The organism is Streptomyces sp. NPDC060027, from assembly GCF_042737005.1.
In the GTDB taxonomy this organism is placed as follows: Bacteria; Actinomycetota; Actinomycetes; order Streptomycetales; family Streptomycetaceae; genus Streptomyces.
Window position 1 is genome coordinate 57,672 of record NZ_JBHWVI010000003.1, and the last position, 57,023, is coordinate 114,694.

General features: G+C 71.8%; 48 protein-coding genes and 2 pseudogenes (2 of these 50 cut by a window edge). 17 read left to right on the top strand and 33 right to left on the bottom strand.

Annotated elements, in window-relative coordinates; translation table 11 throughout:
* A protein-coding gene (gene leuA / locus ACFWBT_RS01475) for a 2-isopropylmalate synthase (protein ID WP_385694425.1) crosses the window boundary here: on the bottom strand, window positions 1-282 show its 5' end (the start). It extends 1,470 nt beyond the left edge of the window; 282 of the gene's 1,752 nt are visible here — the first part of the coding sequence; it begins with the start codon at window positions 280-282; the stop codon falls past the left edge of the window.
* A 320-nt stretch (window positions 283-602) separates the two neighbouring features.
* Here leuA and ACFWBT_RS01480 point away from each other — a divergent pair, with 320 nt between their 5' ends.
* The 8 genes and pseudogenes from ACFWBT_RS01480 to ACFWBT_RS01515 all read left to right on the top strand — a co-directional run.
* Complete coding sequence (locus ACFWBT_RS01480; RefSeq protein ID WP_385694427.1) at window positions 603-1,670, top strand: M4 family metallopeptidase; 1,068 nt, start codon at window positions 603-605, stop codon at window positions 1,668-1,670.
* A 90-nt stretch (window positions 1,671-1,760) separates the two neighbouring features.
* On the top strand, window positions 1,761-2,027 hold the full coding sequence (locus tag ACFWBT_RS01485; RefSeq protein ID WP_385694429.1) for a protealysin inhibitor emfourin: 267 nt from the start codon (window positions 1,761-1,763) through the stop codon (window positions 2,025-2,027).
* A gap of 90 nt (window positions 2,028-2,117) precedes the next feature.
* Window positions 2,118-3,434 carry a GH1 family beta-glucosidase gene (locus tag ACFWBT_RS01490; protein WP_385694431.1) on the top strand — a complete coding sequence of 439 codons (1,317 nt, stop codon included), beginning with the start codon at window positions 2,118-2,120 and terminating at the stop codon, window positions 3,432-3,434.
* Entirely contained in the window at window positions 3,431-4,693 is a 1,263-nt protein-coding gene (locus ACFWBT_RS01495) for an MFS transporter (protein ID WP_385694434.1), read from the top strand. Before ACFWBT_RS01490 ends, ACFWBT_RS01495 begins: the two co-directional genes overlap by 4 nt.
* Before the next feature lie 51 nt (window positions 4,694-4,744).
* Entirely contained in the window at window positions 4,745-5,566 is an 822-nt protein-coding gene (locus ACFWBT_RS01500; RefSeq protein WP_385694437.1) for a GNAT family N-acetyltransferase, read from the top strand.
* Between the two features lie 526 nt (window positions 5,567-6,092).
* Window positions 6,093-6,569, top strand: coding sequence for a hypothetical protein (locus ACFWBT_RS01505; protein WP_385694439.1), 477 nt, complete (start codon window positions 6,093-6,095; stop codon window positions 6,567-6,569).
* 233 nt (window positions 6,570-6,802) lie between these two features.
* Window positions 6,803-8,131 (top strand): beta-xylosidase, encoded by a 1,329-nt coding sequence (locus ACFWBT_RS01510; RefSeq protein WP_385694442.1) that lies wholly within the window; start codon window positions 6,803-6,805, stop codon window positions 8,129-8,131.
* Between the two features lie 108 nt (window positions 8,132-8,239).
* Window positions 8,240-9,253 (top strand): annotated as a pseudogene (locus ACFWBT_RS01515) (WxL protein peptidoglycan domain-containing protein); the annotation flags it as partial.
* Here ACFWBT_RS01515 and ACFWBT_RS01520 read toward each other — a convergent pair.
* Both ACFWBT_RS01520 and ACFWBT_RS01525 read right to left on the bottom strand, forming a co-directional pair.
* Window positions 9,150-9,488: a P-II family nitrogen regulator gene (locus tag ACFWBT_RS01520; protein WP_385694445.1), complete on the bottom strand. Its 339-nt coding sequence runs from the start codon at window positions 9,486-9,488 to the stop codon at window positions 9,150-9,152. The pseudogene ACFWBT_RS01515 and the gene ACFWBT_RS01520 sit on opposite strands and share 104 nt — an antisense overlap.
* Entirely contained in the window at window positions 9,485-10,789 is a 1,305-nt protein-coding gene (locus ACFWBT_RS01525; RefSeq protein WP_385694447.1) for an ammonium transporter, read from the bottom strand. The genes ACFWBT_RS01520 and ACFWBT_RS01525 overlap by 4 nt, the downstream gene beginning before the upstream one ends.
* A 245-nt stretch (window positions 10,790-11,034) precedes the next feature.
* On the opposite strand from ACFWBT_RS01525, the gene era reads away from it, so the two are divergent.
* A complete protein-coding gene (era, locus tag ACFWBT_RS01530) occupies window positions 11,035-12,000 on the top strand; it encodes a GTPase Era (protein WP_385694449.1) in 966 nt (321 codons plus the stop codon).
* A gap of 109 nt (window positions 12,001-12,109) precedes the next feature.
* Here the strand turns inward: era and ACFWBT_RS01535 are convergent, their stop codons facing one another.
* Complete coding sequence (locus ACFWBT_RS01535; RefSeq protein WP_385694452.1) at window positions 12,110-12,463, bottom strand: cytidine deaminase; 354 nt, start codon at window positions 12,461-12,463, stop codon at window positions 12,110-12,112.
* A 60-nt stretch (window positions 12,464-12,523) separates the two neighbouring features.
* A complete protein-coding gene (locus ACFWBT_RS01540; protein ID WP_385694569.1) occupies window positions 12,524-13,345 on the bottom strand; it encodes a helix-turn-helix transcriptional regulator in 822 nt (273 codons plus the stop codon).
* Between the two features lie 143 nt (window positions 13,346-13,488).
* Here ACFWBT_RS01540 and ACFWBT_RS01545 point away from each other — a divergent pair, with 143 nt between their 5' ends.
* On the top strand, window positions 13,489-15,072 hold the full coding sequence (locus ACFWBT_RS01545) for an MFS transporter (protein WP_385694454.1): 1,584 nt from the start codon (window positions 13,489-13,491) through the stop codon (window positions 15,070-15,072).
* Between the two features lie 3 nt (window positions 15,073-15,075).
* On the opposite strand, the gene ACFWBT_RS01550 is transcribed toward ACFWBT_RS01545, so the two are convergent.
* The 5 genes from ACFWBT_RS01550 to ACFWBT_RS01570 form a co-directional block, all read right to left on the bottom strand.
* Window positions 15,076-15,435, bottom strand: coding sequence for an MmcQ/YjbR family DNA-binding protein (locus tag ACFWBT_RS01550; RefSeq protein WP_385694457.1), 360 nt, complete (start codon window positions 15,433-15,435; stop codon window positions 15,076-15,078).
* A complete protein-coding gene (locus ACFWBT_RS01555; protein WP_385694459.1) occupies window positions 15,432-16,736 on the bottom strand; it encodes a hemolysin family protein in 1,305 nt (434 codons plus the stop codon). The genes ACFWBT_RS01550 and ACFWBT_RS01555 overlap by 4 nt, the downstream gene beginning before the upstream one ends.
* Window positions 16,733-17,230, bottom strand: a complete 498-nt coding sequence (ybeY, locus tag ACFWBT_RS01560; RefSeq protein WP_037618724.1) for an rRNA maturation RNase YbeY — start codon at window positions 17,228-17,230, stop codon at window positions 16,733-16,735. The genes ACFWBT_RS01555 and ybeY overlap by 4 nt, the downstream gene beginning before the upstream one ends.
* A 12-nt stretch (window positions 17,231-17,242) precedes the next feature.
* Window positions 17,243-18,301, bottom strand: a complete 1,059-nt coding sequence (locus ACFWBT_RS01565) for a PhoH family protein (RefSeq protein ID WP_385694463.1) — start codon at window positions 18,299-18,301, stop codon at window positions 17,243-17,245.
* A gap of 258 nt (window positions 18,302-18,559) precedes the next feature.
* On the bottom strand, window positions 18,560-19,669 hold the full coding sequence (locus ACFWBT_RS01570) for a carbohydrate kinase family protein (protein WP_385694465.1): 1,110 nt from the start codon (window positions 19,667-19,669) through the stop codon (window positions 18,560-18,562).
* Window positions 19,670-20,069: 400 nt separating this feature from the next.
* Here ACFWBT_RS01570 and ACFWBT_RS01575 point away from each other — a divergent pair, with 400 nt between their 5' ends.
* Complete coding sequence (locus ACFWBT_RS01575; RefSeq protein WP_385694468.1) at window positions 20,070-21,506, top strand: MFS transporter; 1,437 nt, start codon at window positions 20,070-20,072, stop codon at window positions 21,504-21,506.
* Window positions 21,507-21,592: 86 nt separating this feature from the next.
* Here the strand turns inward: ACFWBT_RS01575 and ACFWBT_RS01580 are convergent, their stop codons facing one another.
* The 10 genes from ACFWBT_RS01580 to hrcA all read right to left on the bottom strand — a co-directional run bounded on the left by ACFWBT_RS01580 (window position 21,593) and on the right by hrcA (window position 32,617).
* Window positions 21,593-22,585 (bottom strand): adenosine deaminase, encoded by a 993-nt coding sequence (locus ACFWBT_RS01580; RefSeq protein WP_385694471.1) that lies wholly within the window; start codon window positions 22,583-22,585, stop codon window positions 21,593-21,595.
* Between the two features lie 108 nt (window positions 22,586-22,693).
* Window positions 22,694-23,599, bottom strand: a complete 906-nt coding sequence (locus tag ACFWBT_RS01585; protein WP_385694473.1) for a ribonuclease Z — start codon at window positions 23,597-23,599, stop codon at window positions 22,694-22,696.
* A 6-nt stretch (window positions 23,600-23,605) separates the two neighbouring features.
* A complete protein-coding gene (locus tag ACFWBT_RS01590; protein WP_385694476.1) occupies window positions 23,606-23,983 on the bottom strand; it encodes a histidine triad nucleotide-binding protein in 378 nt (125 codons plus the stop codon).
* Between the two features lie 91 nt (window positions 23,984-24,074).
* A complete protein-coding gene (locus tag ACFWBT_RS01595) occupies window positions 24,075-27,287 on the bottom strand; it encodes a S41 family peptidase (protein WP_385694479.1) in 3,213 nt (1,070 codons plus the stop codon).
* A 73-nt stretch (window positions 27,288-27,360) separates the two neighbouring features.
* On the bottom strand, window positions 27,361-27,930 hold the full coding sequence (locus tag ACFWBT_RS01600) for a hypothetical protein (protein WP_385694482.1): 570 nt from the start codon (window positions 27,928-27,930) through the stop codon (window positions 27,361-27,363).
* Between the two features lie 115 nt (window positions 27,931-28,045).
* On the bottom strand, window positions 28,046-28,438 hold the full coding sequence (locus ACFWBT_RS01605; RefSeq protein WP_385694485.1) for a VOC family protein: 393 nt from the start codon (window positions 28,436-28,438) through the stop codon (window positions 28,046-28,048).
* A gap of 30 nt (window positions 28,439-28,468) precedes the next feature.
* Complete coding sequence (locus tag ACFWBT_RS01610) at window positions 28,469-29,218, bottom strand: 16S rRNA (uracil(1498)-N(3))-methyltransferase (protein ID WP_385694487.1); 750 nt, start codon at window positions 29,216-29,218, stop codon at window positions 28,469-28,471.
* Window positions 29,215-30,354, bottom strand: coding sequence for a nitronate monooxygenase (locus ACFWBT_RS01615; protein ID WP_385694489.1), 1,140 nt, complete (start codon window positions 30,352-30,354; stop codon window positions 29,215-29,217). The genes ACFWBT_RS01610 and ACFWBT_RS01615 overlap by 4 nt, the downstream gene beginning before the upstream one ends.
* 112 nt (window positions 30,355-30,466) lie before the next feature.
* Window positions 30,467-31,600 (bottom strand): molecular chaperone DnaJ, encoded by a 1,134-nt coding sequence (gene dnaJ, locus ACFWBT_RS01620; RefSeq protein WP_385694492.1) that lies wholly within the window; start codon window positions 31,598-31,600, stop codon window positions 30,467-30,469.
* On the bottom strand, window positions 31,601-32,617 hold the full coding sequence (hrcA, locus tag ACFWBT_RS01625; RefSeq protein WP_351119547.1) for a heat-inducible transcriptional repressor HrcA: 1,017 nt from the start codon (window positions 32,615-32,617) through the stop codon (window positions 31,601-31,603).
* 178 nt (window positions 32,618-32,795) lie between these two features.
* Here hrcA and ACFWBT_RS01630 point away from each other — a divergent pair, with 178 nt between their 5' ends.
* The gene (locus tag ACFWBT_RS01630) at window positions 32,796-33,632 is read left to right on the top strand and encodes an MBL fold metallo-hydrolase (RefSeq protein ID WP_385694495.1); all 837 of its coding nucleotides are present in this window, start codon (window positions 32,796-32,798) and stop codon (window positions 33,630-33,632) included.
* A 45-nt stretch (window positions 33,633-33,677) separates the two neighbouring features.
* Window positions 33,678-34,484, top strand: a complete 807-nt coding sequence (locus ACFWBT_RS01635) for a DUF3097 domain-containing protein (RefSeq protein WP_385694498.1) — start codon at window positions 33,678-33,680, stop codon at window positions 34,482-34,484.
* A gap of 121 nt (window positions 34,485-34,605) precedes the next feature.
* Here ACFWBT_RS01635 and ACFWBT_RS01640 read toward each other — a convergent pair whose 3' ends face one another.
* The 3 genes from ACFWBT_RS01640 to ACFWBT_RS01650 all read right to left on the bottom strand — a co-directional run bounded on the left by ACFWBT_RS01640 (window position 34,606) and on the right by ACFWBT_RS01650 (window position 38,606).
* A complete protein-coding gene (locus tag ACFWBT_RS01640) occupies window positions 34,606-35,106 on the bottom strand; it encodes a hypothetical protein (RefSeq protein WP_385694500.1) in 501 nt (166 codons plus the stop codon).
* Between the two features lie 27 nt (window positions 35,107-35,133).
* The gene (hemW, locus tag ACFWBT_RS01645; RefSeq protein WP_385694503.1) at window positions 35,134-36,366 is read right to left on the bottom strand and encodes a radical SAM family heme chaperone HemW; all 1,233 of its coding nucleotides are present in this window, start codon (window positions 36,364-36,366) and stop codon (window positions 35,134-35,136) included.
* 131 nt (window positions 36,367-36,497) lie between these two features.
* On the bottom strand, window positions 36,498-38,606 hold the full coding sequence (locus ACFWBT_RS01650; protein WP_385694572.1) for a SpoIIE family protein phosphatase: 2,109 nt from the start codon (window positions 38,604-38,606) through the stop codon (window positions 36,498-36,500).
* Window positions 38,607-38,739: 133 nt separating this feature from the next.
* Here ACFWBT_RS01650 and ACFWBT_RS01655 point away from each other — a divergent pair.
* Together ACFWBT_RS01655 and ACFWBT_RS01660 are read left to right on the top strand one after the other, a co-directional pair.
* Window positions 38,740-39,081 (top strand): annotated as a pseudogene (locus ACFWBT_RS01655) (hypothetical protein); the annotation flags it as partial.
* Between the two features lie 219 nt (window positions 39,082-39,300).
* Window positions 39,301-39,885, top strand: a complete 585-nt coding sequence (locus ACFWBT_RS01660; protein WP_385694506.1) for a two-component system response regulator — start codon at window positions 39,301-39,303, stop codon at window positions 39,883-39,885.
* A 207-nt stretch (window positions 39,886-40,092) separates the two neighbouring features.
* Here the strand turns inward: ACFWBT_RS01660 and ACFWBT_RS01665 are convergent, their stop codons facing one another.
* A complete protein-coding gene (locus ACFWBT_RS01665; RefSeq protein WP_385694508.1) occupies window positions 40,093-41,967 on the bottom strand; it encodes an AMP-dependent synthetase/ligase in 1,875 nt (624 codons plus the stop codon).
* A gap of 213 nt (window positions 41,968-42,180) precedes the next feature.
* Entirely contained in the window at window positions 42,181-44,049 is a 1,869-nt protein-coding gene (gene lepA, locus ACFWBT_RS01670; protein ID WP_385694511.1) for a translation elongation factor 4, read from the bottom strand.
* A gap of 290 nt (window positions 44,050-44,339) precedes the next feature.
* On the opposite strand from lepA, the gene rpsT reads away from it, so the two are divergent.
* Entirely contained in the window at window positions 44,340-44,606 is a 267-nt protein-coding gene (gene rpsT, locus ACFWBT_RS01675) for a 30S ribosomal protein S20 (RefSeq protein WP_261702665.1), read from the top strand.
* Between the two features lie 349 nt (window positions 44,607-44,955).
* Here the strand turns inward: rpsT and holA are convergent, their stop codons facing one another.
* From holA to leuS, 8 genes are all read right to left on the bottom strand, one after another.
* A complete protein-coding gene (holA, locus tag ACFWBT_RS01680; protein WP_385694515.1) occupies window positions 44,956-45,942 on the bottom strand; it encodes a DNA polymerase III subunit delta in 987 nt (328 codons plus the stop codon).
* A gap of 241 nt (window positions 45,943-46,183) precedes the next feature.
* On the bottom strand, window positions 46,184-46,429 hold the full coding sequence (locus ACFWBT_RS01685; RefSeq protein ID WP_385694518.1) for a hypothetical protein: 246 nt from the start codon (window positions 46,427-46,429) through the stop codon (window positions 46,184-46,186).
* Window positions 46,430-46,519: 90 nt separating this feature from the next.
* Window positions 46,520-47,350, bottom strand: a complete 831-nt coding sequence (locus ACFWBT_RS01690; protein WP_385694521.1) for an arylamine N-acetyltransferase — start codon at window positions 47,348-47,350, stop codon at window positions 46,520-46,522.
* A 4-nt stretch (window positions 47,351-47,354) separates the two neighbouring features.
* Window positions 47,355-49,862: a ComEC/Rec2 family competence protein gene (locus ACFWBT_RS01695; protein ID WP_385694523.1), complete on the bottom strand. Its 2,508-nt coding sequence runs from the start codon at window positions 49,860-49,862 to the stop codon at window positions 47,355-47,357.
* 104 nt (window positions 49,863-49,966) lie between these two features.
* On the bottom strand, window positions 49,967-50,770 hold the full coding sequence (locus ACFWBT_RS01700) for a helix-hairpin-helix domain-containing protein (protein WP_385694575.1): 804 nt from the start codon (window positions 50,768-50,770) through the stop codon (window positions 49,967-49,969).
* 518 nt (window positions 50,771-51,288) lie between these two features.
* The gene (locus ACFWBT_RS01705) at window positions 51,289-52,134 is read right to left on the bottom strand and encodes a DegV family protein (RefSeq protein ID WP_385694525.1); all 846 of its coding nucleotides are present in this window, start codon (window positions 52,132-52,134) and stop codon (window positions 51,289-51,291) included.
* A gap of 72 nt (window positions 52,135-52,206) precedes the next feature.
* On the bottom strand, window positions 52,207-52,941 hold the full coding sequence (locus ACFWBT_RS01710; protein WP_385694527.1) for a hypothetical protein: 735 nt from the start codon (window positions 52,939-52,941) through the stop codon (window positions 52,207-52,209).
* 178 nt (window positions 52,942-53,119) lie between these two features.
* Window positions 53,120-56,008: a leucine--tRNA ligase gene (gene leuS / locus ACFWBT_RS01715; protein WP_385694530.1), complete on the bottom strand. Its 2,889-nt coding sequence runs from the start codon at window positions 56,006-56,008 to the stop codon at window positions 53,120-53,122.
* A 424-nt stretch (window positions 56,009-56,432) separates the two neighbouring features.
* Between leuS and ACFWBT_RS01720 the strand changes: the two genes are divergently transcribed.
* Window positions 56,433-57,023, top strand: the 5' portion of a protein-coding gene (locus ACFWBT_RS01720) for a cytochrome b/b6 domain-containing protein (RefSeq protein ID WP_385694532.1). Its footprint extends 684 nt past the window's final position; only the first 591 of its 1,275 coding nucleotides appear in the window; it begins with the start codon at window positions 56,433-56,435; its stop codon lies off the right edge, out of view.

The following is a 57,023-nucleotide window of genomic DNA, read 5'->3' on the forward strand; positions in this document are numbered from 1 at the left end:
CTGGCCCGACGCCGGGAAGCCGACCTCGATCTCCTTGTAGCCCATCTTCACCAGCAGGTCGAACATCTCACGCTTGCGCGCGGGCGACATGGGGTCGATCAGGGCCTGGTTGCCGTCGCGCAGGTCGGTGGAGAGCCAGCGGGGGGCGACGGTGATCCGGTTGTTCGGCCAGTCGCGGTCGGGGATGTCGACCTGGTCGTACCGGCCGTACTTGTGGACCGGCATCGACGTGGGCCGCTGACGGTTGACACGGGTCTGCTGGCTGCTCTGGCTGTTCGCCATGATGCGTGGGCTCCTCAGGATGTCCGAAAGGACGGCCGACGGCGCAACGCCAGACTCCGCGGGGAGGGGGTCGGCCTCGACTACAGGCCCTCGCCGCGGCAGCTAAGGAGAAGCAGCCCGAAACGCATGATGCTCCGCAGCCTAGCCGAGCCGCGCTCCGTACGGAGGGTTGTATCAGTATGCGGGACCGCACCCCCCGAAAGGGACAAAAAGTGCGCCATACCACTTCCGGGCGGAATCCCGGCCTCCTTATCTCCGCATTTCACCAATCATGGTTGCACGTAGTGACATGGGGATCACTCAGTGCAAGGGTGCCGGGCATGAAGACCAACGGGGGCTTCGAGCCCGTTCACTGCACCATCGTGCCGCCCCATGTCCTCGACAAGCTCGCCCGCCACGAGGACCCGGCGCTCTCCGGTCCCGCGCGCCAGACCCTGGAGCGCGACGCCTACGAGCGCACCCACCGGCGACTGACCACCGTCATCGGCGCGCCCGCCGTGGCCGCGCCCGCGGAGACCGCCGAGCAGAAACCGCACCGGACGATCTACGATGCCCGCCACCGCCAGGACCTCCCCGGCAGGAAGGTCCGCGGCGAGGGCGACAAGCCGGGCAAGGACGCGACGGTCAACCGCGCGTACGCCGGCCTCGGCGCGACCTTCGAGCTCTATCTGAAGGCGTACGGGCGCACCTCGATCAACGGCGAGGGCCTGGCGCTCGACGCCACCGTGCACTTCGACGCGAACTACAACAACGCCTTCTGGAACGGCGAGCAGATGGTGTTCGGCGACGGTGACGGCGAGATCTTCCTCGACTTCACCATCCCGGTCGACGTCATCGGCCACGAGCTGACCCACGGCGTCACGCAGTACACGGCGAACCTCACCTACTTCGGCCAGCCGGGCGCCCTGAACGAGTCCATGTCGGACGTCTTCGGCTCACTGATCAAGCAGTACACACTCGGCCAGACCGCCGCCGAGGCCGACTGGCTGATCGGCGCCGGGCTGCTCGCCCCGCGGATCACCGGCACCGCCCTGCGCTCCATGAAGGAGCCGGGCACGGCGTACGACGACGACGTCCTCGGCAAGGACCCGCAGCCCGGGACGATGGACGGCTATGTCCGCACCGGCCGGGACAACGGCGGCGTCCACATCAACTCCGGCATCCCCAACCACGCCTTCTATCTCGTCGCCCAGGCCCTCGGCGGCCACGCGTGGGAGCGGGCCGGGCAGATCTGGTACGACGTCCTCACCGGCGGGGAGCTGCCCCAGCAGGCTCTCTTCTCGGACTTCGCGCGGCTCACGCTCGCCGCGGCGCGGTCCCGGTTCAGCGAGGGCGAGGAACTGCTGGCCGTGACGAAGGCCTGGGAGCAGGTCGGGGTCTCCGCATGACCCCGGGCCCCTGACCCCGGGCACGGCAGACCCTGGCCACATGGCCCCGGGCGCATGGCCCCGGCGCCCGACTCGTACTAGACAGGACCCATGCGTATTCAGGTGAGGCGCACGGGCGGGTTCGCGGGCATCGAGCGTCATGCCGAGGTGGACACCTCGGGACGGCCCGACGCCGCCGAATGGCACACCCTGGCCGAGCGGGCGTTCGCCGCCGGCCGGGGCACGCCCCCGGCCGGCGTCCCGGACGGCTTCAGCTATCGGATCACCGTGGACGGGAGGACGGTCCACGCCGCCGACCCGAGACTCACGGAGGACCAGCGCGAACTGATCTCTCGGGTGCTGAAGGAAGGCGCCTAGAACCAGGTCCCCGCGCAGGCCCCGGGGACGAGGGAGCCGGAGGAACGCTGGTTCACGCCGAACCGTTGACTTCCGTTACCGCCGGTACAGATGATCGCGCGCATGGCGACCAACCCCCTCCCGCAGTTCCCGCCCGGTTTCCTCTGGGGCGTGTCAACCTCGGCCCACCAGATCGAGGGGGCAGCGGACGAACGCGCCCCCTCGGTGTGGGACGCCTTCAGCGCCGGGCCCGGGCACATCAAGGACGGCTCCACGGCGGCGGTGGCCTGCGACCACGTCCACCGCTACCCGAAGGACGTGGCACTCCTGGCCGGCCTCGGCGTGGACGCGTACCGCTTCTCGGTCTCCTGGCCCCGGGTGAACTCCCCCGGCGGCCTCGACTTCTACGACCGCCTGACCGACGCCCTGTGCGCGGCCGGCATACGGCCCGTGCCGACCCTCTTCCACTGGGACCTGCCGGCGGAGCTGGACTGGATGGACCGGGACACCGCCGAACGGTTCGCCGAGTACGCCGCAGTCGTCGCCGGACGCCTCGGCGACCGCGTCAAGAAGTGGATCACCCTCAACGAACCCGCCGAACACACCCTGTTGGGCCACGCGCTCGGCGCGCACGCCCCCGGCAAGCAGCTCCTGTTCGACGCCCTGCCGGTGGCCCACCACCAGCTCCTCGCCCACGGTCTCGCCGTACGGGCCCTGCGCGCGGCCGGGGCGGGCGACATCGGGATCGCCAACTCGCACGGCCCGACCTGGGCGGCCTCGGACCGAACCGAGGACGTGGAGGCGGCCGACTTCTACGACCTCCTGCTCAACCGCCTCTTCGCCGACCCCGTCCTGCTCGGCCGGTACCCCGAAGGCATCGGCGAGTTGATGCCCGGCGACGTCGAGTCGGACCTGAAGATCATCGGCGAGCCGGTCGACTGGTACGGGATCAACTACTACCAGCCGACCAAGGTGGGCGCTCCCGAGGGCGCGGAGATCGAGTTCGGCGGACTCACCCTGCCCGCCGAACTGCCCTTCACCGTCAAGGAACTGGAGGGATACCCGGTCACCGACTTCGGCTGGCCGGTGGTGCCCGAGGCGCTCACCGAACTGCTGGTCGGCTTCCGCGAGCGTTACGGCGACCGGCTCCCGCCCGTCGTCATCACCGAGAACGGCTGCTCGTACGACGGTATCGACGACCAGGAGCGGATCGCCTTCCTGGACGGCCATGTCCGGGCGCTGCACCGGGCGTTGGAGCAGGGCGTCGACGTACGCGGCTACTTCGTCTGGTCGCTGATGGACAACTTCGAGTGGGCGGAGGGGTACGCGCGCCGCTTCGGCCTCGTCCACGTCGACTACGACACGCTGGAACGGACCCCGAAGGCCTCGTACGGCTGGCTGCGGGACGCCCTGCGGGCGCAGAGATGACCGCCGCCGACCCGGTCATACCCGCGGCGGCCCTCGCCGAGCCCGTCGAGCGGGTCGGCCGGGGCTGGACCTCGGCGCTGTCGCTCGCCAACGGAGCGATCTGGGTGGGCTGGTACGGCCCGCTGCAGATCCTCCTCGCCTCCCAGGCGGAGGACTTCGCGCCCGGCACCGGCCTGTCCAAGGAGGCGATGCTGGCCTGGGTCACGGGCGCGGGCGCGGTCGTCTCGCTGGTCGCCAACCCCCTCTTCGGCGCGCTCTCCGACCGGACGACCGCGCGCCGGGGCCGCCGTACGCCGTGGATCGTGGCCGGAGCGGCCGGCGGCGCGCTGTCCCTGCTGCTTCTCGCGGGAGCGGGCGGCGTGTGGACCATGGCGGCGGGCTGGTGCCTGGTCCAGCTGACCCTGAACGCCGCGTTCGCCGCGGTGACGGCGGCCGTCCCCGACCGGGTGCCGCGGCTCCAACGCGGTTCCGTGGGCGGCTGGCTGGGCGCCGCGCAGATCCTCGGCGTGGTCGGCGGCACGGGACTCGCGACGGTGGCCGGGGGCACCGGCGGCGGGTACGCGGCGTGCGCGGTGTTCACCCTGGTGGGCGTCCTGCCGTACGTGCTCCGCCACGAGGACCTGCGGTTGCCGGAGTCGGCCCGCCCGCCCTGGTCCTGGCGTGCCTTCCTCGCCTCGTTCCGGCTGAGCCCGCGCGAGCACCCCGACCTGGCCTGGGCCTGGCTGACCCGTTTCCTCATCAACCTCAGCAACGCCCTCGTGCTGCTGTACCTGCTCTACTACCTGCGGGACCGGCTGCACCACGACGACCCCGAGCAGGGTGTTCTGATCCTCACGGCGGTGAACGGTGTCACGCTGCTCGCCACGGTCGTGGTGGGCGGCGTGTGGTCGGACCGGCTGGGCCGCCGCAAGCCGTTCGTGATCTGGTCCGGCGTCCTGATGGCGGTGGCCACGGCGGCGCTGGCCGGGTGGCAGACCTGGCCCGGCGCGATCGTCGCCGCGGCCGTCCTCGGCGTCGGCTTCGGCGTCTTCACCTCCGTCGACTTCGCCCTGATGACCGATGTCCTGCCCAAGGCACTCGACCGCGGCAAGGATCTCGGCGTCATCAACATCGCCAACGCCCTCCCCCAGGTCGCCGCGCCCGTGCTGGCGGCACCGATCGTGACGTATCTGGGCGGGTACCGGGTGCTGTACCTGGTCGCGGCGGTGATCGGTCTCGCGGGGGCGGTGCTGGTGGGGCGGATCAAGGGGGTGGACTGAGCGCGGCCGAAATCGGATGACTCCCCCGGGACGGTCGTCTTGGATGACGCTATGACCACCGTGAACGCATCGCTCGGCCGACTGGAGCAGTACTACGACGCGGTACCGCGTGCCGCCGCGCGGGCCGAGGACTTCGGCCCGCTCACCCTCTTCGTCCGGGAGTCCCCGGGCTGGCCGTACTACGCGCGCCCCACACCGGACTGGACGGGCCCGGCCGCGACCGCCGAGGACGTCGACCGGGTACGGGCCCGGCAGCGCGAGCTCGGGGTGCCGGAGGCGTTCGAGTGGGTGGCCGAGGTGACACCCGACCTGCGGGAGGCCGTCGAGGCGACGGGGCTGCGGGTGCACGCGCACCCTCTGATGGTCCGGGAGGGCGACGACCCGGACGCCGCCCTCCCGGACCCGCACCCCCTCGTTCGCGTACTCGGCCCCGACGACCCGTCCCTGGCCGGTGCGCTGGCGGTCCCGCACGTGGCGTTCGCGGCGCCGGGCACCGCCCTCGGCCCTGCCGGGCCCGCCGAACTGGCCGCCGAGATCACCGCCCGGGCCGGTGAACTGCCCGCCGCGGCGGAGCGCGTCCGCGCGGACCGCACGGTGGTGGCCGCGGCCGTCGAGGACGGCGTGGTCCTCTGCTCCGGGATGCATATGCCCGTCGGCGGGGTGAGCGAGGTCGCGGGCGTCGGCACCCTGCCCGCCGCGCGGCGGCGCGGGCTGGCCCTCGCGGTGACCGCCGCCCTGGTGGCCGACGCCCGGACGCGGGGCGTCGACACGGTGTTCCTGTCCGCCGGTGACGACGACGTGGCCCGCATCTACGGCCGGCTGGGTTTCCGGCGGGTGGCCACGGCCCTGATCGCCGAGCCGGGGACCGAGTGAGGGGGCCGGGCGCCTCGGGGTCCCGCGGGCCCGGACGCTCGGGCGAAGCCCACGAGTGCGGGCGGTCCGAGCAACCTCGCCGGGCTGGAGAGTCCCGGCGGTCCACCGGGGTCGGCGAGCCTGCGATCCGATGGGACCGCCCGGTCACACCGCCCCGGCATCCCTCACTGTCCACAGCGACGGGTACACGGGGTGGAAGCCCAGGTGGTGGCGGATGCGTGCGGTGGACACGATGCGGCCCGCACCCGGGGTCCGACTTCGGCCACTTTCCATGACCGTTGAAGGAAAGGGTCCGCTTCCCTTGCAATCGTGAGTCACCCGCGCCTCAATGGAACCGCACGTTCCGACGGACCGTCAGACACGCCGCCGCACGGCGTCCCGCACCCCACGCGCGGACGGTCCGCGTACACGTCTCCCCGCACCCTCACCGCACACAGGTGAGGAGCCCGTGTGCCCGGACCCAGGGCGGACGGCCCCGTCCCGACCATCCCCCCATGGCAATTCCCCCGCAAGGGAAGGGAATCCGATGAGAGGCAAGCGACTCGGAACCGTCGCGGCGTTAGCCGCCGGCACCCTCGCCGCGACCGGTCTGGCCTTCGCGCCGGCCGCCGCGGCGGTCACTCCCCAGACGGCCACCATCAACGCGACCTGCACCCTCGGTGGCGGCGGTGCGGCCACCCTCACGGCCACCCAGGACGGCACGGCCGCGACCATCTCCCTCAGCTCCACCGCCATCACCTCCCCGCTCCCCATCTCCGAGAACTCGGTCAGCACCACCCTGACCCTGGTGAACGCGAGCGGCGGGACCACCGCCTTCAGCGGCACGAGGAACCCCGCCATCGCCGCGGGCGGCGGGGTCTCGGTGGGCCCCCTGGACGGCACCGTCGCCCCCGGCGACAGCCTGGAGACCTACGGCGGCTCGCTGAGCATGGTGGTCTTCGGCATCACCATCACCTGCACGGCCGACGCGCCGCAGTCCCCGGGCCCGTTCGTCTTCGACTGACCGACCGACCGACCGCGACATGACGTGAGGGCCGGTGCCGCCCGCGCGCAGCGGCACCGAGTCCGCACAACTCGCCCGAGAACAGCTCCGGTTGATGACCATGACAGAAACTGATGGGCCATCAGTCACTGCTCCGGGACTCCATTGACTTCTCACACAACCCGCACATCAATGGCCCCCTGTCGGCGCGGAAGAGCCGCTGCGCCCGCATCCCTCAGGAGGGGGCAACAACCATGTCAACCACGGGTCCGACAACCCGAAGACGCCGCTGGGCGGCACTGCTCGGGGCGACCGTCCTCGCGGTCACCGCGGGAGGTGCGCTGGCCGCCCCGGCCGGAGCCGCTTCCACGAACGTGGACTTCGGTACGCACTGCATCCCGCCGGCGATCGCGGGCATCCCGCCGATCGACGGCACCACCACCGCGAAGATCACGGTGGACAACGCGAGTCCCAAGGTCGGCGACACGGTCACCGTGACCTACACGGTGGTCAAGCCCGCCGCCAGCAACCCCGTCGACCTCGCGCTGCCGGCGGACATCATGACGCCCACCGGCAAGGTCGCGCTCGGCGGGGCGCAGACCGGAAGCGTCACCGTCGCCGGTCCCAAGAAGAACGACCCGGTGCCCGGCAAGGGCGCCTTCCCGTCGTTCAGCATGACGGGCACGTTCACCGTCACCGCGCCCGGCGCGATCACCCTGTCGCCGAGCGACTACAACATCCACACCAGCTACATCATGGAGCTGGACACCCCGTGCACGGTCATCACCCCGCCCGCCCCGGTGTCGGAGACGGTCACCGCGACGGGCGGCGGACAGACCAACACCCGGGCCATCCAGCTCGGTTCGGCCTCCGGGAACCCCGGTGACAGCGTGACCGTCACCGGCAGCGACTTCACCCCGGGCGCCACCGTCACCCTCGCCGGACGGTCCGGGGCCACCCAGACCGCCGACACGGCGACCGTGACCGCGAACGCACAGGGCTCCTTCAGCGGCTCGCTCGTCGTCAACGACAAGACGACGACCGGCGTGGTCGCGTACGAGGGAGGAAGCTGGGACCCGGACACCGGAGCGGGTCCCGCCGCGTATGTCGTCATCGACGACACACCCGTCCCGGACGGCAGTCAGAAGCTCACCACCACGGTGAGGGCGGGAACCCTGTCCATGACCCAGGCCGGGGACGCCGTCGCGCTGTCGGCGGTCGACTTCGGCAAGGGCGGGGCCTCCACGGGCGCCCTGCGGACGGTGACGGTCAAGGACTTCCGCGGCGGACCCGCGGGCTGGTCCCTGACCGGCAAGGTCACCGACTTCACCGGCCCCGGCGCGAAGATCGATGCCGGTGCCCTGAGCTGGACCCCGGCCTGCGCCACGAAGGCCGGCAGCCCGAGCACCTGCCAGGCCGGCTCGTCCGGCACGGTCGGCACCTCGGGAGCGACCCTGGCGTCCGCCCCCAACGGGACACTCACCGGTGGTGAGTTCACCGTCGACGCCGGACTGTCGCTGAACGTACCGGAGTTCACGCCTCCCGGCTCCTACTCCGGCGTGCTCACGCTGACGCTCAGCTGACCGGTCCGCCACTCGACCGGTCCATCCGCACCCCGGTGGCCGGGCGCGCACCCGCCCGTCCACCTCGTCCGCCCACGTCGCCGATGCCGTCCGCGGGGGTCCGCACCCATGCGCAAGCCGTATGTCCTCCTCCTGACCCTGTTCCCTGCCGTACTCGCCTTCCTGGCGACGCCCTCGTACGCGGCCGACAACGGCAGCTGGTCGGTCTACCCCGTCTCCTCGCGCATCGCCGCGCGGCCGTACTTCTACCTCTCCGCCGACCCCGGACAGACCCTCCGCGACAAGGTCACCGTCGCCAACAAGACCGGCCGTGCCCTGACGTTCCGGCTGTACGCGGCCGACGCCTACAACACCGCCCGTGACGGCGGGTTCGCCGTGCGCACGCTGAAGGAGAAGCAGCGCGGGGTGGGGGCGTGGGCCCGGCCGGCCCGCTCCCGGGTCACCGTGCCGGCGCACGGCAAGGTCACCGTGCCGTTCACACTGAGGGTCCCGGCGAAGGCCGAACCCGGCGACCATCCGGGCGCGCTGGTGGCGCTCGACGAACGGATCGAGACGGGCGGGAGCTCCCTCGCGGTCGGGGTGCGACGAGCCGTCGCCGCCCGTGTCTATCTCCGGGTCGGCGGACCGACGGTTCCCGCGCTGGCCGTGGAGAAGGTCCGACTCACCCACCACCAGCCGCTGGTCCCCGGCACCGGCGCCGCCACGGCCGCCGTCTCCTACACCCTCCACAACACGGGCAACGTGACGCTGAACCCGAAGGTGCGTCTGAGGGCAGAGGGTCTCTTCGGGCGGACCCTGCTCTCCCGCGGGCTCACGGACATCCCCTCGGAACTGCTGCCGGGCCAGCGGGTCCGGCTCACCGCGCCCTGGCACGGGTCGCCTCAACTCGACTGGGGCGACGTGACGTTGACGGCCAGCGCCCCCGGGACGCGGGAGTCGGCGCAGGTGTCGTTCCTCGCGCTGCCGTGGCTGGTGGCCGTGGTGGTGGGAGCCGCGTTCGCCGCGGCGGTGGTGACGATCAGAGTGCGTCGGGCCCGCGTTCGCCCGTCCGTACCCGTACGACCGTCTCCACGGGTACGGACCACACCTTTCCGTCCCCGATCTTCCCGGTCTGCGCGGCCTTCACCACCGCGTCGATGACCGCGTCGGCGTCCGCGTCCTCGACGACGACCTCGATGCGCACCTTGGGGACCAGGTCGACCCGGTACTCGGCGCCGCGGTACACCTCGGTGTGCCCGCGCTGACGCCCGTAGCCGCTGGCCTCGGTGACGGTCAGCCCGTGCACGCCGATCTCCTGCAGGGCCGCCTTGACCTCGTCGAGTCGGTGGGGCTTGACGATCGCGGTGATGAGCTTCATGCCTGGGGCTTTACCTTCTGCGCGGTGGAGAGGGACGACGAAACCGGGGCGCCGTGGCCCAGGACCCCGTGATCGTAGGCGCTCTCGGCGTGCACCGTAAGGTCCAGGCCGGTCTGCTCGTGCTCCTCGTCCGCGCGCAGGCCCATGAGCCGGTCGATGAGCTTGCCGAGTCCGTACGTGACGGCGAAGGCGTACGCCCCGACGGCCAGCACACCGACCAGCTGCCTGCCGAGCTGGCCGAGCCCGCCGCCGTACAGCAGCCCCTCGGCCCCGCCGGTCATCTCGTGGACGGCGAAGACCCCGATGAGCAGCGTGCCGATGACACCGCCGACCAGATGGACACCGACGACGTCCAGCGAGTCGTCGTAGTTCAGCCGGAACTTCCAGCTCACCGCGTACGAGCAGACGGCACCGGCGGCGAGCCCGACGGCGAGCGCGCCCAGCAGGGACACCACGCCGCAGGACGGGGTGATGGCCACCAGACCGGCGACCGCGCCCGAGGCGGCGCCCAGGGTGGTCGGGTGGCCGTCGCGCCGCTGCTCGACGAGGAGCCAGCCGAGCAGGCCCGTGCAGCCGGCGGCCAGGGTGTTGAGGAAGGCCGCGGCGGCCAGACCGTTGGCCCCGAGGGCGGACCCGGCGTTGAAACCGAACCAGCCGAACCACAGGAGACCGGCGCCGAGCATCACCATGGGCAGGTTGTGCGGCCGCATGGCGTCCTTCTTGAAGCCGAGCCGCGGCCCGAGGACCAGGCACAGCGCGAGCCCGGAGGCACCCGAGGTGATCTCGACCGGCATACCGCCCGCGAAGTCGAGGGCGCCGAGGCCGTCGCGGATCCAGCCGCCCGGGCCCCACACCCAGTGCGCGACGGGAACGTATACGAGCAGCGCCCAGGCGGGCACGAAGACGAGCCACGCCCCGAACTTCGCCCGGTCGGCGATCGCCCCGCTGATCAGCGCGGCGGTGATGATCGCGAAGGTGAGCTGGAAGGTGGCGAAGAGCAGGGTGGGGACGGTGCCCTGCACGCTGTCGGGCCCGAGCCCGGCCATCCCCGCGTGCCGCAGCCCGCCGATGAGCCCGCCGAACGCGTCCTCGCCGAACGCGAGGGAGTATCCGGCGGTCAGCCACACCACCGTGACCAGGGCGATGGACACGAAGCTCATCATCAGCATGTTGAGGACGCTCTTCGCCCGGACCATGCCGCCGTAGAACAGGGCGAGGCCGGGGGTCATCAGGAGGACGAGCGCGGTGGCGGCGAGCAGCCAGGCTGTGTCGCCGGTGTCGATCCGGGCGGCCAGAGTCACGGTCTCTCCAACGGGATGGGGGGCGTCGTCAGAGCGTCACGGGCTCGCATTTCCGGTTGCGTTCACCGACGTTTCCGGTGTGTTTCATTGCGCCGTGATTTCCGAATCCTCACAAGCGGGGCGCCTGGTGCGGTGTCGGAAGGTCCGGTGCGCGGGTCCCCGTACGCCCGGTACACGAGTGTCGGAATGCCCGCTTCCCGGGTATCGAACAGCTTGGTACGGCGGGCGCCCGACGATCAGGGAGAATGGGCGCCATGAGCGTTCGCAACCAGTCATCCGAGCCGTCCGAGGCAGTGGGGAACCACCGCGCCGGCTTCGCCTGTTTCGTGGGCCGCCCCAACGCGGGCAAGTCCACCCTCACGAACGCTCTGGTCGGCCAGAAGGTGGCGATCACCGCGAACCAGCCGCAGACCACACGGCACACCGTGCGGGGCATCGTGCACCGGCCCGACGCGCAGCTGATCCTCGTCGACACCCCTGGCCTGCACAAACCGCGCACCCTGCTGGGCGAGCGGCTCAACGACATCGTCCGCACCACCTGGGCCGAGGTCGACGTGATCGGCTTCTGCCTGCCCGCGAACGAGAAACTCGGCCCGGGTGACCGTTTCATCGCGAAGGAACTGGCGTCCATCAAGAAGACGCCGAAGATCGCGATCGTCACGAAGACCGACCTCGTCGACAGCAAGACGCTCGCCGAGCAGCTCATCGCGATCGACCAGCTCGGCCGCGAGCTGGGCTTCGAGTGGGCCGAGATCGTTCCGGTGTCGGCGGTGGGGGACTCGCAGGTGGGTCTGCTGGCCGATCTGATCGTCCCGCTGTTGCCGGAGGGGCCCGCCCTCTATCCCGAGGGCGACCTGACGGACGAGCCCGAGCAGGTCATGATCGCGGAGCTGATCCGCGAGGCCGCCCTGGAGGGCGTCCGTGACGAGCTTCCGCACTCCATCGCCGTCGTGGTCGAGGAGATGCTGCCGCGCGAGGACCGCCCCGCCGACAAGCCGCTCCTCGACATCCACGCCTTCGTCTACATCGAGCGCCCCAGCCAGAAGGGCATCATCATCGGCCCCAAGGGCAAGCGGCTCAAGGACGTCGGCATCAAGTCCCGCAAGCAGATCGAGGCGCTGCTGGGCACGCCGGTCTACCTCGACCTCCATGTGAAGGTCGCCAAGGACTGGCAGCGCGACCCCCGGCAGCTGCGCAAGCTCGGCTTCTGAGGGACCTCCGCCTCCGTCGGCCCCGGCCGCACCGCCCGCGTAGGCCGCACCGCCCGCGCCGGGTGTTCCGGCCGCGGGCCGGTGGGGCCGCCGGGCGCGGGAAGCCTGATCAGCCCGCCGTCACCGTCCGCCGTACGACGCCGTCGAGCCCGGCCAGCAGCACCGGAGTCCCGGGCCCGCCGAGATCCCGTACGGCCGCGCGGTCCGCGTCCGCGACGGCCTCCGCCTCGGACACCACGGCCGCCGCCTCCAGGGACTTCGCACCGGACGCCACGGCCATCGCCACGGCGGTCTGCAGGGCGCTCAGCCGCAAGGACGTCAGCTCCACGGTCCCGGCGACGTAGGTACGCCCCGTCTCGTCCCGTACGGCGGCCCCCTCGGGCACACCGTTGCGGGCCCGCGCGGAACGGGCCAGGGTGACGATCTTGCGGTCCTCGGGGTCGAGCGCGCTGCTGTCGGTCATGACCAGAGCATACGAAGTGCCGGCGCGCGCTCCCGCCGAAGGGTCACCGGACGCGGCGGGTCAGCCGGCCACCGGATACATCGACCCGCGCCGGCCCTCCGGCGAGGCCAGCCACTCCAGCTTCGACGCCGTGTTCGCCTCCGGCAGCGGCGTGTGCAGCACGATCGTGAGATCGGGCCGGACCGGTACCTTCATCGCCGTGGACTCGACGGCGAGCAGCCCCACCAGCGGATGGTCGAGCTCCTTGCGGATCTGCCCGGCGTCCTCGATGTCCCGCCGCTCCCACAGTTCCGCGAACTCGGCGCTGGCCTCGGTCAGTCGGGCCAGCAGTTCACGGAACCCCTCGTCGTCCGGCGCGGCGGCGCACGACGCGCGGAACTGGGCCACGACGGTACGCGCGTTGCGCTCCCAGGTCCGCGAACGGCCCCGGTAGAGCGGGTCGGTGAAGAAGTCGACGATGCAGTTCTGGGTGTTCTCGGGACGCATGCCGAGGACGACCTGGGCGGCGTCGTTGTACATGACGCAGTTGTAGTACGGGTCCATGATGTGCGCCGGATACGGCATCCACGTGTCGATCAGCCGCCGCAGCCCGTCGCACATGTCCCGGTCCCCGGGGGCGACTTCGGGGGCGGGCGGGTTCAGTCCGGCCAGCGTGTACAGGTGGCGCCGCTCGGTGTTGCTGAGCCGCAGCACGCGGGCGACCGCGTCGAGGACCTGCGGCGACACGGAGATGTCCCGCCCCTGCTCCAGCCACTGGTACCAGGAGGCCCCGACGCCCGCGAGGACGGCGACCTCCTCACGGCGCAGCCCCGGGGTGCGGCGGCGGGCACCGCCGTCCGGGAGACCGGCCTCGGCCGGCGACACCCGCGCCCTGCGGCTCATCAGGAACTCCCGCAGTTCCGGGCGCCGATGGGTCTTGAGCACGTCCCCTGTCACGTACGCGTCCCCCTCCGGTGGCTGGTGGTGCGACCACCAGCATAAGTTCCGGCTCCCCACGGATATTCCGGCCACCGCAGGCTGTTGCCATGGCGACCGAGACAACGACCACGTCCACCGACCGCACCCCCGGCGACACCGCGCCGGGCACCGATCCGGGCACCGATCCGGGCACCGATCCGGGCACCACGAACGGCCGCCGGACCCGTAGTTCCTCCGCTCCCCCGGCTCCCCCGGCTCCCCCGGCTCCCCCGGCTCCCCCGGCTCCCCCGGCTCCCGGGAAGGACCATCCACCCCTCGGCAGCGGGCTGTCGCGGCGCGACCGGCTCGTCCTCTTCGTGCTGTGCGCGGCCCAGTTCATGGTCGCGCTGGACTTCTCCGTCCTGAACGTGGCACTGCCCGTGCTCGGCGCCGACCTCGGCATGAGCCGCTCGGCACTCCAGTGGGCGGTCACCGCCTTCGCGCTGCCGTCCGGCGGATTCCTGCTCCTCTTCGGCCGCATCGGCGATCTGTTCGGCCGCCGCAGGCTCTTCCTCGCCGGACTGGCCCTGTTCGGGACGGCCTCGCTGCTCGCGACCTTCGCCTGGGACCCGACGTCGTTCCTGGCCGGACGCGCCCTGCAGGGCCTGGGCGCGGCGGCGATCGTCCCGGCCGGCATGTCGCTGCTGACCACGACCTTCCCGGAGGGCCCCGCGCGTGACCGCGCGCTCGGCATCTCGGGCACCCTCCTGTCGCTCGGCTTCACGGTCGGCATGGTGGCGGGCGGCGTCCTGACGGACGTGCTCGGCTGGCGTTCGACGATGGGTCTGCTGTCGGTGTTCGCGCTGATCGTGCTGCCGCTGGCCCCGGGCCTGCTGCCCGAGTCCCGGACCCCCGACCGCCCGCGTCTGGACATCCCGGGCGCGGTCACCGTCACCGGCTCCCTGCTGGCCCTGATCTACGCCCTGTCGACGGCGGCGGACCGCGGTTTCGGCGGCGCGGACGTCGTCACGGCTCTCGTCGTGGGCGTGCTGCTGCTCGGCGCCTTCGTCCGCGTCGAGTCCCGCGCCGCCGCCCCGCTGGTCAGCCTCCCGATGCTGCGCCGCCGCACGGTGGCGTGGGGCAACCTGGGCGGCCTGGTCACCTTCTCGATGATGTCGACGGTCGTGTTCGTGCTGACCCTGTACTTCCAGGAGACCCTCGCGCTCTCCGCCTTCGAGACCGGCCTGGTGTTCGGCGTGCAGGGCGTGCTGTCGGCCGTCGCCGGGGTGTACGCCCCGAAGGTCATCGGCCGCTTCGGTGCCCGCCGTACGCTGGTCGGCTCGCTGGCCGGGCAGGGGCTGTTCGTGGCGACGATGCTGACGCTGGGCACACACCTCTGGTCCGTCTGGATCGCCACCGTCGCGGTGTCGCTGGCCAGCATGTGCCACCTGGGCGCGATCATCTCGTACGGCCTGACCGTCACCTCGGGGGTCCCCGACGAGGAACAGGGCCTGGCCACCGGCCTGGTGACCTCCACCCAGCAGGTGGGCATCACGGTCGGCATCCCGCTCCTCGGTGTCCTCGCGACCACGTCGGACGACCTGCTGGCCGGAGTCCACACGGTCCTCGCCCTGGACGCGGCGGTCGTGCTGGCGGCGGCGGGACTGGTCGCGGCGGGACTCGGGCGAGGCGGCGCGACGCGGACCCGCTGAGGGTCAGGGACGGTCGAGACGCAGGCGCTCGGCCCGCGGCAGACCCGCGACGACGAGATCGTACGAATCCTCGACGAGCTCCCGGACCAGACGGTCCGGGAGTTCGCCGTCCACGGTCACCGTGTTCCAGTGCCGCTTGTTCATGTGGTAGCCCGGGAGGATCAGCCCCGGGTACTGGTCGCGCAGCCGGATCGCGTCCTGCGGGTCGCACTTGAGATTGACCTTGAGCGGGTCCGCGTCCAGGTTCGTCAGCGCGAAGAGCTTTCCCAGCACCTTGAAGACCGAGGTCTCGGGGGTGAAGGGGAAGTCCTCGACGGCCGCGTCGAAGGACAGGCAGAACGCGCGCAGCTGCCGCGGGGTCACTCCGGCTTCGCCTCCCCGGGCGGCCCCGCCGGGCCGACCGGCTCGACGAGGACCGTGACGATCTTGTTCCGGCGGCCGGCCGCGGCTTCCGCCGTCAGCCGCAGTTCACGCCCGTCGGGCAGTTCGACCACGGAGGAGGCACCGGCGATGGGCACCCGGCCCAGTGCCTTGGCGAGCAGTCCGCCGACGGTCTCCACGTCCTCGTCGTCGTAGGCCTCGAAGCCGTACTGCTCGCCGAGGTCGCCGATGTCGAGGCGGGCGGTCACCCGGAAGCGGTCGTCGCCGAGCTTCTGGACGGGCGGCAGTTCGCGGTCGTACTCGTCGGTGATCTCGCCGACGATCTCCTCCAGGATGTCCTCGATGGTGACGATGCCGGCCGTGCCGCCGTACTCGTCGATGACGACGGCGACGTGATTGCGCTCCTGCTGCATCTCGCGCAGCAGATCACCCGCGTTCTTGGTGTCGGGCACGAACGTGGCCGGGCGCATCGCCGTGGACACCAGCTCGGACTCGGCCTCGCGGCTGATGTGCGTCTTGCGGACCAGGTCCTTGAGATACACCATCCCGACGATGTCGTCCTCGCTCTCCCCGGTGACCGGGATGCGCGAGAAGCCCGAACGCAGGGCCAGGGTGAGGGCCTGCCGGATCGTCTTGTAGCGCTCGATGACGACGAGGTCCGTGCGGGGCACCATGACCTCGCGCACCAGGGTGTCGCCGAGCTCGAAGACGGAGTGCACCATGCGGCGCTCCTCGTCCTCGATGAGGGACTCCTTCTCGGCGAGGTCGACCAGCGCCCGCAGCTCCGCCTCGGAGGCGAACGGGCCCCGCCTGAATCCCTTGCCCGGCGTGAGCGCGTTGCCGATGAGGATCAGCAGCGGGGGGATCGGGCCCATGATCCGGGCCAGCGGCAGCAGGACGTACGCCGCCGCCGTCGCGGTGTTCAGGGGGTGCTGGCGGCCGATGGTGCGCGGCGAGACGCCGACCGCGACGTACGACACGAGGACCATGACGCCGATGGCGACCGCGAGCGCCTGCCAGGTCTTGTCGAACTCCTTCAGGCAGGCGTAGACGACGAGCGCGGCGGCCGCCATCTCGCAGGCGACGCGGGCGAGCAGCGCCACGTTCAGGTAGCGCGTCGGGTCCGCGGCGACCTGCGCGAGCTTGGCGCTGCCGCGCCGCCCGCTGCGCACGGCCTCCTCGGCGCGGAAGCTGGAGACGCGCGCGAGGCCCGCCTCCGCGCAGGCGGCGAGCCAGGCGACGACGACCAGGGCGATGGCACCGATGACCAGCTGAGGGCTCATGACACGGTCGGGGCCGGAGACGGACCCGTGATGCCCTTCTCCGCGCGCCAGCCGTCCACGATGGCGGCCTGCAGACCGAACATCTCGGCCTTCTCGTCGGCTTCCTCGTGGTCGTAGCCGAGCAGGTGCAGCACGCCGTGGACGGTGAGCAGTTGGAGCTCCTCGTCCATGGAGTGCTCCGTCGGGGCGTCCTTGCCCTGGCGCTCGGCGACCTCGGGGCAGAGCACGATGTCGCCGAGCAGCCCCTGCGGCGGCTCGTCGTCGTCCTTCGACGGCGGACGCAGCTCGTCCATCGGGAAGGACATGACGTCCGTCGGCCCCGGCAGGTCCATCCACTGGATGTGCAGCTGCTCCATGGCGTCGGTGTCCACGACGATCACCGAGAGCTCGGAGAGCGGGTGGATGCGCATCCGTGCGAGCGCGTAGCGGGCGATGTCGAGGATCGCCTGCTCGTCGACCTCGGTTCCGGATTCGTTGTTGACGTCGATCGACATGGCGGTGCTGGTCTACTTCCCCTTGTGGCCCCGGCTCTTGTGGGAGCCGTTCTCGGTGCCGTTCTCGCTGTCGTACTTCTCGTACGCGTCGACGATACGGCCGACCAGCTTGTGCCGTACGACATCGTGGGACGTGAGCCGCGAGAAGTGGACGTCGTCGAGGCCCTCCAGGATGTCCTGGACCTGCCGCAGACCCGACTTCGTGCCGCTCGGAAGGTCGACCTGCGTCACGTCACCCGTGATCACGATCTTCGACTCGAAGCCGAGCCGGGTGAGGAACATCTTCATCTGCTCGGGGCTCGTGTTCTGGGCCTCGTCCAGGATGATGAAGGCGTCGTTGAGCGTGCGTCCCCGCATATAAGCCAGCGGCGCGACCTCGATCGTGCCCGCCGCCATGAGCCGCGGGATCGAGTCCGGGTCGAGCATGTCGTGCAGCGCGTCGTAGAGCGGGCGCAGGTAGGGGTCGATCTTCTCGTAGAGCGTGCCGGGCAGGAAGCCGAGACGCTCGCCGGCCTCGACCGCCGGGCGGGTCAGGATGATCCGGTTGACCTGCTTGGACTGGAGCGCCTGGACGGCCTTCGCCATGGCGAGGTACGTCTTGCCGGTACCGGCGGGGCCGATGCCGAACACGACGGTGTGCTTGTCTATGGCGTCGACGTAGCGCTTCTGGTTGAGCGTCTTGGGGCGGATGGTGCGGCCTCGCGAGGACAGGATGTTCTGCGTGAGCACTTCGGCCGGAGTCTCCTGGCCGTCGCCCTCCCCGTTCTCGCTCGCCCTGAGCATGGCGATCGAGCGTTCCACTGCGTCCTCCGTCATGGGCTGCCCGGTGCGGAGCACCAGCATCATCTCGTCGAACAGGCGCTGGACGAGAGCGACTTCACCGGCGTCGCCGACCGCACTGATCTCGTTTCCCCGGACGTGGATGTCGGCCGCCGGGAAGGCCTTCTCGATCACGCGCAGCAGGGCGTCTCCGGAACCCAGAACAGTCACCATGGGGTGCTTGGCCGGGACGGTGAAGTGCGCGCGCGCCTGCCCCTGAACGGGGTCGTGAGCTGTGGGTGTCTGAGTCATGGGCCGGCTCTGTAGGCCTGCGTATCCTCCTCGGTCGGCACGCTTGCCACACGGGCAGCCTTGCGGTTCCCAGCGTACGTCGCGGCACTGACAGAGCCGTAGGGCTTTTCCTGAGGTCACGACGTCGTGACCTCGCGACGCCCCGACCGGACGCCCGACCGGCCCCTCGACCGGACGCCCGACCGGCCCCCCGACCTCGCGCTCGGGTGACCCGCAGGAGATCCGGGGCTCCCGGCCGGACCCGGCGGTCCGGTGGCCTCACGCCGAGCGGCCGAAGCCGATCGTCGGCACCGCCCGCCGCAGCGGCCAGGGGCGGGTGACCTCGGGGAGCAGTCCCTCCAGGAAGGCGTACCGGCGCAGGGCCGCCGGATCCTGGTCGTCGACCGACTGGACCCGGCGCCACCAGGCGGCGATCTCCGACCAGCCGGGCGCCGACAGCGATCCGCCGAACTCCTGGACGGAGAGCGCGGCGGTCAGCCCGGCGAAGGCGAGCCGGTCGGAGAGCGGCCAGTCGGCCAGGGTTCCCATGACGAATCCGGCGACGAAGACGTCTCCCGCGCCCGTGGGGTCCAGCGCCTCGACGGCGATCGCCGGGACCTCGGCGCTCTCCCCGGAGCGGCCGTCCACGGCGTAGGCGCCCTCGGCACCGAGGGTGACGACCGCCAGCGGTACGTGCTCGGCCAGCGCGTGCGCCGCCGCGCGCGGGCAGTCGGCGCCGGTGTACCGCATGGCCTCCTCGGCGTTCGGCAGGAACGCCTCGCAGTGCGCCAGATCGGCGAGGCCCGCCAGGTCCCAGCGGCCGGTGTCGTCCCAGCCGACGTCCGCGAAGATCCGGGTGCCCCGGCTCGCGGCCTCCGCGATCCAGGGCGCGCGGACTCCCGGGGTCAGCGAGGCGACGGCGGCCCGCGCGCGCGGCGGGCAGTCCGGGGCGGGCTCCTCGGGGGGCGGCTCGTGCCCGTGGCTGACCATGGTCCGCTCGCCCTCGTACGCCATCGACACGGTGACCGGCGAGTGCCAGCCGGGCACCGTCCGCGACGGCGCCAGATCGATGCCCTCGCCCTGCTCCAGGGCGTCCCAGCAGTACTCCCCGTAGTGGTCGTCCCCGAAGGCGGCGGCCAGGGAGGTCTTCAGCCCGAGCCGGGCGAGGGCGGTCGCCATGTTCGCGACGCCGCCGGGGCTCGAACCCATGCCGCGCGCCCAGGACTCGGTGCCGCGCACGGGGGCGGAGTCGAGCCCGGTGAAGATGATGTCCAGGAAGACGGTGCCCGTGAGGTAGACGTCCCAGGGCGGGTCGCTCGCCGTGCGCAGCCCGGCGAGCGGGTCGACATGGGCCTGGCGGTACGGTCCCTCGCCGTTGGACGCGATCACGGTGCGCTCCCTGGGGTGGTGCGGATCTGGCCAGTGTGCACCACACCGGCCGGACGGGACCGAGGGTCACGCCGGGGTGGCGGCCGTCCGTGGTGCGGGTGGGTGTCGTCCCCTCCGGGCCCGCGCCCGCCCCGCGTCCAGGTACGCGCTCCGGTCCCCCACCTGCCGAAACGCCCTCGCCTCCGTGGCACGGCACCGGCATCCGTCCCCGCTGGGCGCCTGAAGGATCGGCGCTCCTACCCCGGGCCTCTCCCCCCAAACCGGAGAGTGCCCCAGATCACATCTTTCGGCCTTCTTCGCGGAGCCACCCACTTGATACAAATTGCCCCGCGCGTTCCTGTCCGTCGACAGCCGCCCCCTCCCCCTTCTTGAGCCGCTCTCGCATGCCCTGGGAACGCCCGTGTCCGCCCGCACCACCACGCCCTGGCCCCTCGTCGCCCTTTTCACGGCCGGGTACCTCGCCGCGTATCTGCTGCCCACCACCGTCGGTCGCCTGGACGCGGGGCTCCCGCTCTCGGCCACCCAGGCCGGCGCCGTCGGCAGTGTCCTGCTGCTGAGTTCGGCCTCGGCCGGCTTCCTGCTCGCCTCCCGCGTCGACCGCTTCGGCCCGCGCCGGCTCGCCCGCGCCGGTCTGCTCCTCGCCGCCGTCGGCTACGGCACCGCCGCGCTCTCGTCGGCCGTCCCCCTCGTGGTCGCCGGCGCGATCGTCGGCGGCTTCGGTTCCGGTACGGCCACCACGGTCGCCGCGACCGGGATCGCCGGTCGGCGCGATCCGCACCGGGTCACCACGCTCGGTCTGCTCGGTGTCTCCGCCCTCGCGGGCGCGCTGTATCTGACGATCCCGCGTCTGGGCCCGGCGCACGGTGTCCCGCTCGCCGCGATCGCCTGCGCGTCCCTGCTCTCGCTGCCTCTGACGGGACGCCTTCCCGCCCACGCGCCGGCGGCCCGCACCCGGCGTGCCGCCAGTCCGCTCCCGCACCGCCGCTCCGGGCTGCTCCTCGCCGCCGCGATGCTCTTCTGGTCCCTCGCGCAGAACGCCCTGTGGGGCGTGAGCGGCCGGATAGGTCTGACGCAGGCGGGCCTCACCGAGGTCACCGTCGGCGCGGTCTTCGCGGTGGCGCTCGGCGCCGGACTGCTCGGGGTCGTCGGCGCGGGCGCCCTCGGCCCGCGGCTCGGCACGGGGCTGCCGATCGGCCTGGGCACGGCACTGATCGCCGGCTGCATCGCGCTCAGCTCGGCGGCCACCGATCTGACGTCCTTCGCGGCGGGCGAGATCGCCTGGAACACCCTGTACCCGGTCGTGCTCACGTACGTGATCGGTCTCGCCGCGTCCATGGACCCGCGCGGCCGGTGGGCGGTCCTCGTCGGTTCCGCCTCCTCGCTCGGCACCGCGTGCGGCCCGCTCACCGGCAGCCTGCTGTCCGCGCGGGCCGGCTACCCGGCGATGGGCACCGTCCTGGCGGCCGGCCTGCTGCTGGTCGGCGTCCCGATGACCCTCGTGGCCCTGCGTCCGCGGCGCGGCACGCAGATCGTCGGGATCACCGTCCCGGAGATGCCGGTCGCGAACGCCCCCGTGGCACCGGTCCCGGCCGCGGACAGCCCGTTCACGGACATCGCCGTCGCGGGCGGCCCGGTCACGGAAGTCCCCGTCGTGGAGATCTCCGTGGCACCGGCCCCCGCCCTGGACAGCCCCTTCGCGAAGGTCCCCGCCACGGGGATCGGGCTGGAGGCCGTGCCCGCCCAGCGGGACGCCTACGCCCAGCGGGACGCGTACGCCACGGCGGGCCCCCGGCACGCGGCGTCCGCCGCGTCCGCCCCGGGGACCGTGTCCGTCTGACGCCCGCCCGTCCCTGCGTCCCTCCGTCCCTCCGTCCCTCCGTCCCGGCGGCCGGACGGCACACGGATCGGCGGGCGCTCTCCCTGCTAAGGGAACTCGTACGCCTCGACCTCGGCGATGTACCGCGCGCGCCGCTCCTCGTCGTGCTCCAGGAAGGACGCCTCGAACGAGTTGCGCGCCAGCTCCCGCAACCGCTCCTCGCCGAGACCCAGGGCCTCGCGCACCGCGTGGAAGTTGTCGCCGACGTAGCCGCCGAAGTACGCGGGGTCGTCGGAGTTGACCGTGCACAGGAGACCGGCGTCCAGCATGGCGGGCAGCGGGTGCTCCGCCAGGACGTCCACGGCGCGCAGCCGTACGTTCGACAGCGGGCAGAGCGTCAGCGGCACCCGCTCCCGGACCAGCCGCTCGACGAGCTCGGGGTCCTCCATGCAGCGCAGCCCGTGGTCGATGCGCTCGACGCCCAGGAGGTCGAGGGCCTCGGTGATGTACGCGGGCGGCCCCTCCTCGCCGGCGTGCGCGACGCGCCGCAGACCGAGCTCGGCGGCCGCCTCGTACACCGCGCGGAACTTGACCGGCGGGTGGCCGACCTCGGCGGAGTCGAGGCCGATGCCGACGATCCGGTCGAGGTAGGGCTTCGCGGCGTGAAGGGTGTCCATGGCGGACTCGGCGGACTCGTCGCGCAGGAAGCACATGATCAGCTGGGTGGAGACGCCGTGGGTCTCCTCACTGCGGCCGAGCGCCCGCCACAGCCCCTCGACGACCGTCCCCATCGGCACGCCCCGGGCGATGTGCGCCTGCGGGTCGAAGAAGATCTCCGCGTGCCGCACGCCCTGCGCGGCGGCCCGGGCGAGGTAGGCGTCGGCCAGGTCGGCGAAGTCCGCTTCCGTCCGCAGGACGGCCATGAGCTCGTAGTACAGGTTCAGGAACGTCTGGAGGTCGTCGAAGAGATAGGCCTTGCGCAGCTCTTCGGTGTCCGCGTACGGCAGGGTGACGCCGTTGCGCGCGGCGAGCGCGAAGGCCAGCTCGGGTTCGAGGGTGCCTTCGATGTGGAGGTGCAGTTCAGCCTTGGGGAGGGACATCGAAGCATCGTACGGTCGCTTCCCGGGCATACCGAAACCGGCACCTTCCCGACACCATGACATCGAAACATCGGAGCGGCGCCGAGCGGACCCGGAGCGACCGAGCCGTCACCGCCGCTTCGGGACCGGCACCCTCACCAGATCGTGCGCCACCGTCAGCTCCCCGTCGAACCCCGCCGCGCGGGCCTCGCGTTCGAACTCCCCGGGATCGGAGTAGCGCTGGCTGAAGTGGGTGAGCACGAGGTGCCGTACGCCCGCTTCCTTGGCCACCCGGCCCGCCTGACCCGCCGTCAGATGACCGTGGTCCGAGGCGAGCCGGTGGTCGCCGTCGAGGAAGGTCGACTCGATGACGAGCAGGTCGCAGTCCTCGGCGAGCGCGTCCACGCCCTCGCACAGCCGGGTGTCCATGACGAACGCGAACCGCTGTCCGCGCCGCACCTCGCTGACGTCGTCGAGGGTGACGCCCCGCAGCGAGCCCTCCCGCTGCAGCACCCCGACGTCGGGCCCCTTGATCCCGTGCTCGGCGAGCCGCTCGGGCAGTATCCGCCGCCCGTCCGGTTCGACCAGCCGGTACCCGAAGGACTCGACGGGGTGGGAGAGCCTGCGGGCCTCCAGGGTGTACCCGGGGGTCGTCGCGAGGACACCGTCGTCCGCGACCGGCGCCTCGGTCAGCCGGGCGGTCTCGCGGTAGGCGGTGGCGTAGCGCAGCCGCTCGAAGAAGTGCTGTCCGGAGAGCGGGTAGTGCGCGATCACCTCGTGCGGTACGCGGTCGAGGTTGATGCGCTGGATCACCCCGCCGAGTCCGAGCGAGTGGTCGCCGTGGAAGTGCGTGACGCAGATGCGGTGCACGTCGTGCGCGGCGGCCCCGGCACGCAGCATCTGGCGCTGCGTGCCCTCACCCGGGTCGAAGAGGAACCCCTCGCCGTCCCAGCGCAGCAGGTAGCCGTTGTGGTTGCGGTGCCGGGTCGGAACCTGGCTGGCGGTGCCGAGGACCACCAGTTCACGGGCGGACAAGGCCGGCTATCCCGGCGGCCACTGCATGCCGCGGCCGCCCAGGAGGTGGGCGTGCGCGTGGAAGACGGTCTGTCCGGCCCCGCTGCCCGTGTTGAACACGACGCGGTAGCTCTCCAGCTTCTCCTCGCCCGCGACCTCGCCGGCCTCGCGCAGGAGGTCCGCCGCGACGGCGGGTTCGGCGGCGGCCAGGGAGGCCGCGTCCGGGTAGTGCACCCTGGGGATGACCAGGATGTGGGTCGGCGCCTGGGGGTTGATGTCGCGGAACGCCACGGTCGTGTCGGTCTCGCGCACCAGTGTCGCCGGAATGTGCCCGCCCACGATCTTGCAGAACAGGCAGTCGTCCTGCGGCTCCCCGCCCTCTGCTCGCCTCGGCTCCTGCGCCATGCGTGTGCCTCCTCACGCCAGCCGATCATTACCTCCGCATGCTAGCGGCCCGGCGGGGCGGGCGGCTCGTGGCGCCGCCCGCCCGCGCGGGTCACAGCGGCGGCAGCGCGGGCGCGGTCTTCGCCGGGTTCTCCTCCAGCGCGGCCAGCGCGATCCTGACCGCCTCGTCGAGCTGGGTGTCGCGGCCGGCCGCGTGGTCCTGCGGGGCCTGGACGACCTCGACGTCGGGATCGACGCCGTGGTTCTCGACGCTCCACTCGTAACCCTCCAGCCAGAAGGCGTACTTGGGCTGGGTGACGGAGGTGCCGTCGACCAGGCGGTAGCGGCTGTCGATGCCGATGACGCCACCCCAGGTGCGGGTGCCGACCACGGGTCCGATGCCGAGTGCCTTGATCGCCGCGTTGACGATGTCGCCGTCCGAGCCGGAGAACTCGTTGGCGACGGCGACGACGGGGCCGCGCGGCGCGTCCTCCGGGTAGCTGTAGGGGCGCAGGCCGCGGGGCAGGTCCCAGCCGACGATCCGCCGGGCGAGTTTCTCCACGACCAGCTGGGAGGTGTGGCCGCCGCGGTTCTCCCGGACGTCCACGACGAGGCCTTCGCGGGCCACCTCGATGCGCAGATCGCGGTGGAGCTGCGCCCAGCCGGAGCCGACCATGTCCGGCACGTGGAGATAGCCGAGGCGTCCGCCGGATTGCTCGTGGACGTAGCGGCGCCGGTCGGCGACCCACGCGTGGTAGCGCAGCGGCTCCTCGTCGGCGAGCGGTACGACGACCGCGTGGCGCGGATCGCCGCCGCCCGAGGGCGAGATGGTCAGCTCCACCGGTTTGCCGGCCGTGCCGACGAGTAGCGGCGCGGGCCCGGCCACCGGGTCCACGGGGTGTCCGCCGACCGCGACGATCGCGTCCCCGGCGCGCACCGCGACGCCGGGCGCGGCGAGCGGGGCCCGGGCGTCCGGGTCGGAGGTCTCCGAGGGGAGGATCCGGTCGATGCGCCAGCTGCCGTCCTCGTGACGGGAGATGTCCGCGCCGAGGAGCCCCTGCGCCCGGTCGCCGCCGCCCCATCCGCCGCGGGGGGTGACGTAGGCGTGCGAGGTGCCGAGTTCGCCCTGCACCTCCCACAGCAGGTCGACGAGGTCGTCGTGGGTGGCGACCCGTTCCAGGACCGGCCGGTACCGCTCCAGGACCGCGTCCCAGTCGACACCGCCCAGGTCGGGACGCCAGAAGTTGTCCCGCATGAGGCGGCCGGTCTCGTCGTACATCTGGCGCCATTCGGCGGCCGGGTCGACGGTCTGGCGCACCCGCGACAGGTCGACGGTGATGTTCGTGTCGCTCTCGTCGTCGTTCGAGGCGCGGCGGTCGCTGGGGACGACCTTGAGCTTGCCGTCGGTCCACAGCAGGACCCGCTTGCCGTCTCCGGTGACGGTGAAGTGGTCGGCGTCGGCGGCGAGGTGCTCGATGCGCTGCTGGGCGAGGTCGTACCGCTCCAGTTCGGTCTTCGGGTCCGGGCCGTCCGGGGTCGCGCGGGAGGAGCCGAGCACGCCCCGCAGCGGGTGGCGCAGCCACAGCAGCCCGTCCTTGGCGGCGCGCAGCGTCGAGTAGCGGGCGGCCTCGACGGGGAACGGCACGATCCGGTCGGCGAGTCCGTCCAGGTCGATACGGGTGCTGGGGGTGCCCTCGCTGTCGGGTGTCTCGTCCTTGTCGGGCGCCTCGAAGGGCCTGCCGTGGCGCTGCGGCCCGAAGGGGGACGGTGTCGTCGCGGCCAGGGTGATCAGATACGGCCGGGAGCCGCCGACGAACGCCAGGTCGAAGACGTGCTCGTCGTAGACGGGGTCGAAGGCGCGCGCCGAGAGGAACGCGAGGTGCTTGCCGTCGAGGGTGAACGCCGGTGCGTAGTCCCGGAAGCGCAGCGGGGTCGCCTCGGTCACCGACAGGTCGGTGGTGTTGGCGAGCTTGAGGTGGCGCAGCGGGCGCGGTCCGGGGTGCGACCAGGCGAGCCACGCGGAGTCGGGCGAGAAGACGAGTCCGGTGACCTCGCCGTCCTCGCTGCGGTCCACCTCGCGGACCTCGCCGCTCTCGCGCTCGACGAGCAGCACGCGCCCGTCGTGGGAGGCGACGGCGGCGCGGCTTCCGTCGGGTGCCACGGCGAGGCCGAGGACCCTGCCGAGCGCGCCCGCGGCGAGCCGTCGCGGGGTGGCTCCGGGGGCGACGCCGGTGGCGGGGGCGAATTCGAGGGCGTCGTCGCCCTCCGCGTCCGTCACCCAGACCACGTGCTCCTCGCCCTCGGCGCGGAAGGTGCGGGGCAGCCGGGCGCGGACGCCCTGCTCGGTGGCGAGCGCGCGGGCCGGTCCGGAGCGGTGGGTGACCCAGTGGACGGCGCCGCGCACGGAGATCGCGCTGCCGCGTCCGGTGTGGTCGGGCGCGGCGGCGGAGAACCAGCGCGAGGCGCTGACGGGGTGGGGCTGCTGGTCGACGCGCTGGCCGCCGAGCCGGATGTCCAGCCGGCGCGGCTCGGCGCCGTCGAGGTCGTCGAGAAGCCACAGTTCACCGGCGGACGCGTACACCACCCGGGTGCCGTCGGTGGCCGCGTGGCGGGCGTAGAAGGCGTCCAGGGGCGTGTGGCGCCGCAGGTCGGATCCGTCGGCGAGGGAGGAGTACAGGGCCCCGACGTCCTCGTGGTCCGACAGGAAGGCGATCCTCTCGCCCACCCAGAACGGGTACTCGAGGTTCCCGTCGATGTCCTCGTGCAGCCGGACGAACTCGCCCTCGCCGTCCCGGTCGATCCACAGCTTGCCCGCCGTGCCGCCGCGGTACCGCTTCCACCAGGCCGCCTCGCGCCCCATCGGGGCGGACAGCAGGACGACACCGGGCGCGCCGTGGGCGACGTCGCCGACGGGGCCGTACGGCAGGGTCGTCGCGGGGCCGCCGTCGAGCGGGACGGACCGTGCCCAGGTGCGGCGCAGGCTGGCCTGGCCCTGGGTGCTGAGGGCGAGCACCTGTCCGTCGGGGGTCCAGCCGCGTACCTGGGTCTTCGAACTGCCCCAGTACGTCAGCCGTTTGGCGGGTCCGCCCGCCAGGGAGGCGACATGGGCCTCGGGGGCGCCGTCGCGCGTGGACGTCCAGGCGACCGTCGTGCCGTCCGGGGAGATACGCGGATGGTTCACCGCTACGTTGTCGGCGCTGATTCGCCAGGCGCGGCCGCCGCCGTCGAGGGAAGCGGCCCAGATGTCGTCCTCGGCCGTGAAGACGACCAACTCGCCGTGCAGATGCGGAAACCGGAGATACGCGGAGGCTGCGGACTCTGTCACCCGGTCACCCTACGCAGCGGACGCACGCCCCGACAGGGGTTTGGATCACTTGATCCGTGGACGGCTTGGCAGGTCACTTGCCCTGCGCGGGCCAGCAGGTGGGGTCGCCCTTGCACCACATGGTCTTCGTGACGGTGACCGTGACGGTGGGGTCGGGCTGTCCGTTCGGGGGGTTGTAGGTGACCGGCGGAGTGGGGCCGTCGGTGGCGTTGCAGTCGCCCAGGCCGCTCACGCGGAACACCTGCTTCCCGCCGACGGTGGCCCGCAGGTCGCCGCGTACGCAGGCGCCGTCGACGGCGCGGGTGACCTTGCCCTTGACGACGATGTCCCGTCCGTCGCCGGTCTGGCCCTGGCAGTCGACGGACGCCACGGTGTTCTCCGTCGGCGAGGGCGACTTCCCGGGCGTGTAGACCTTGTTGGCGCCGCCGTAGTGCGCCGTGCAGCTGAGCCAGCGCACGTCCACCTGGCGCCGTTCGAGTTCTTTCGTCGCCGTCTGGTCGGTCGTGTAGGACACGGTGGCGGCGCTGAGCCCGTCCCCGGGCTCGCACGCGGCCACTCCGAACACGCCGGCCGCGCCCAGCCCGACGGCCATCAGCACCCGCCTGCGCCCCGTCCGGCTCCTGATACGCCTCAAAGCCCCCATGGACGGCAGCGTGCCACCGCACGGCCCACCGCGGTAGACCGCATGCGGCCATCGGGCGCACAACCACCCGAAGGAGTTCCTCGTCCCGGTGGCCGGGACGGCCCCGGGTCGCTCGTCAGCCGAGCAGCAGCTGCCACTCCTGGAGTTCCACCAAGTTCCCCTCGGGGTCCTTGAGATGGGCGACGCGCATCCGGTCCGTCATGGGCGCCGGGCCGTGCAGCAGAGTCGCGCCGCGTGAGACGACCTGCTCGCAGTAGGTGTCGAGGTCGTCCACCCGCAGCACCACCAGCGAGCGGTGCCCGGTCACCACGTCACCGAGCTCGCCCAGGACCCCGGCCATCATCGCGCGGTCCTGGAGGGCGATGCCCGCCGACCCGGTGACGGGACTGAACTTCTCGTACGGGCCCTTGGCCGCGCCCGACTGGGGCTTGAGGCCGAGGACTTCGGAGTAGAAGCGGTAGCAGGCGGCGAAGTCGGAGACGAGCAGCCGTACCTGGGCGAGTTCCATGGAATCCCTGCTGGATGTGCGGGTGACGGGTCAGGACCAGCGGCCGGTGCGGGCCAGCAGCAGTGCCGTGGCCACGGTCCCGGCCGTCGACGTACGCAGCACCGTACGCCCCAGGTGGAACATCTTCGCGCCCGCCTCGGTGAAGAGCGCGACCTCTTCCGGGGAGATCCCGCCCTCGGGGCCGACCACCAGGACGATCTCCCCGGAACCGGGCAGGCCGGCCGTCGCGAACGGCTCGGTGCCGAGTTCGGTGTCCTCGTGGAGTACGGCGGCGAGATCGGCTTTGGCGAGAAGTGCGGCAACCTGCTTGGTCGTCATCGCGTCCGCGACCTCCGGGAAGCGCACCCGGCGGGACTGCTTGCCGGCCTCCCGGGCGGTGGCGCGCCACTTGGTGAGCGCCTTCAGGCCCCGGTCGCCCTTCCACTGGGTGATGCAGCGGGAGGCGGCCCAGGGGACGATCGCGTCGACGCCGGTCTCGGTCATGGTCTCGACGGCCAGCTCCCCCCGGTCGCCCTTGGGCAGGGCCTGGACGACGGTGATGCGCGGCTCCTCGGCCGGTTCCTCCGCCACCGAGTCCATCTTCACGATCAGCCGGTCCTTGCCCTCGGTGTCGAGGACGACGCAGTCCGCCCAGCGCCCGGCCCCGTCGGTGAGTACGACGTCCTCGCCGGGTCGCAGCCGTTTCACGGAGACGGCGTGCCGTCCCTCGGCGCCGTCGAGGACGTAGCGTCCGCCGCCGCCCGCGTCGAAGTGGTCGACCAGGAACACCGGTGCCGTCATCGGGCCGCACCCTCTTCCGGGATCTCGTCGGTTGCCGACAACGCTGTCTTGGCGGCGGCGATCTCGGCGTTCAGTATCTCCACCAGCTGCCCGGCGGGCAGGTCGCGCGCCATGCGGTGGCCCTGTCCCGCCCACAGCGCCATGCCCTGCGCGTCGCCCGCCTTGGCGGCCGCCTTGCGCAGCGGCGAGGTCAGGTGGTGGATCTCGGGGTAGGCGGCGGGGGCGTACGGGCCGTGCTCGCGCATGAAGCGGTTGGCCAGCCCGCGCGCCGGCCGCCCGGAGAACGCGCGCGTGAGTTCCGTGCGGACGAAGAGGGGGTTGGTCAGCGCCTCCTTGTGCACGGCGTTCGCGCCGGACTCGGGGGTGGCGAGGAACGCCGTGCCGAGCTGGGCCGCGTTCGCGCCCGCGGCGAGGGCGGCGGCGATCTGGCTGCCGCGCATGATGCCGCCGGCCGCGACGATCGGGATCTGCACCGTCTCGCGGACCTGTGCGATCAGGGAGAGCAGCCCGATGCCCGTGCCGTCCGTCTCCGGGTTGTCGCGGTGGGTGCCCTGGTGTCCGCCGGCCTCGATGCCCTGCACGATGACGGCGGCGGCGCCCGCCAGCTGCACGGCGAGGGCTTCCTCGGCCGTGGTCGCGGTGACCAGGGTGAGCGTGCCGGCGCGGCGCAGGGAGTCCAGCACGTCCTGGCTCGGCACGCCGAAGTGGAAGGAGACCACGGCCACCGGGTTGTCGAGGAGGACCGCGAGCTTGGCGTCGTAGCCGTCGTCGCGGCCGCTGTCCGGATCGCCGAGCTCGGTCTCGTACCAGGCGGCCTCACCCGCGAGCTGGTTGGCGTAGACCGTGACCGCGGCGGCGGAAGGCAGCGCGGCGCCGGACGCTCCGGTGGAGCCGGTGCCTGCGCCGGCGTACTCGGGCTGTGGCATGAACAGATTGACGCCGAAGGGACGTCCGGTCAGCCCGCGCAGCTGCTTGATCTCCTGGTACATACCGTCGGCGGTCTTGTACCCGGCGGCGAGGAATCCCAGCCCGCCCGCCTCGGACACGGCGGCCGCGAGCTGGGGGACGGAAACGCCGCCCGCCATGGGGGCCTGCACGATCGGGTGAGGGAAGAGATCGGTCAGTGCGGAGGACATGACGGCATGTTGTCACGTCCTCAGTACAAGTCCGAATCCGGCCGTCCGCCCGGCAGGGACCACCGGGATGGGCGGGCACGGGGTGGCATTACCACCCCGCGCCGCGCTTGGGTCAGCGACCGTTGAAGGCGTCCTTCAGGCGCGAGAAGAGCCCCTGCTGACCAGGCTGGAACTGACCGGTGGGCCGCTCCTCGCCGCGCAGTACGGCGAGCTCGCGCAGCACCCGCTCCTGCTCCGCGTCGAGCTTGGTCGGCGTGGTGACCTCGACGTGCACGATGAGGTCGCCGCGGCCGCCGCCGCGCAGGTGGGTGACACCCCGGCCGTGCAGCGGGATCGACTGACCGGACTGGGTGCCCGGACGGATGTCGACCTCCTCCATGCCGTCGAGGGTCTCCAGCGGCACCTTCGTGCCGAGGGACGCCGCGGTCATCGGGATGGTGACCGTGCAGTGCAGGTCGTCGCCCCTCCGCTGGAAGGTCGAGTGCGGCAGCTCGTGGATCTCGACGTACAGGTCACCGGCGGGGCCGCCGCCGGGGCCGACCTCGCCCTCGCCCGCGAGCTGGATCCGTGTGCCGTTGTCCACACCGGCCGGGATCTTGACCGTGAGGGTGCGACGGGACCGGACCCGGCCGTCGCCCGCGCACTCGGGGCACGGGGTCGGGACCACGGTGCCGAAGCCCTGGCACTGCGGACACGGCCGCGAGGTCATGACCTGGCCGAGGAAGGACCGCGTGACCTGGGACACCTCGCCGCGACCGCGGCACATGTCACAGGTCTGCGCGGCGGTGCCGGGCGCGGCACCCTCGCCGTTGCAGGTGGCGCAGACGACGGCCGTGTCGACCTGGATGTCCTTCGTGGTGCCGAAGGCCGCCTCGTCCAGCTCGATCTCCAGCCGGATCATGGCGTCCTGGCCCCGGCGGGTGCGCGAGCGCGGTCCGCGCTGCGACGCCGTGCCGAAGAAAGCGTCCATGATGTCCGAGAAGTTCCCGAAGCCGCCCGCGCCGAAGCCGCCGGCGGCGCCGCCCTGCTGGGACAGCGGGTCACCGCCGAGGTCGTAGACCTGCTTCTTCTGCGGGTCCGACAACACCTCGTACGCGGCGTTGATCTCCTTGAAGCGCTCCTGCGTCTTCGGATCGGGATTGACGTCCGGGTGCAGCTCGCGAGCGAGCCTCCGGAACGCCTTCTTGATCTCGTCCTGGGACGCGTCGCGGCGCACGCCGAGTACGGCGTAGTAGTCCGTGGCCACTCAGGACTCCGCCAGGATCTGTCCGACGTACCGTGCCACCGCTCGTACCGCTCCCATCGTTCCCGGGTAATCCATGCGGGTCGGGCCGACCACGCCGAGTTTGGCTACTGCCTCGCCGCCCGAACCGTAGCCGACGGAGACCACGGACGTGGAGTTGAGTCCCTCATACGCGTTCTCGTGCCCGATTCGCACGGTCATGCTCGAATCCCCGGCCTCTCCAAGCAACTTGAGGAGCACAACCTGCTCCTCCAGCGCTTCGAGCACCGGCCGGATGGTGAGAGGGAAGTCATGTCCGAAACGGGTGAGATTGGCGGTACCGCCGATCATCAGCCGCTCCTCGGTCTCCTCGACGAGTGTCTCCAGCAGAGTGGAGAGCACTGTCGAGACCGTACCCCGGTCCTCCGCCTCGAAGGCGTCCGGGAGGTCCTGCACGAGCTGCGGGACGTCCGCGAAGGGGCGCCCCGCGACCCTGCTGTTGAGCCGGGCCCGCAGATCCGCGAGCGACGTCTCACCGAACGGCGCGGGAGAGTTGATCATGCGCTGCTCGACCCGGCCGGTGTCCGTGATCAGCACGAGCATCACCCGCGCGGGGGCGAGCGACAGCAGCTCCACATGGCGCACGGTCGAGCGGGTCAGCGAGGGGTACTGCACGACGGCGACCTGCCGGGTGAGCTGCGCGAGCAGCCGCACGGTCCGCCCGACGACGTCGTCGAGGTCGACGGCACCGTCCAGGAAGTTCTGGATGGCCCGCCGCTCGGGCGCGGTCATCGGCTTGACTCCGGCGAGCTTGTCGACGAAGAGCCGGTACCCCTTGTCCGTGGGGATGCGCCCGGCGCTGGTGTGCGGCTGGGCGATGTAGCCCTCGTCCTCAAGGGCGGCCATGTCGTTGCGGACGGTCGCCGGCGACACGCCGAGCCGGTGCCGCTCGGTGAGCGCCTTGGAACCGACCGGTTCCTCGGTGCCGACATAGTCCTGGACGATGGCGCGCAGCACCTCGAGCCTGCGTTCACTGAGCATCGCGCACACCTCCAGAAGTCGACTCGATGGTCTTCGTGGCCTTCGTGGCTTTCGCCTGGCACTCAGCGCACGCGAGTGCCAACGTTCCCCGGCCCAGTGTACGGCGGTGGGGCACGACCCCGGCAAGGGCGGGCCTGCGATGTCGTGCGCGGCACCCGGTCACCGCTAGCGTCGCCGTATGAGGCTGACTTGGGAAGAGCTGGGGTGGGAAAGGGTGGCACCCCGGGTCGGGCGGCGGCGACTTCCGGACTGGGACTGCACGGTCGGGCTCGTCGTCGGCGAGGGCGCGGCCCTGATGATCGACGCGGGGTCGAGCCTCGCGGAGGGCGCGTGGCTGCGCGCCGAGGCCGAACGGCTCCTCGGGCCGGAGCGCCGAGTGACGCACCTCGCACTGACCCATCCGCATTTCGATCACATCTTCGGCGCGGCGGCGTTCACGGACGTGGAGGTCTTCGGCGCGGTCGGGCTGGACGCGGTCTTCGCCCACGAGCGCGAGGAGCTGCGCGCGGACGCCGTGCGCAACGGTCTCGACCCGGACGCGGCGGCCGAGGCGGCGGACCTGCTGGTCGCTCCCCGGCACTCCGTGAGCGGCGAGTGGACCCTCGACCTGGGCGGCGGGCTCCAGGTGCTGCTGGCGAACGTCGGCCCGGGGCACACGGGCCACGACCTGGCGGTCCTGATCCCCGGCGCGCCCGGGCCACCCTCGCCGGCGGAGCCACCGGGATCGCCCGCACCGCCCGCACCGCCCGCCCGGCCCGCGTCGCGCGCGTCGCTCCCGCCGCCCGCGTCGCTCACGTCGCCCGAGATCGTCTTCTGCGGCGATCTGGTGGAGGAGTCCGGCGAACCCCAGGCGGGCCCGGACGCCGTACCGTCGCACTGGCCTGCCGCCCTGGACCGGCTGGTGGACCTGGGTGGGGAGGACGCGGTGTACGTGCCGGGGCACGGGGCGGCGGTGGACGCGGCGTTCGTCAGGGCGCAGCGGGAGCAGCTGGCGACGCGCTTCGGCGTGTCGTAGGGATCAGCACACCGCTCGCCCGCCGCTTCTCCTATCGTCATCCGAATGCGCCAGTACTCTCCGGACCTGACCCCGCCGTGGAAGAAGCCCCAGCCCGTGCCCGAGGTCCCGGCGGACCCGGGCCTGGTCGTCGAGGAACCCGGCACCGGCTTCTGCGGTGCGGTGATCCGCTGCGAGGCGGGCACGGTGACCCTGGAGGACCGCTTCGGCAAGCACCGGGTGTTCCCGCTGGAGCCGCGCGGCTTCCTCCTGGAGGGCAGGGTGGTGACGCTGGTGCGCCCGACGGCCGGGGCACCCGTGCGTCCCAGCCGTACGGCTTCCGGCTCGGTGGCGGTGCCCGGCGCCCGCGCCCGGGTCGCGCGGGCCGGGCGCATCTACGTCGAGGGCCGCCACGACGCCGAACTGGTCGAGCGGGTGTGGGGCGACGACCTGCGCGTCGAGGGCGTCGTCGTGGAGTACCTGGAGGGCGTCGACGACCTCCCGGCGATCGTCGCCGCGTTCGACCCGGGCCCGGACGCCCGGCTCGGCGTCCTCGTCGACCACCTGGTCCCGGGTTCGAAGGAGTCCCGGATCGCCGAGGCGGTCACGAGCGACCACGCCCTGGTGCTGGGTCACCCGTACATCGACATCTGGGAGGCCGTGAAGCCGTCCTCCGTGGGCATCCCGGGCTGGCCGAGGGTCCCGCGCGGCCAGGACTGGAAGACGGGCGTGTGCCGGGCCCTGGGCTGGCCGGAGAACACCGGCGCGGCCTGGCAGCACATCCTGTCCCGGGTGCACTCCTACAAGGACCTGGAGCCGGAACTCCTGGGCCGGGTGGAGGAACTGATCGACTTCGTCACAGCGCCGGAGTGACGCGAAGTCCGTCGGCGTCATCGGGGCCGAGGGCGGCCCGTCTCGTCCGGCTGCCCCCGGTACGAAACCGGCTGCTCCTTGTAGCCGAACCACAGCTCGGGTGCCCACCGCAGAAGCGCCTTCACGTACGCCTGGTGGATTCGCCGACGTCGACGCGGTACCGGAGCCGGGGCAGATCCGGCCGGAGCGGGTCCGTGTCGCGGACGAACCTCCACAGCAGCGGGTCGTCGCGGTCGATCTCGTCCCGCGGGCACAGCTCGACCGTGCGGATGAAGTCCTTGGGGCTTCTCGCCCAGTAGATGCCCGCCCCGGTCAGCGAGTCCCAGCGGATCAGCGCGACCTCCTTGCCGCGCATCCACCAGAAGCCGGTCGCGTCGAAGGCGGTGATCCAGTGGCGGGCCCGCCAGCGGGAGACGAGCAGGAACACCCCGCCGAGGCCCACCGCCATCAGGGGGCCGGCCAGGATCCACGCGAGGCCGATACCGCCGCTGTCCGCGGCGATCCAGCACCCCATCCCGCCGACCCCGAGGTTCGCCGTCCCGAGCGGCAGTCCGAACAGGAGCCTGCGCAGTCCGTACCGCAGGACGGTCGCGTCCTCGGCCGGACACTTACCAGCGATCATGGCCGCGGACTGTACGTGACCAGGCGTTCAGTCCACCAGATCCCGGACGACGGCGTCCGCGAGCAGTCGCCCGCGCAGGGTGAGAACGGCGCGACCTGCGTCGTACGGACCGGCTTCGAGGAGCCCGTCGGACAGCGCGCGGCGGGAGGCCGCGAGCCCGTCGGGGCGGAGCAGGGAGAGCGGGCAGCCCTCGCGCAGCCGCAGTTCGAGGAGGATGCGCTCGACCCGGCGGTCCTCGTCGGAGAGCAGTTCGCGCCCGGCGCCCGGCGAGCGGCCCGAGGCCAGTGCGGACGCGTACGCCCCGGGATGTTTCACGTTCCACCAGCGAACGCCGCCGACGTGGCTGTGCGCGCCGGGGCCCGCTCCCCACCAGTCGGCGCCGCGCCAGTACAGCTCGTTGTGCAGACAGCGGCCGGCCTCGGAGGTGGCCCAGTTCGACACCTCGTACCAGTCGAAGCCCGCCGCCGACATCACCTCGTCCGCGATCAGGTAGCGGTCCGCGTGCACGTCGTCGTCGGTCATCGGGACCTCGCCGCGGCGGATGCGGCGCGCGAGCTGGGTGCCCTCCTCGACGATGAGCGCGTACGCGGAGATGTGGTCGGGACCGGCGCCGAGGGCCGCTTCGAGCGATGCCCGCCAGTCGTCGTCCGACTCGCCCGGCGTGCCGTAGATCAGATCAAGGTTCACATGTGCGAAGCCGGCCGCCCGGGCCTCGGCGACACAGGCCTCCGGGCGGCCGGGGGTGTGCGTGCGGTCGAGCACCTTCAGGACGTGCTGCCGGGCACTCTGCATGCCGAAGGAGACACGGTTGAAGCCGCCGGCGCGCAGCGTCGCGAGGTACTCCGGGTCGACCGACTCCGGGTTCGCCTCCGTCGTGATCTCCGCGTCGTCCGCGAGCCCGAACTCGTCCCGGATCGCCCCCAGCATCCGTACGAGATCGGCGGCGGCCAGCAGCGTTGGCGTACCGCCTCCGACGAAGACCGTGCGGACGGGGCGCGGGTCGTCGCCAAGCACCTTGCGGGCGAGGCGGACCTCGTCGATCAGGGTGTCCGCGTAGTTGTCGCGGGAGGCGAGCACGCCGCCGGTGCCCCGCAGCTCGGTCGCCGTGTAGGTGTTGAAGTCGCAGTAGCCGCAGCGGGTCGCGCAGTACGGCACGTGGAGGTAGAACCCGAGGGGCCGCTCGGCGGCCCCGGCCAGGGCGTGCGCGGGCAGCGCCCCGTCGTCGGGGACGGGCTCACCGTCGGGAAGTGCGGAAGGCATGCGTTCCATTGTCCAGCACGGCCGGGGTGGACGTGTCCGGCGCGGGCCGGGGGCGTGCCCCCGCCGGGGCGAGGGTGGGCCACCGCACACGCCTGACGGGGTCCGGAGTCCCCGGGGCGGCGGCGGGCCCGCTAGTCGGCCTGCAACACCAGCAGGGCCATGTCGTCCTCCGGCGGGCGGGTGCCGAACGCGTGGACCAGCGCGCGGATCCGTTCGGCGATCAGCTCGGCGTTGAGGCCGGCGCAGCCCGCGAGGGCCTGCGCGAGACCGTCGTCGTCGTCGAACTGGCGGGAGCCGTCGCGCCGCTCCGTCACACCGTCGGTGACGCACAGCAGGGTGTCACCGGGGTACAGATCGAAGGACTCGGAGGTGTATTCGGGGTCCTCGAAGACGCCGAGCAGGGTCTGCGGCCGGGCCACTTCCCGTACGTCACCGGCGGGGTCCAGCAGCAGCGGCAGCGGATGCCCGGCCGAGGCCAGGGTGCAGCGCACTCCGCCGTCGAAGGGGACCAGCTCGCCGTACAGCATGGACAGGAACCGCGTCTGCGGGCCGAGGTCGGTGCCGAGCCCGGGTCCGCCCGCGGCCACGAGCGCGCGGGCCGCAGCGTCCGCGGCTTCCGTCGCGTCGTCCAGGAGGAGCTGGTTGAGCCGGTCGAGGACGTCCGCGACGTCGTAGCCCTCGCGGGCCAGCAGCCGCAGCCAGGGCCGGGCCAGACCGATCACGACGGCGGCCTCGGGTCCTTTGCCCTGGACGTCGCCGACGGCGAAGCACCAGCGTCCGTCGCCGGCCGGGAACACGTCGTAGAAGTCGCCGCTGGGCCCGCCCTTGTCGAGCGGCTCGTAGACGAGGGCGCTGTGCACCCCGGGGATCTCGGCGACCGCGCCCGGCAGCAGTCCGCGCTGCAGGACCCGGCTGATGGTGGCCTGGCGCGCGTACTGGCGGGCCGCGCCGATGGCGAGGGCGATACGGCGGCTGAGGTCCTCGACGAGCCCGGTGACCTCGTCGGGGAAGGCGGGCAGTCCGGCGCGCCCGATGACGAGCGTGCCCAGCGGCCGGCCGCCCGCGATCAGCCGGTACGCCAGCGCCGCGCCGCTCGCGCCGCGCGTGCCCAGCGCCTCGCCGGGCCAGGGCACCGGGACGGCCCGGGACCGCACCGCGTCGGGCAGCCGCGGCGGGTCCTTCTCCAGGGAGCGGCGCAGCCCCTCGATGAGGTTCTCGCTGCCGTGCCAGACGCGGGCCAGCCGGGGTCCGAGGGCGAGGCCGAGACCGCCCGCCCGGTCGGTGGCCTCGTCCTCCAGCCACACGGCGCACCAGTCGGCGAGGCGCGGCACGAGGAGCTGCCCGGCGAGCGCGGCGACCAGGTCCTCGTCGAGCTGCCCGGCGAGCAGGTCGGAGGCCTCGGCGAGAAAGGAGAGGGCTCCGCGGTCGAGCCAGTCGTGGCCCTGCGCGGTACTCCGCGTCGCCCCGGGGGCGGATATCGCGGAGTGGAACCCGGCGCCGGTCCTCGGCCGGAACCCCGGGGCACGCCCCTCGGCGTACCCGACGGTCCTGGCCGGGTCCGCCCCGTCCACGGCGCCCGTGAGCCCGTCGGCTTCGGGGAACCCGCCCATCCCGGTGAGGCCGTCGGGGTCCGCGAATCCACCGGCCCGAGGCAGGCCGTCGGCGTCCGCGAACCCACCGGATCCGTGCAGGTCGTCCGCGAATCCACTCGTCCGGTGCAGGCCGTCCGCGAACGTGTCCGCCCCGGGCAGGGCCCCCGCGCTCCCGTCGGTCAGCAGCCGCGCCCACACCGTCTTGACGCCCGGGCGGTAGGTGATCCCCCAGGCCTCGGAGAGCGCGGAGACGAGACCCAGACCGCGCCCGTACTCCGGTGTTCCGTAGGAGCGTTCGGCGCTGTCGTCCCGTATGGCGCGGGAGGGGTGCTGGTCGGAGACCTCGACGACCAGCGGGCCGGACGAGCCGTCGGCCGGGTTCTCCAGACGGCACAGCAGCTCGACGTCGGTGCCCGCGTGCACGACGGCGTTGGTGACGAGCTCGCTGACCACCACCGCGGCGTCCTCGGTGAGCCGGTCGTCGATGATCTCGGTGCCGGGCAGGGCCAGTTCGGCCCAGCTCACGAGCGTGTCGAAAAGGAACCTGCGGGCGGCCCCGGGGGCGAGCGGAGTGCCCGGCAACGACGTAAGGGCGACGGCGTCCTGGCCGGCGCGGTGATGCGCGGGCGCGTCCGGGGCGCACGCCATGGACTCCCGTTGCGTCGGAATGGCCCCCACTGTGCGGCTCCCTGGGCAGTTCGGACGAATACACCTCGGACGATGCGGACAGGGTGACAGACTGGCGGCGCCCATAAGCACCGAGTCACCGAAGTGGGCCGTCATGAGTGAGAACAGTGGTATGCATGTGCTCGAAGACGGACAGATTCGAGCATCGGACCTGCGCCCCCCGCTCACCGCGATGACCGCGGCACGGGACGGCGACTTCGGCAGAGTGCCCACGGCGGGGCACGGGCCGGTCGCCGAACTGAGCGCCCTGTTCAACCAGATCATGGACCGGAGCTCCCACTTCGACTCCGCGGTGCAGCGGGTCCGCGGGGAACCGGTGCGGCACGGGCGGCTCGACGAGCGGCTGGCGGCCGGTCCCGGCCAGGGCAAGTGGGCGACCCGCGTCGATGACGTGAACCAGCCGCTGGACGCCCTGGCCCCCGCGGCGAGCCCTACCCCGCCCACGACACCGACGACGCCTGGCCGGCTCCCACGGAACTGGAAGCCTGGAAATGCGACCGGCCCGGTCATGTCCTGCCGGGACGACGGGCGTTGATCGTCGACGACGACATCCGCACTGTCTTCGCGCTCACCCAGGTGCTCGGCCGGGTGGGCATGCCCGTCCTGTACGCAGAACGGCCGCGAGGGCATCGAGACCCTGTGAGGCACCGTCGTCATGAGCGCTGAGGCAACGACCGGCGAGCGCGCGAGCATCCTCCTCGTCGACGACATGGAGGACAACCTGATCGCGCTGGAGGCCGTCCTGGGGTCCCTCAACGAGCCGCTGGTGCGGGCGCGTTCGGGCGAGGAGGCGATGAAGGCGCTGTTGCGGCAGCGGTTCGCGGTCGTCCTGCTCGACATCCGGATGCCGGGCATGGACGGATTCGAGACGGCCGCGAACATCAAGAGGCTCGACCAGACCAAGGACGTGCCCATCATCTTCCTGACGGGCACGGACGCCGAAGCGGGCTACGCCTTCCGCGGGTACGCGACCGGGGCCGCCGACTATCTGACGAAACCGTTCGACCCGTGGGTCCTGCGCGCCAAGGTCACCGTCTTCCTCGACCTGCACCGCAAGACCCGGCAACTGGAGCGCCTGCTCGCACGCGACCAGAGGCAGTTCGACGAACTCGCCGACCGCCTGCGGAAGATGGAGACGCAGCTGGCCGCCGGCACCCTCCAGGACGTGTCCGAACTCCGCTGTCAGATACGGCAGATGGAGGAACTGCTGAAAGAGATACACCGGAAGCGGGAGGCGTAGCGGCCCCGGCGGGGCGGATACACGGGAGCCACGCCGTGGGTGGACGTGCTGGAGCCACGCCGGAGGTGGACGTGCGGGAGCCACATCAAGGGCCGCGGACGCTCGAAAGCACACGGGGCTCCACCGCTCGATCGCGGAAGAGCCCCGCACGACACCGCCCCGGAAAACCGAGGACCGAGGACGCGGCCCGAGCAGGCGGCCCGAGGACTACGCCTCGCGAGAGCCCGCGTACATCTCGTCGATCAGGTGCTTGTACTCCCGCTCGACGACCGGGCGCTTCAGCTTGAGGCTCGGGGTGATCTCGCCGTGCTCGACGTCCAGGTCGCGGGGCAGGAGGCGGAACTTCTTGATGGTCTGCCAGCGCTGGAGACCCTGGTTGAGCTCCTTCACATACCCCTCGACGAGGGCGATCGTGGCGGGCGCCGCGACGACCTCGGCGTACGACTTGCCCTCCAGGCCGTTGTCCTTGGCCCAGCCGAGGATGGACGGCTCGTCGAGCGCGATGAGCGCCGTGCAGAAGTTCCGGTCGGCGCCGTGCACGAGGATGTTGGAGACGTACGGGCAGACGGCCTTGAACTGGCCCTCGACCTCGGCGGGCGCGATGTACTTTCCGCCCGAGGTCTTGATGAGGTCCTTCTTGCGGTCGGTGATCTTCAGATAGCCGTCCGGGGACAGCTCGCCGATGTCGCCGGTGTGGAACCAGCCGTCCGCCTCGAGCACCTCGGCGGTCTTCTCGGGCAGCCCGTGGTAGCCCTCCATGATGCCGGGGCCGCGCAGCAGGATCTCGCCGTCGTCCGCGATGCGCACCTCGGTGCCGGGCAGCGGCTTGCCGACCGTGCCGGTGCGGTACGCCTCGCCCGGGTTCACGAAGGAGGCGGCGGAGGACTCGGTGAGCCCGTAGCCCTCCAGGATGTGGATGCCGGCGCCGGCGAAGAAGTAGCCGATCTCGGGCGCGAGCGCGGCGGAGCCGGAGACACAGGCGCGCAGGTTGCCGCCGAAGGCCTCACGGATCTTGGCGAAGACGAGCGCGTCGGCGACCTTGTGCCTGGCGCCGAGCGCGAAGGGCACGGAGGCCGAGCCGGTACGGCGGAAGTTGTCCTGGCTGGCCTTCGCGTACTCGCGGGAGACCCCGGCGGCCCACTGGAAGATCTTGTACTTGGCGCCGCCGCCGGCCCGTGCCTTGGCCGCGACCCCGTTGTAGACCTTCTCGAAGATGCGCGGCACGGCGGCCATGTACGTCGGCTGCACCACCGGCAGGTTCTCGATGATCTTGTCCACGCGGCCGTCGACGGCGGTGACGTGACCGACCTCGATCTGGCCGGAGGTCAGGACCTTGCCGAAGACGTGCGCGAGCGGCAGCCACAGGTACTGGACGTCGTCCTGGCCGACCAGGCCGGTCGAGGCGATCGCCTTCGCCATGTACGACCAGTTGTCGTGCGGCAGGCGGACACCCTTGGGGCGGCCCGTGGTGCCGGAGGTGTAGATGAGGGTCGCGAGCTGGTCGGCGGTGATCGCGCCGACGTGCTCCTTGATCAGCTCGGGGTGCTTCTCCAGGTACGCGGCACCGCGCGTCTCCAGTTCGGTGAGCGTGAGGACCCAGTCGTCGCTCTCCACACCCGCCGGGTCGATGACGACGACGCGCGTGAGCTCGGGAAGCTCCGCGCGCTTCTCCCGGGCCTTGGCGAGCTGGGCCGCGTCCTCCGCGATCAGGACCTTGCTCGCCGAGTCGGCGAGGATGAACGCCGACTCCTCGGCATTGGTCTGCGGGTACACGGTCGTGGTGGCCGCGCCCGCGCAGAGGATGCCGAGGTCGGCCAGGATCCACTCGACCCGCGTCGAGGAGGCGAGCGCGACGCGCTGCTCCGGCTGCACGCCGAGTTCGATCAGACCGGCCGCGATGGCGAAGACACGCTCGGCGGCCTGCCCCCAGGTCAGCGACTTCCACTCGTCCGGGCCCGCGCCCGAGGCGGGCACCACCGGGTAGCGGTAGGCCTCGGCGTCCGGTGTGGCCTCCACCCGTTCCAGGAAGAGGGCCGCGACGGACGGCGGACGGTTCTCGATCAGGGTCTGTGTGTCGCTCACGACATCCTCCGGGGCCCCGCGGCAGTGCGGCTGGCTCAATTGCGGCTGTTGTTTAACTCGCGAGTAACTACCGAGCAGAGATCAGACTAGAGCGCGTCCGGCCGGTGCGTAAGAGGCGGCGGGTCGTCACTTCCTCCAGGACATACCCGGAGACAAGCACAGAGCCCGCCGCGCCGAAGCGCGACGGGCCCTGAATTACGGCATTCGGCGTGACTACTTCTTGCCCTTGGCCGAGCCACCGCTGTCGTCGCTGGACAGCACGGCGATGAAGGCCTCCTGCGGAACCTCCACAGAGCCCACCATCTTCATCCGCTTCTTGCCCTCCTTCTGCTTCTCCAGCAGCTTCCGCTTACGCGAGATGTCACCGCCGTAGCACTTGGCGAGGACGTCCTTGCGGATGGCGCGAATGGTCTCGCGGGCGATGACGCGGGAGCCGATGGCCGCCTGGATGGGCACCTCGAAGGCCTGCCGCGGGATCAGCTCGCGCAGCTTCGCGACCAGCCGGACCCCGTACGCGTACGCCTGGTCCTTGTGCGTGACCGCCGAGAAGGCGTCGACCTTGTCGCCGTGCAGCAGGATGTCGACCTTGACCAGGCTGGAGGCCTGCTCGCCGGTGGGCTCGTAGTCCAGCGAGGCATAGCCGCGGGTCTTGGACTTGAGCTGGTCGAAGAAGTCGAAGACGATCTCCGCGAGCGGCAGGGTGTAGCGGATCTCGACCCGGTCCTCGGAGAGGTAGTCCATGCCGAGCAGGGTGCCGCGCCGGGTCTGGCACAGCTCCATGATCGAGCCGATGAACTCCGAGGGCGCGAGGATGGTCGCCCGCACGACAGGCTCGTACACCTTGTCGATCTTGCCCTCGGGGAACTCGCTCGGGTTGGTGACGATGTGCTCGCTGCGGTCCTCCATCTCGACGCGGTAGACCACGTTCGGCGCGGTCGCGATCAGGTCGAGCCCGAACTCGCGCTCCAGGCGCTCACGGATCACGTCGAGGTGCAGCAGACCGAGGAAACCGACGCGGAAGCCGAAGCCCAGCGCCGCCGAGGTCTCCGGCTCGTACACCAGAGCGGCGTCGTTCAGCTGGAGCTTGTCCAGGGCGTCGCGCAGCTCGGGGTAGTCGGACCCGTCCAGCGGATACAGGCCGGAGAAGACCATGGGCCTGGGGTCCTTGTACCCGCCGAGCGCCTCGGTCGCACCCTTGTGCAGGGTGGTGATCGTGTCACCGACCTTGGACTGGCGGACGTCCTTCACGCCGGTGATGAGATAACCCACCTCACCGACACCGAGCCCGTCGGCCGACTTCATCTCGGGGGCCGAGACGCCGATCTCCAGCAGCTCGTGCGTGGCGCCGGTGGACATCATCCGGATGCGCTCACGCTTGTTGAGCTGTCCGTCGATGACACGTACGTACGTCACGACACCACGGTAGGAGTCGTAGACCGAGTCGAAGATCATCGCGCGGGCGGGGGCGTCCTGGACGCCGACCGGGGCGGGGATCTCCGCGACGACCCTGTCGAGCAGCGCCTCGACACCCAGGCCGGTCTTGGCGGAGACCTTCAGCACGTCCTCGGGGTCGCACCCGATGAGGTTGGCGAGCTCCTCGGAGAACTTCTCCGGCTGGGCGGCCGGCAGGTCGATCTTGTTCAGTACGGGGATGATCTTGAGGTCGTTCTCCATCGCCAGGTAGAGGTTGGCGAGAGTCTGCGCCTCGATGCCCTGGGCCGCGTCGACCAGCAGAACCGTGCCCTCGCAGGCCGCGAGGGACCGGGACACCTCGTACGTGAAGTCGACGTGCCCGGGGGTGTCGATCATGTTGAGGATGTGGGTCTTGCCCGGGTCCTCGGTGGACGCCCAGGGCAGCCGGACCGCCTGGGACTTGATCGTGATGCCACGCTCGCGCTCGATGTCCATACGGTCGAGGTACTGAGCTCGCATCTGCCGCGGGTCCACCACCCCGGTCAGCTGGAGCATGCGGTCGGCGAGCGTGGACTTGCCGTGGTCGATGTGCGCGATGATGCAGAAGTTGCGGATCAGAGCCGGGTCGGTACGGCTCGGCTCGGGCACATTGTTAGGGGTCGCGGGCACGCAGGGTCCTGTCTCTTGAGGCGCCTGTCGCCTCGGGTCGGATCGATACGTAGGTTCCATGGTCCCACGCGCGGGGAGCTGCGACCGGTTTGGGCCGCATGAGCGGGACGTCCGCAACCGGTTCGGGGCCCGCGGACAAAGGGGAGGGCGGCCGGTTTGGGGCGGTCGTACGGGGACTGGTAGCCTGGGTAGCTGTGTCTCGTGCCCTCTCAGCAGGAGACGCACCCAAGAAAATCAAACGGCGAGTGAGACGTGCTGTCTCGCGCGCCTGAACCTGTAAAGGCTCATTCGTGGCGAACATCAAGTCCCAGATCAAGCGGATCAAGACCAACGAGAAGGCCCGGCTGCGCAACAAGGCCGTCAAGTCTTCCCTGAAGACCGCGATCCGCAAGGCCCGCGAGGCGTCTGCCGCGGGTGACGTCGAGAAGGCCACCGAGTACACGCGCGCCGCGTCGCGCGCCCTCGACAAGGCTGTCTCGAAGGGCGTCATCCACAAGAACCAGGCCGCCAACAAGAAGTCGGCGCTTGCTTCGAAGGTCGCCGCCCTCAAGGGCTGAGTCGGCTGAGTCCTTCCGGACTCGACCCCTGACTTGACCGTCGGCCGGACCCGAGCAGGCCCTCTCTCCCGCTCCCGACCGACACCCCGGATTCACGCACGATCTGCGTTCGCCACGCGGGCGTGAATCCACCAGCTCGAACCGAAGGCCCCGCCGCCTCCCTTCCCCGGGAGAACGAGCGGGGCCTTCGGTATGCCGGGACCTTCGGTACGCGGTACCCCTGTCGTCCGGCGGCGGCACTAGGCAGGAACCCGAACCAGAACAGACGGGCTGTCGCCGACCATGACGGACCGGCCGGGACGGACCGGCCGACGGAGCACACCGGCTGACTCCGAGCAGGACGGACCGGCTATCGCCGGCCGGAGCGAGCCGCCCGCGCGATGGCGACGACCGCCTTCTCCAAGGCGTACTCGGGATCGTCCCCGCCGCCCTTGACCCCGGCGTCCGCCTCCGCGACGGCCGTGAGGGCCGCGGCGACCCCGTCGGGCGTCCATCCCCGCATCTGCTGACGCACCCGATCGATCTTCCACGGCGGCATCCCCAGCTCACGGGCCAGGTCGGCGGGCCTGCCACCCCGCGCGGAGGACAGCTTCCCGATCGCCCGCACCCCTTGCGCGAGCGCGCTGGTGATCAGCACGGGAGCCACGCCGGTCGACAGCGACCATCGCAACGCCTCCAAGGCCTCCGCGGCCCGCCCCTCCACGGCGCGATCGGCCACCGTGAAGCTGGATGCCTCGGCCCGCCCGGTGTAGTACCGCCCGACGACGGCCTCGTCGATCGTCCCCTCGACATCCGCGGTCAGCTGCGACACGGCGGACGCCAGCTCGCGCAGATCGCTTCCGATGGAGTCCACCAGCGCCTGGCAGGCCTCCGGCGTGGCCGACCGGCCCAGCGCCCGGAACTCGCCGCGCACGAACGCCAGCCGGTCCGCCGGCTTCGTCATCTTGGGACACGCCACCTCCCGCGCCCCCACCTTGCGCGCGGCGTCGAGCAGCCCCTTGCCCTTGGCCCCGCCCGCGTGCAGGAGCACCAGGGTGATCTCCTCGGCGGGCGACCCCAGATACGCCTTGACGTCCTTGATCGTGTCAGCCGACAGATCCTGCGCGTTGCGTACGACCACGACCTTGCGCTCGGAGAAGAGCGAGGGACTCGTCAGCTCGGCGAGCGTGCCGGGCTGCAACTGGTCGGGGGCGAGGTCCCGTACATCCGTGTCGGCGTCGGCGGCCCTGGCGGCGGCAACCACCTCCTGCACGGCACGGTCGAGCAGGAGATCCTCCTGGCCCACTGCCAGCGTGACAGGGGCGAGAGGGTCGTCTTGTGCGGTCTTCTTGGCCATCACCGAAAGCATCCCACGCGCCACCGACAACGCATGCCGCAAGCCGCCCCCACCCCGGCGGCCCACTCCCCTTTCCCTACCCACCCTCGCCGTACAGCTCGGGCTAGGGCTCGGGCTCGACGGCACTGCCTCTGCCGGTGTACGGCTCGGGGCTCCGGGGCCCTGCCGCTGCCGCTGGATCGATGGCGGGCTCGCAGCACCTGTCCAGCGGGCTCGGCGTACGTGTCCGGCTCGGGCTCGGCTACGGCTCCTCGTGCCAGCCGTCCCACTCCGCCGCGAACTCGTCCAGCTCCTTCGGGTTCAGCCGCGCCTCGGGGTCCGTCAGCACCACCAGCCACTGCGCGTCCTCGGCATCGTCCTCGCCCGCCAACGCGTCCCGGACGAGCTGCGGCTCCTCGAAGAGCCCGAACCGGTCACCGACGGCCTCCGCCGCCTCTTCCGCGGCATCACGGTCGGGAAGAACCAGCACATGTCTCACATCGCTCACGTGACCATTTTCCGATACGCCCGACGCGGCCGACGCCGGGGTCGGCCCCAGTGACATCCCGGCCCCGGCCTCCATCCCCCTCACCCCGAACTACTGAGCTCCCCTGACCTCCGGCACCCGGTCCAGTTCGATTCCGAAGCGCTCTCGATAGGCGGCCAGCACCTCTTCGTCGGTGGTCAGTTCCGACCCCACCTTGGTCCCGTCGGCCTTCGTCAGCGTGAACCTGCGTCCGCTGAGCGTGATCCGCTCCCCGTCCTCCGTGATCCGCGAACAGACGAGTGACCGGGTGAAGTGCGACAGCGGCGAAGTGCCGTGCCACCAGGCTCCCGCGACGAAGTCCCCGAGCGCGCGCGGCCGCACCTCCAGGCGGTACTGGCGCTTGTCGCCCACGAGGACATCGAGATCCTCGCGTTCCCGCGACCCGCCGGCACCCCGCACCCCGGCCGCGTCCGGCCCCGACTCCACGACCCGGAACATTCCGCCGGGGTCCGGCTGTTCCCCTCGCTCCCCGAAGGCCAACGGGTAGTGGCTGTGCGCCCCGAACCCGACGTCGGTCAGCCAGTCGCCGCCGTCCACCGTCCGCACCCGCAGGGCGAGATGGTCGTAGGGAATCCCCGGCTTCCCCTCGTCTCCGTACACCCGGGCCGCGAGATACGTCACATCGAAGCCCAACGTCCCGAGCAACGCCCCGAACGCACCGTTCAGTTCGTAGCAGAAGCCCCCTCTGCGAGCGCCCACCACCTTGTCCAGCAGCCTCTTCTCCTCCAGCACGATCTCCTCACCGAGGTGGATCGACAGATTCTCGAACGGCACTGTCTGCAGATGGCGCAGTTGGAGCTCGCGGAGCACATCGGACGTGGGCCATGCCGGGTGCTGGGCCCCGATTCGGCGAAGGTAGGCGTCGGCCTGTGCGGAGTTCATGCATTCAGTGTCCCGCCACGCTCAGCCCTTCGCCCTCACCCGTGACCGCGAGCGCCCCGTCCTCGTCGGTCCGCAGGACCACCGCACCCCCGGCCCGCAGGGCGGTGACCGTACTCGGCGCGGGATGTCCGTACGGGTTGGCGCCGCCGACCGAGATGAGCGCGAGCCGCGGAGCCACCCTGCGTATGAGCTCCGGATCCTGGTAGGCCGACCCGTGATGGGCGACCTTGAGCACGTCCACGCCACCCAGTTCCGTGGCCGCCGACGATCTCGACAAGGCCTGCTGCGCGGGCGGTTCCAGGTCACCGAGCAACAGCAGCCGCAGCCCCCCGGACCGTACGAGCAGGGTGACACTGGCGTCGTTCGGACCGTCCGGGGTCGGGACCGGATCCGGCGGCGGCCACAGCACCCGCCAGTCGAGGCTTCCCGTGCGCCCCTGCTCCCCCGCCACGGCCCGCGTCATGGGAATGTGCCGTGCGGCCGCCTCCCTGCGCACGAACTCGGCCTGGTCCAGCGGCTCTTCGAAGCCGGTCGTCTCGATCGCGCCCACCGAACGCCCGTGAAGCACGCCCGGCAGCCCCGCGACATGGTCGGCGTGGAAGTGCGTCAGAACGACGAGGGGGATTCTGGTGACGCCGAGCGTGCTCAGACAGCGGTCGGCCGACACCGGGTCGGGCCCGGCGTCCACCACCACCGCGCTGCCGTCGCCCGCCGCGAGCACCGTGGCGTCGCCCTGCCCCACGTCACACATCACGAACCGCCAGCCGGGTGGCGGCCACCCCGTGATCACCCTGGTGAGCGGCGGTGGCTGCACCACGACCAGCAGGAACAGCACCGCGCAGGCACCGCTCAGCAACGGATGTCCCAGCAGCCGCCGACCGACGACCACGACGACCACCGTCACGAGGGCCAGCAGCAGGGCGCCCGTCCAACTGCCCGGCCAGTCCACTCCCCCGCCGGGCAGGGCCGCCCCCGTGCGCGCGATGTCCGCGATCCACCGGGCGGGCCAACTCGCGCACCATGCCAGGACTTCGGCCACGGGCATCGCCACGGACGCCGTCGCCAGCGTTCCGAACCCCAGCACCGTGGCCGGCGCCACCGCGAACTCCGCGAGCAGATTGCACGGCACCGCCACCAGACTCACCCGGGCCGAGAGCAGGGCGACCACCGGCGCACACACGGCCTGCGCCGCCGCGGCCGCGGCGAACGCCTCGGCGAGACGCGGAGGCACGCGACGCCGCCGGAGCGCCGTACTCCAGCGCGGAGCGAGCGTGAGCAGGGCTCCGGTCGCGAGGACGGACAGCAGGAATCCGTAACTGCGGGCCAGCCAGGGGTCGTACAGCACGAGGAGCAGAACCGCGGTGGCCAGCGCCGGGATCAGCGATCTGCGGCGCCCGGTCGCGATGGCGAGCAGCGCGATCGATCCGCAGGCCGCCGCCCTCAGCACGCTCGGGTCCGGTCGGCACACGATCACGAAGGCGAGAGTGAGCGCCCCGCCGAGCAGGGCGGTCGCCCGGAGCGGCACACCGAGCCGGGGTGCGAGGCCCCGGCGCTCGACTCGCTGGGCGAGACCCGGTGGCCCGATGAACAGTGCGAGCAGAATCGTGAAGTTCCCGCCGCTGACCGCGAGGAGGTGGGTGAGATCGGTGGCCTTGAAGGCGTCGTCCAGCTCCGGCGTGACGCGTGAGGTGTCCCCCACGACCAGCCCTGGCAGCAACGCCCGGGCATCCGCGTCCAGGCCGTCGGTCGCCTCCCGCAGCCCTTCGCGCAGCCGGCCGGCGAACCGCTGCGGCCCGGACGGCTCCCCCACCACCTCCGGCGGGGCACTCCCCCTCACCCGCAGCACCGCCGCGATGTCGTCCCCGTCCGACAGGGCGGGCACGACCCGCGCCGCCACCCGCAGCCGGGTGGACGGCAGCAGCGACAACCAGGGCGAGCGCCCACCTGCCCCCCGGGGCGAGCCCGGTCGCGAGCGCGCGTCGACGATCACCAGCACCGGCGTCCGCGTCGCCACCACCGTGCCGTCCGCCCGGGTGATCCGCGTGACTTCCGCATCGAACAGCAGCGCCGTCGCAGCGACACGGTCCCCGATGACCCGGGGCCGGGTGAGCCGTGGATCGGAGGTGACCTCCACCTCCGCGGTCACGTGGGCGAACTGCGTCGCGAGCTCGGGAACAGGTCCGCGTCGCAGGTCCGCTCCGTGCAACCCCGCGGAGGCCGCGGCCGCTCCGACACAGAGCAGCACGGCGGCGACGGACACCCACGGCCACGAACCCGACCGCGCGGCCGCTCGTCCCCGCTCCGAGCGTGCGCCTCCGCGCCCCGCCGCCAGCAGGAGGCCACCGCCGACCAGGGACACCACGACGACACCGGTGACCCAGCCAGGCGACACCCCGACCGTCACGGCCGCCGTGAGCCAGGCCGCCGCGGCGGGCACCACGAGCCGGAGGTCGGTCGGCCCCTCCGCCCTGGGATGCGCGGCCCCCAGCCGCCTTCCCGAGGCAACGTGCACGGACCTCCGCCCGGCGGCACCGGGGACACCGGGGGCACCTGGCGGGCGCATCGGCACACTCCCCCGCTCGCCCGGCATACCCCGCCCGCTCGACACGGAACCGTTCATGGCTGCACCAGGGGCCGGAGATCGGCGAAGCGACGGTCTCCGATTCCGTTGACCTCGCGGAGTTCGTCGACCGAGCGGAAACCGCCGTGCGTCGTGCGGTAGTCGATGATGTGCCGGGCCAGCACGGGACCGACGCCGGGCAGGCTGTCGAGCTGGTCGACGGTGGCACTGTTGAGGGAGATCGGCGCGGAGGGGGCCGCACCTGCCGGGGATCCTCCGGCGCCGGCCGGCGCCGGACCGCCCGCTCCCGCTCCCGCCGGGGGCGCGGGCGCGCCGACCACGATCTGTTCGCCGTCCACGAGGAGACGCGCGCGGTTGAGTCCGTCGGTGTCCGTGCCGGGCCGGACTCCACCGGCGGCTCGCAGCGCGTCCTCGACGCGGGATCCGGCCGGCAGCCGCTGGAGTCCGGGGGTGCGTACCTTTCCGCCGACGTCCACGACGATCGCGCTCCCGGCAGCACCGGCGGGCCTCGAAGCTCCTGTCCAGGACCTGGATTCCGCGCCCGACCGCTCCCGCGACCCGCTCTTCCCGCCGTACGGTGCCGCCGCGCGCACCACTTCAGGGGCTCGGACGGGCTGTGTCCTGCCGGTCCAGAAGTGCTGCACGGCGAAGACCGCGGCCACGACCAGCAGCACGGTCAGGGCGGCCACGCTCCTGCGCTCGAGCCCGCACCTCGACTGCAACCACAGCGGGAGCCGCTCCCGCACGGCGAGCCCGGCCCGGTCCCGCCACGCGCCCGCCTCCACGGCCGGCGCGCTCGCGGTCGCCGCCCCGTCGGTTCGCGAGCGGTCGGCCCGCAGGGGGGCGCCCCCATCCGGACCGGGGTCACGACCACCGCCCCCACCGGGACCGGCGTCGCGGCCGCCGACCCCACCCGGACGGTTCCAAGGTCGCCGGACATCGGTCAGAACACCCGTACCCGCGGCCGTGTTCGCCCTCGGGCCGGCCCCGACATCGTGGTCCGCTCCAGGCGGCGCGTTCCCCGACTCCCGCCGCCCTTGCACGTGTTCGGTGAAGAGCGCCTCGGCCCGCAGGCGGAGGGCCGCGGCCGACACCTCGCGGCGACGGGCCCGGCCCCGCGGGTGGCGACGGCGATGGCGGCTGCGGCTTTCCGAGGCGGGGCCGCGGCCCGGGCCGCTGGTCGGTGTGGCAGTGCGTGTGCTTGATCGAAGTGCCATGCGCCGAGGATCCGGCATCCCGGCACCATCGCGATGATCTTGCTCAATTCCGGTGGACAGCAGCCCAGTTGTGGATAACTCCGCCGCCCGAACGGGCGACGCACACAAGCCGCGGAAGGAGCTACCTCAGCGGGGCGATCTCAGCGAGGCGACACGACCGCCCCGAGCAACCCGGGCCCGGTGTGGGCTCCGATCACCGCCCCCACCTCGCTCACGTGCAGTTCGGCCAGCCCCGGCACCCGCGCCCGCAAACGGTCCGCGAGGGCCGCCGCACGATCGGGAGCTGCCAGATGGTGAACGGCGATGTCGACCTGTGCGCTGCCCGCTCGGTCGGCGACGATCTCCTCCAGGCGGGCGATCGCCTTGGAGGCCGTGCGGACCTTTTCGAGAAGTTCGATGCGGCCGTCGTTCAGCTGGAGCAGCGGCTTCACCGCGAGCGCCGAACCCAGCAGAGCCTGCGCGGCCCCGATCCTGCCGCCACGGCGGAGGTAGTCGAGGGTGTCGACGTAGAAGTAGGCGGACGTGCCCGCGGCCCGCTTCTCGGCGGCCGCGACCGCGTCGTCGATGGTTCCTCCCGCCTCCGCGGACTCGGCCGCGGCCAGCGCACAGAACCCGAGGGCCATCGCGACCATCCCGGTGTCCACCACGCGCACCGGTACCGGGGCCTCGCGCCCCGCGAGCACCGCCGCGTCGTAGGTGCCCGAGAACTCGGAGGACAGATGCAGGGAGACGATGCCGGTGGCGCCGGACTCGGCGACCTCGCGGTAGGCCGCGGCGAACATCTCGGGGCTGGGCCGGGACGTGGTGACGGGGCGCCGCTTCTGCAGCGCCTGGGCCAGGGAGCGGGCCGAGATCTCGGTCCCCTCTTCGAGCGCCTGGTCACCGAGGACCACGGTCAGGGGGACCGCTGTGATGCCGTGGCGCTCCATCGTCCGCGGCGGCAGGTAGGCCGTTGAATCGGTGACGATCGCGACATGGCGGGACATGAGCTGGAGGTTACCTGGCGTGGCGGGCGGGCGGCAGCCCGGCCCCTTCCACCTGCGGTCGGGACGGCCGGATCATGTCGTGCTCTCGGGGCGGGGCTTCTTCTGCCAAGGGTAGGTGGGCCGTTGGCCCGGCGGCGTGATGGCGGAACGCCCCGGCTGCTCGGCCGTAGTGGGATTCGGCGTCTGCGGCGGCCAGGTCTGTCCACCGGAGGTGCTCGCGTCCGCCGCGGGGGCCTCGGGCCAGGACGCGGCGGGTCCGGGTTCCTTGGTCCAGTGACGCAGCGCGCCGGCCTCCACGTCGATCTGGGCGCTCAGCGTGTCCAGGTCGTCGCCGGCGAAGCGGTGGGCCCGGTCGCGCGCGGCCCAGCGAAGCGAGTCGGCCGACTGCGTGATCCGCTGGGTGCGCTCGCGCAGGCCGGGCAGCCGTGTGGCGAGCGTTCCTCGGTCGGGCTCGGTCTCCAGGCGCTTCAGTTCGGCGTCGAGCTCGTGCCCGTGCGCGCTGAGCCGCTCGAAGAGGCTCAGCGACTCCTTGAGGGACTCGTCCTCGGCCACGCTCGCGTGGAGCGCGTCCTGGGTGGCCCGCATCGAGGTGCGCAGCGTCAGCCGGAGCTGGGCGAGCTCGCCCTGCGGCCCGGGCTGGGCGAAGGTCTTCGCGCGCAGGGTGGTGTCCTCGACCGTGCGGCGGGCCTGCGAGATCGTGCGGTCCACGCCGCGCTTGGCGGCGCCGATCACCTTCACCGTCGCATAGGCGCCGAGCACCACGAACAGCAGGAAGAGCAGGGCGATCACTGTGATCACGGTACCCATCACACTCCTCCTCGGACCGGTCGCGGCAGCTGTCGCCGCGCTCTCAACGGTAAACGCTGCGGGCAGGTTCGGAGTTCCAGAAGAACCCCGAACCTGCCCGTAGGGGACTACCCCGAGCCGGCCGCGCCCGGACCTGCGGGTATCGGCCGGAGGCCTGATGCCCGTCTCGCCGTGGCGGCTACGCCGTGACGATGTTCACCAGCTTCGGCGCGCGCACGATCACCTTGCGGATTCCCGCGCCGCCCAGCGCCGCGACGACCTTCTCGTCGGCCAGCGCCACCTTCTCCAGCTCCTCGTCGGAGATCGACGGGGAGACCTCCAGGCGCGCCTTGACCTTGCCCTTGATCTGCACGACGCAGGTCACGGCCTCGTCCACGACGTACGCGGGGTCGGCGACGGGGAAGTCCTGGTGGACGACCGATTCCGTGCGGCCCAGCTTGCGCCACAGTTCCTCGGCGATGTGCGGGGCCAGCGGCGCGACCATCAGCACCAGGGCCTCGGCGACCGGGCGCGCGACCGGGCCGCCCGCCTTGGTCAGGTGGTTGTTCAGCTCGGTGACCTTGGCGATGGCGGTGTTGAACCGCATGCCCTCCAGGTCCTGACGTACGCCGTCGATGGCCTTGTGCAGGGCACGCAGCGTGTCCTCGTCCGGCTCGGTGCCGACGACCGTGACCTCGCCGGTCGCCTCGTCGACGACATTGCGCCACAGCCGCTGCAGCAGCCGGTACTGGCCCACCACGGCGCGCGTGTCCCACGGACGGGACACGTCCAGGGGACCCATCGCCATCTCGTACAGGCGCAGGGTGTCCGCGCCGTACTCGGCGCAGATCTCGTCCGGGGTGACCGCGTTCTTCAGGGACTTGCCCATCTTGCCCAGCAGCCGGGAGACCTTCTCGTCCTGGTAGTAGTACGCGCCGTCGCGCTCCTCCACCTCGGCCGCCGGTACGGCGATGCCGCGGCTGTCGCGGTACACGTAGGCCTGGATCATGCCCTGGTTGAACAGCTTGTGGAACGGCTCGGCCGACGAGATGTGGCCCAGGTCGAACAGGACCTTCGACCAGAAGCGGGCGTACAGCAGGTGCAGCACGGCGTGCTCGGCGCCGCCGACGTACAGGTCGACGCCACCGGTCGGCTGGCCCTCGCGGGGGCCCATCCAGTACTGCTCGATGGCCGGGTCGACCAGCTTCTGGTCGTTGTGCGGGTCCAGGTAGCGCAGCTCGTACCAGCAGGAACCGGCCCAGTTGGGCATGGTGTTGGTCTCGCGGCGGTACTTCTGCGGACCACGGCCGTCGCCCAGGTCCAGGGTGACGGCGACCCAGTCCTCGTTGCGCGACAGCGGGGTCTCCGGGGACGTGTTCGCGTCGTCCGGGTCGAAGGTGCGCGGCGAGTAGTCCTCGACCTCCGGCAGCTCCAGGGGCAGCATCGACTCGGGCAGCGGGTGGGCCACGCCGTCCTCGTCGTAGACGATCGGGAAGGGCTCGCCCCAGTAGCGCTGGCGGCTGAACAGCCAGTCGCGCAGCCGGAAGTTGACGGTGCCAGCGCCGATGCCCCGGCGCTCCAGCCACTCCGTGATGCGCGCCTTGGCGTCGACGACGCCCAGGCCGTCCAGGGAGATCTCGTCGCCGGTGGAGTTGACGATCTTCGCGTCGTACGAGGCGAAGGCGTCGTCCCAGGTGGAGGCGTCGGTGCCGCGGTCGTCCGAGGGCTCGACCACACAGCGCATGGGCAGTTCGAAGGCGCGCGCGAACGCGAAGTCGCGGGTGTCGTGGGCCGGGACGGCCATGATCGCGCCGGTGCCGTAGCCCATCAGTACGTAGTCGGCGATGAAGACCGGGACCTTCTCGCCGTTGACCGGGTTGGTCGCGAACGAGCCGGTGAAGACGCCGGTCTTGTCCTTGGCCTCGGCCTGCCGCTCGACGTCGGACTTCGAGGCGGCCTGCGCGCGGTAGGCGGCGACGGCCTCGGTGGGCGTCGCGTGACCGCCGGTCCACACCTCGTGGGTGCCCTCGGGCCAGGCGGCCGGGGTGAACTTCTCGACCAGCGGGTGTTCCGGCGCCAGCACCATGTAGGTGGCGCCGAACAGGGTGTCCTGCCGGGTGGTGAAGACCGTGATCGCGTCGCCGTCGATGGGGAAGTCGACGCGCGCGCCCTCGGAGCGGCCGATCCAGTTGCGCTGCTGCAGCTTGATGGCCTCGGGCCAGTCCAGGGCGTCCAGGTCGTCCAGCAGGCGGTCCGCGTAGGCGGTGATGCGCATGTTCCACTGGCGCAGCTTGGCCTTGAAGACGGGGAAGTTGCCGCGCTCGGAACGGCCGTCGGCGGTGACCTCCTCGTTGGCCAGCACGGTGCCCAGGCCGGGACACCAGTTGACCGGCGCGTCGGAGGCGTACGCCAGGCGGTAGCCGCTCAGGACGTCGGCGCGCTCGGTGGCGCTCAGCTCGTTCCACGCGCGCGTGGTGCCGCCGACGGCGGGAACCGCACGCTCACCGCTCTCGAACTGGGCGACCAGCGCGGAGACGGGACGGGCCTTGCCGGCCTCGTCGTCGTACCAGGAGTTGAAGATCTGCAGGAAGATCCACTGGGTCCACTTGTAGTACTCCGGGTCGATCGTGGCGAACGACCGGCGCTTGTCGTGACCCAGGCCCAGCGCGCGCAGCTGGACCTTCATGTTCTCCATGTTGGCCTCGGTGGAAACGCGCGGGTGCGTGCCGGTCTGCACGGCGTACTGCTCGGCGGGCAGGCCGAAGGCGTCGAAGCCCAGGGTGTGCAGGACGTTGTGGCCGGTCATCCGCTGGAACCGGGCGAATACATCGGTGGCGATGTAGCCCAGGGGGTGACCCACGTGCAGACCCGCACCCGAGGGATACGGGAACATGTCCATGATGAACTTCTTGGGCTTGGCGGCCAGCTCGGGGTCCCCGGCCAGGTCGCCGCTGGGGTTCGGAGCCTCGTACGTGCCCTCGGCGTCCCAGAAGTCCTGCCAGCGTGCCTCGATGTCAGCGGCCAGAGCGGCCGTGTAGCGGTGCGGCGCGGCCACGTCGGCGGTGGCAGCGGTGTTCGTCTCGCTCATGATCCTCAAAGCTCCATCGATCGTCTCTGCCAGCGGCTGTGCCACTCAAGAAATGAAAAAGCCCCTCGCACAGGAGGGGACGCCGCGCCGATGCCGACCACGATGCGTCAGTGGTCGGGACTGATCAGCGCGGCTCGCTAAGCAGAAGGCGTACGGCACGCATGGCGTCAGGGTACCCCAGGGCCCGCGGGCGCCGCGACGAGCTTTCGGGGTCGTCCGGCACCCCGTGCCACCCTCCGTGACCACTGAAAGAGTTGAACGAAGTTCAAATTTTACTTCGCGTAACGGACTCTTAGGGACAACACAAAGACCTCATTGCCCTTTGGTAACAACGCAATAACTCAAACCTCGAACTCGTCGGTATTTCTCGACCTAGAGTGCGGCTTCGGGACCGCTTCCCCGAACCGTTGGGAGTACCCCCTCCATGAACCCTCGTCGTAACAACAGCTCGCTTCCCCGGGCGGGCCGTTCGGCCTACGGGGCGGCCAGCGCTGCCGTCCTGCTCCTCATACCCGTGGTGGTGCTGGTCGGCGGCAATACCGTCCGTGACTTCCTGAACTTCGGCGCCGGCGTGCTGTCGCTGGTCGCTCTGTCGTGCTCCGTGATCTGGGGGCTGGTCGCGACCGACCGGGTCTTCCTGAACACCCGCCAGCGACTGGTGGCGCAGGCGGTGCACCGGACGACCGCCGTGTCCTCGGTCGCCTTCCTGCTGCTGCACATCACGGTCAAGATCGCGCTCGACCACACGACCCTGCTCGCCGCCCTGGTCCCCTTCGGCCTCGGCGTCACCGGCACGGCCGGGCTCATCGGCTTCGGCTCACTGGCCGGACTGCTCATGATCTTCACGGCCATCACCGGCGCGCTGCGCAGCGCCTTCGCCTCGCCGGCACCGATCGCGGCCCGCTGGCGCGCGGTGCACATGCTGGCCTACCCGGCCTGGTGCTCCGCGCTGATCCACGGCCTCTACGCGGGTCGCGCCGCGAAGCCGATCTTCACGATCCTCTACAGCCTGTGC

What these genes read in the sequence shown, in the direction of transcription:
- ACFWBT_RS01480 (WP_385694427.1), top strand. Translation starts at nt 603, where the DNA reads ATGAAGACCAACGGGGGCTTCGAGCCCGTTCACTGCACCATCGTGCCG.
- ACFWBT_RS01485 (WP_385694429.1), top strand. Translation starts at nt 1,761, where the DNA reads ATGCGTATTCAGGTGAGGCGCACGGGCGGGTTCGCGGGCATCGAGCGT.
- ACFWBT_RS01490 (WP_385694431.1), top strand. Translation starts at nt 2,118, where the DNA reads ATGATCGCGCGCATGGCGACCAACCCCCTCCCGCAGTTCCCGCCCGGT.
- ACFWBT_RS01495 (WP_385694434.1), top strand. Translation starts at nt 3,431, where the DNA reads ATGACCGCCGCCGACCCGGTCATACCCGCGGCGGCCCTCGCCGAGCCC.
- ACFWBT_RS01500 (WP_385694437.1), top strand. Translation starts at nt 4,745, where the DNA reads ATGACCACCGTGAACGCATCGCTCGGCCGACTGGAGCAGTACTACGAC.
- ACFWBT_RS01505 (WP_385694439.1), top strand. Translation starts at nt 6,093, where the DNA reads ATGAGAGGCAAGCGACTCGGAACCGTCGCGGCGTTAGCCGCCGGCACC.
- ACFWBT_RS01510 (WP_385694442.1), top strand. Translation starts at nt 6,803, where the DNA reads ATGTCAACCACGGGTCCGACAACCCGAAGACGCCGCTGGGCGGCACTG.
- ACFWBT_RS01520 (WP_385694445.1), bottom strand. Translation starts at nt 9,488, where the DNA reads ATGAAGCTCATCACCGCGATCGTCAAGCCCCACCGACTCGACGAGGTC.
- era (WP_385694449.1), top strand. Translation starts at nt 11,035, where the DNA reads ATGGGCGCCATGAGCGTTCGCAACCAGTCATCCGAGCCGTCCGAGGCA.
- ACFWBT_RS01535 (WP_385694452.1), bottom strand. Translation starts at nt 12,463, where the DNA reads ATGACCGACAGCAGCGCGCTCGACCCCGAGGACCGCAAGATCGTCACC.
- ACFWBT_RS01540 (WP_385694569.1), bottom strand. Translation starts at nt 13,345, where the DNA reads ATGAGCCGCAGGGCGCGGGTGTCGCCGGCCGAGGCCGGTCTCCCGGAC.
- ACFWBT_RS01545 (WP_385694454.1), top strand. Translation starts at nt 13,489, where the DNA reads ATGGCGACCGAGACAACGACCACGTCCACCGACCGCACCCCCGGCGAC.
- ACFWBT_RS01555 (WP_385694459.1), bottom strand. Translation starts at nt 16,736, where the DNA reads ATGAGCCCTCAGCTGGTCATCGGTGCCATCGCCCTGGTCGTCGTCGCC.
- ybeY (WP_037618724.1), bottom strand. Translation starts at nt 17,230, where the DNA reads ATGTCGATCGACGTCAACAACGAATCCGGAACCGAGGTCGACGAGCAG.
- ACFWBT_RS01565 (WP_385694463.1), bottom strand. Translation starts at nt 18,301, where the DNA reads ATGACTCAGACACCCACAGCTCACGACCCCGTTCAGGGGCAGGCGCGC.
- ACFWBT_RS01580 (WP_385694471.1), bottom strand. Translation starts at nt 22,585, where the DNA reads ATGTCCCTCCCCAAGGCTGAACTGCACCTCCACATCGAAGGCACCCTC.
- ACFWBT_RS01590 (WP_385694476.1), bottom strand. Translation starts at nt 23,983, where the DNA reads ATGGCGCAGGAGCCGAGGCGAGCAGAGGGCGGGGAGCCGCAGGACGAC.
- ACFWBT_RS01600 (WP_385694482.1), bottom strand. Translation starts at nt 27,930, where the DNA reads ATGGGGGCTTTGAGGCGTATCAGGAGCCGGACGGGGCGCAGGCGGGTG.
- ACFWBT_RS01605 (WP_385694485.1), bottom strand. Translation starts at nt 28,438, where the DNA reads ATGGAACTCGCCCAGGTACGGCTGCTCGTCTCCGACTTCGCCGCCTGC.
- ACFWBT_RS01610 (WP_385694487.1), bottom strand. Translation starts at nt 29,218, where the DNA reads ATGACGGCACCGGTGTTCCTGGTCGACCACTTCGACGCGGGCGGCGGC.
- ACFWBT_RS01615 (WP_385694489.1), bottom strand. Translation starts at nt 30,354, where the DNA reads ATGTCCTCCGCACTGACCGATCTCTTCCCTCACCCGATCGTGCAGGCC.
- hrcA (WP_351119547.1), bottom strand. Translation starts at nt 32,617, where the DNA reads ATGCTCAGTGAACGCAGGCTCGAGGTGCTGCGCGCCATCGTCCAGGAC.
- ACFWBT_RS01630 (WP_385694495.1), top strand. Translation starts at nt 32,796, where the DNA reads ATGAGGCTGACTTGGGAAGAGCTGGGGTGGGAAAGGGTGGCACCCCGG.
- ACFWBT_RS01635 (WP_385694498.1), top strand. Translation starts at nt 33,678, where the DNA reads ATGCGCCAGTACTCTCCGGACCTGACCCCGCCGTGGAAGAAGCCCCAG.
- ACFWBT_RS01640 (WP_385694500.1), bottom strand. Translation starts at nt 35,106, where the DNA reads ATGATCGCTGGTAAGTGTCCGGCCGAGGACGCGACCGTCCTGCGGTAC.
- hemW (WP_385694503.1), bottom strand. Translation starts at nt 36,366, where the DNA reads ATGCCTTCCGCACTTCCCGACGGTGAGCCCGTCCCCGACGACGGGGCG.
- ACFWBT_RS01650 (WP_385694572.1), bottom strand. Translation starts at nt 38,606, where the DNA reads ATGGCGTGCGCCCCGGACGCGCCCGCGCATCACCGCGCCGGCCAGGAC.
- ACFWBT_RS01660 (WP_385694506.1), top strand. Translation starts at nt 39,301, where the DNA reads ATGAGCGCTGAGGCAACGACCGGCGAGCGCGCGAGCATCCTCCTCGTC.
- holA (WP_385694515.1), bottom strand. Translation starts at nt 45,942, where the DNA reads ATGGCCAAGAAGACCGCACAAGACGACCCTCTCGCCCCTGTCACGCTG.
- ACFWBT_RS01690 (WP_385694521.1), bottom strand. Translation starts at nt 47,350, where the DNA reads ATGAACTCCGCACAGGCCGACGCCTACCTTCGCCGAATCGGGGCCCAG.
- ACFWBT_RS01705 (WP_385694525.1), bottom strand. Translation starts at nt 52,134, where the DNA reads ATGTCCCGCCATGTCGCGATCGTCACCGATTCAACGGCCTACCTGCCG.
- ACFWBT_RS01710 (WP_385694527.1), bottom strand. Translation starts at nt 52,941, where the DNA reads ATGGGTACCGTGATCACAGTGATCGCCCTGCTCTTCCTGCTGTTCGTG.
- leuS (WP_385694530.1), bottom strand. Translation starts at nt 56,008, where the DNA reads ATGAGCGAGACGAACACCGCTGCCACCGCCGACGTGGCCGCGCCGCAC.